This window comes from Pseudomonas sp. xss_4 (assembly GCF_043104125.1).
Lineage (GTDB): Bacteria > Pseudomonadota > Gammaproteobacteria > Pseudomonadales > Pseudomonadaceae > Aquipseudomonas > Aquipseudomonas parafulva_B.
Genome location: NZ_JBICKJ010000069.1, coordinates 1 through 55,651 on the forward strand (window position 1 = coordinate 1; position 55,651 = coordinate 55,651).

Here is a 55,651-nt window from a genome sequence, read left to right on the forward strand (position 1 = left end):
GCTACAGAATTTCTTGACGACCATAGAGCATTGGAACCACCTGATCCCATCCCGAACTCAGTAGTGAAACGATGCATCGCCGATGGTAGTGTGGGGTTTCCCCATGTGAGAGTAGGTCATCGTCAAGATTCATTTCGCAAAACCCCTATCTGCGTATGCAGGTAGGGGTTTTGTCTTTGGGCTGCAAAAAGTCTCAACGTTGCTTCTCCATCTGCCTGTGAGCAGGGCGTTGAAAAACAACAACTGTGTGTGATTAATGAATCATCCTGCGTAGGCTATACCGCTCCGGACGAGGTCACTAGGATGATCGCCTTCGGGGCTAACTGAATTCATTCCTACCCTCGAGGCCCAAAAGGTGAAAGCCACTCGCCTGACGATGATCTGCCATGGACTAACGCTGGCTCAAAAGCGTGGGTATTTCCCTGAACCGGAAGAGCCGCTGGTGTCCGTACCCCGCCGCTGCGTACCGCACGGTACATTTCAGATCCTGACAGCGCCGGAACAGCGCGCTCAGCAAACCGCCCTGGCCTTGGGCGATGCAACGATTGCGTCAGGATTGGCGGATTGCAACATGGGGCGATGGCAAGGGCTGGCGTTAAAGCGCGTACAAGCCGAGCAGCCGTCAGCCTTGGCCGACTGGCTGGAGAACCCCGCGAGCGAGGTGCATGGAGGGGAGTCTTTTCAAGCGCTCTGCCATCGTATGAGCGTTTGGCTGAAGGATTTTGAGCTGCCGGGTGAATGGTTCGCTGTCACTCACCCAATGGTCATGCGTGCAGTATTGGTACAGGTGCTGGGCTGCCCAATGGTGGCAGCCCAACGCATCGATGTCCTGCCATTGTCACGCATCGAATTGAGCTTCAGCGGCCAGTGGCGGTTGAGGATCAACTGCCCTCAGAACGCCAGCTTATAGCCAATCAACAGTAGCATCGCGGCCAAGCACGGGCGCAGCACGCGGTCCGATATGCGCCCGGTCAGGTGGCTACCCAGGTAGATACCCGGCAGTGATCCCAGCAGCAGGTAGCCGAGCAATGACCAGTCCATGTTACCCATGCCCGCATGACCCAGCCCAGCCACCAACGTGAGCGGGACGGCATGAGCTATCTCGGTGCCAACCAGGCGACGTGTGATCAGGAAAGGGTAGAGCAGGAAGAGGGCGACGGTGCCCAGTGCGCCAGCGCCGATGGAGGTGAGCGTTACCATGACACCCAATACGACGCCGGTCAGGACAGTCAGGGTATTGAGGCTACGATCGCTCAGATGGTAATGGTCACCGGCGTGGCGGCTAGCGAATGCCTGTAACCGCGATTTGAACAAGATAGCCAAGGCTGTGAGGATCAATACAACGGCTAGGCCCTGCTTGATGATCGCGTTTACGGCCGTGGTGTCGGTGTGCAGCGTACTGAGGAACCACAGCGTCAGTGCAGCCGCGGGAACGCTCCCCAGGCTGAGGAGCCCCGTGATCTTCCAATCGATGTTCTTGTTACGCGCATGTACCCATACGCCGCTGGCCTTGGTGATCGCCGCATAGAGCAAGTCGGTACCCACTGCCGTTGCTGGGTTGATCCCGAACCACAGCAGGATTGGCGTCATCAGCGAGCCACCGCCTACACCTGTCATGCCAACGATGAACCCTACGACCAATCCTGCAATGGTAAAACCGAAAGAACCTACATCCATACGCTACTCGACTGCCCAGCTTTGCCCGTTATCGGATGCAGCCAGCATATAGATTTTTTTATAGCCAAATAGACTTGTTCGTTATTAGGTTATAACTGGGGGCAGCCCGCATCATGGCGCTGCCCCATACGACGTTAAACAATCAGATCCGGAAACTGCCCACCAGCTGCTTCAACCGGCCGGCTTGCTGGGCCAATTGATCACAATGGCGCAGCGTTTCGTTGAGATTCTCCACACCCTGCTGGTTCAACGCATTGATCTGGGTGATATCCAGGTTGAGGCTTTCCACCACGGCAGTCTGCTCTTCGGTGGCGGTGGCCACCGACTGATTCATGCCGTCGATTTCGCCAATGCGCTGAGTCACGCTGGCAAGGCGTTCACCAGCCTGGTTGGCTACCTGGACGGTTTGCTCACTGGAAACCTGGCTAGTATTCATCGTATGCACCGCCTCGCGTGAGCCGACCTGCAGGCCGGTAATCATTCGATGGATTTCCTCGGCCGACTCCTGCGTACGGTGGGCAAGATTTCGCACTTCATCAGCCACAACGGCAAAGCCACGGCCGGCCTCGCCAGCGCGAGCGGCTTCGATGGCCGCGTTCAAGGCCAACAAGTTGGTTTGCTGAGAAATGCCCTTGATCACATCCAGGATCTTGCCAATTTCGTCGGTGCTGGCGTTCAGGGTTTCGATTTGTGCACACGATTCGCTGATGCGCTGCGACAGCGAGGTCATGGCGCTGATCGCTTCCTCCACCACGGCACGCCCATCGTGGGCCTGCTCACTGGCGCCGCTCGCATGCTGCGATGCATCGGCTGCGTTACGCGCGATTTCCTGGGTCGCGGCGCCCAGTTCATTGATCGCTGCCGCCACGCTGTTGGTGCGCATGCTTTGTTCTTCAGAACCGTTGATGGAGGCATTGGAAGCGCTGACGACTTTTTCAGACAGGTCGTGGACCAGCCGTGTGGCCGAGGACACCTCGCTGATGGAGGCATGGATACGTTCAACGAAGCGGTTGAAAGAAGTAGCCAACTCGCCGAACTCATCCTGATGCTGCACCGCCAACCGGCGGGTCAGGTCACCTTCGCCTTCGGCGATGTCACGCATGGCGCGTCCCATGGCGGTCAAGGGGCGCATCAGCACCGGAATCAGCAGGCCAAGCAGGCCTGCGATGGCAGCGACCGCGATGAGCATGGCGATCAGTGCCGAAGTACGGAACTGGCTCAGGGCTGCATAAGCCTTGTCCTTGTCGATCGAAAGACCGATGTACCACTTGGCCGAGGGCAGGCCGGCCACTGGCGCAAATGAGATCAAGCGTTCCTGGCCATTGAGCACGACGTCCTGCATACCCGGTGCAACGCGCAGGTTGGTTCCAGGGTAGATGTCCTTGAGGTTTTTCATGACCTGGTCTTTGTCAGGACTGACGATCACCTGGCCATCGCTGTCGGCGAGGAAGGCGTGGCCTATGCCGCCAAAGTCGACACTGTTGATGATTTCGACCAGTGTATCGAGGCTGACGTCGCCGCCCACTACACCGAGCAGCTCGCCGTTTGACCGGCTTTTGACCGGGATGGCTACCGTGACCACCAGGCCACCCACAGCCGCTTGATAGGGCGGCGTCAGCAAGGTCTGGCCGGCGTTGGCAGCTGCGCTGTACCAAGGGCGTTTGCGTGGATCATAGTCTGCAGGCATTTGCGCATCCGGGCGCTGCGTGAATAGCCCGTTGGCCTGGCCCATGTAGGTGAAGAGGAAGTTGCGCGTATAGGAAGGCTGATCCACCAGGCCAGCGAGGGTATCCCCCGTTCCGAGCTGGGCGATGTCTTGCGCCAGGTTTTCCAGTACAAGAATGCGCCCGCTCATCCAGTTCTGCACGCTGCTGGCGGTCAATGCGCCGGATTGTTCCACCGATGCCTCGATGTTCTGCCGGATCGTATTGCGTTGCAGGTAATCGTTGTACAGCGTGAACAAGGCGAATGCCAATACCACTACGCCGCTGGCGCTGAGCAGAATCTTGTGGCGAAATTTCAGGTTCATGTTTCGAGACCTTGAGCCATTAACGGGAGGGCACAGCGCGGGTGTGGTGCGCTGTCAGCCCTGTCCAAAGGGGTATCGGCGTGGCGGGTAAAAGGTTGATACGCCTACGGAAATTTCTCACAGCTTTCGACAAGCGGCGATCACCTCAAGGCCAGCCGCTCGACCAGCATCCTGGCAGCCTTGAGCAGCGGTTGCTGCTTACGCCAGAACACATGCACCGGGAGTTGCAGCTCGTTGCGCGTGTTCTGGAAGGCCAAACGTTTCAGGCGGCCTGCGTCCAGCAGCGGCGCGACCCTGGACAGCGGCAGATCACCCCAGCCCAGGCCTGCCTCGACCATCTGCAAGGCGAAATCGAAGCTGTCGGTCGTCCAATGGGTGGCACCAATGACCATGCGCGGGTCGGTCAACGGCAGGTCGCGGCTGCGTACCAGGATCTGCCGCACGCCTGTAAGGTCTTCGAGGTTCTGGATTACACCAGACCGTGCGGCCGGATGATGAGGAGCAAGGGTCGCCACCAGAGACTCGACGCCAATCAGCTGAAACCCGCGCTGCGGGTCGACGTGAAGACCTGCAAATGCCACGCACAGGTCGGCCCGACCGCTGTCCAGCAAATCCAGCGCTTGTTCTTGCGGCGCACTCAGTATCGCGACTTCGAGCAATGGATAACGTTGGCCGAGCTCGGCAATGGCCGCTATTAGCAACTGCTGATCGACGTCCGGCACCACCGCCAGGGTCAGGTTGCTTTCCAGGCCCTCGGAGAGCTCTACGGCATGCACTTGCAGCAAACCCAACTGCTCGGCAATCAGCCGCGCATGGGGCTCAAGCGCAAGGGCTTGGACTGTGGGTCGAACATCGCGAGCTCCGCGCTGGAACAGGCTGTAGCCCAGCTCGGCCTCCAGGTTGCCGATTGCCATGCTGACCGCCGAGGGCACGCGCTGCAGGCTGCGCGCGGCGGCAGAGAATGAGCCTTTGTCCAGCACGGTGAGAAAAACCTGGATAGTTTCACTGGTAAATGACACACGCTTCTCCTGTCAGTCAGGCTGAAAGCTGCTGACTTTTGTTGTCAGATGTAATGACGCACTATACCCGGCCCAAGCTATTTAGATGAGGTCGATGCAGTGCAGGGTTTGAAGCGCAAACTGGTTTATGTGACGTTTTACGAGTTGATCGGCCTGTGCATGTCCACCTTGGGTCTTGCCTACCTGTCCGACACCCAGGCTTCTCACACGGGGCCGCTCGCGGTGATGATCACCACCATCGCCATGATCTGGAACCTGGTCTACAACACGCTGTTTGAATATTGGGAAAGCCGGCAAGCCACACGAGGGCGCAGCGTGGCTCGGCGCGTAGTGCACGCAGTAGGGTTTCAGCTGACCCTCGTGATCTACCTGATTCCGCTGATCGCGTGGTGGTTGGACATGAGCCTGCTCGATGCGCTGCTGGTGGACATGGCATTCATCGTGCTGGTGCCTTGCTATACCTTTGCCTACAACTGGGCTTTCGACAAAATGTTCGGCCTGCCCAGTTCGGCAATGGCAGCAACTTGAGGCGCTGCTGTCAGCAGGTTCGCTGAAATCACCTGGCTCAGTCCAGTCGAAGCTTGGCTTCAAGCCGGTCAAGGTGCTCGTTCATCAGGGCGAGGGCGGACTGTGCATCGCCTCGCTCGAGCGCCTCAATCAGCGCTGCATGTTCTTGCCAGGCGCAATGGTCACAGCACGGTGACTCGTATCGCGCGATGATAAGGGACGTCATGGGCACCAACCCATTGAGAAAGCGCGACAACGGAGCATTGTCCGCCACCTGGGCCAGTTTCAGGTGAAACTCACCACCCAGACGTATAGCGGCGCAGCGTTCGCCCTTTTCATGATGCACGCGTTCACGCTCGACCAATTGGCGCAGCTGCTTGAGTTGCTCGGGGCGGGCGCGTTCGACGGCCAGGGTTATCAGCGTGGTTTCGGCAAGCCGGCGCGCGCTCAGTACCTGACGTGCCTGATTCGGATCGGGCGCAACCAGATGAGCCGTATGGCTTGGGCGTTGTACTACTACTTGCTGGTCGCTCAAGCGGCCTAGCACTCGGCGGATGACCGTACGGCTCACGCCAAATGCCTGGCCCAGCGCTTGCTCTGGCAGCAAAGTGCCAGGCGGCAGGCGTTGCTCCAGAATGGCATCGAACAACCGTGGGTAGATCTGTTCGGCGCAAAGCCGGGTCTCACCGGCTGCAAGCAGGTCGGGCAGGTGATGTGCACCCTTCATGATTGCTCTCCTGGATTATGGGTGCCGATGTTCGTCCGGCACATTGAGCGCAATGCCCATGCGCAAACCCTCGGCGAGAATGTGTTGCCGCATCTGGGTGCTGGCCTGGGTGCTATTGCGCTCACGAATCGCCCGCACCACGGCTTCGTTTTCCTTGAGACGGGCAGCCAGGTGCTCGGGTGAATTGCGCAGCATGTCCGCGCTTTGCTTCAGGGCAATGCCCGTTTGCTGTACGACGCTCTGGAAAATGGGGTTGGTGGTCAGGGCAAACAGCGCCTGGTGGAATGCAATGTAAGCGTTCATGCCCGCTTCGCTGTCATCGGCCTCAAGGGCTTCACGCATGTCCATCAAGGTCAACCGTAACTGGCCGATGTCCTGGCTGTTGGCCGACTGGGCCACCAGTCCGACGATGAAGGGTTCGAGGGTATAGCGCAGTTCAAGCACATCGGCGAGGCTGGCCTGTGCACTGGCAGTGGGCGCCGAAGCCGAGGTAGCTGTATCGGCATCCAGCACCAGCACACCTTTGCCTGGCAAAGCGCGCACCAGCCCAAGGGTCTCGAGCACGATGACCGCCTCACGCAGGCTCGGGCGGCTGATGCCCAATTGTTCGGCCAATTCTCGCTGGCCAGGGAGCATGTCGCCACTGCGCCATTGGCCACGGGCGAGGGCTTGACGCAGCTTTTCCACCACAGCGTTGACGACGGTTGATGAGCTGATCACGTTTCGCTCCTTCAGGGGCCGGCATGCGAGCCGGCCCTTTTCTTTCAGAATTCCTGTTGGTGGGCTGCAGGCTGCTTACGCGGGTTGTGCGCAAAGCCAGGCTTGCCGTCGAGCACGTTCTGAGCGCGCTCCAGGTCGATGTCTTTTTCCCAGCGGGCGATGGCCACGGTGGCAACGCAATTGCCAATCAGGTTGGTCAACGCGCGTCCGATGCCCATGAACCAATCCACAGCGAGTACCAGTACCAAGCCCACCACCGGGATCGCAGGGACTGCAGTCAGTGTCGCGGCAAGTATCACCAGCGCCGAGCCTGGAATCCCATGCGCGCCCTTGGACGTGACCAGTGAAACCAGCAAGATCGTCAGCAGGTCTGTCATCGCCAGGGGCGTACCGGTGGCATTGGCGATGAAGACAATGGCCAAGGTCAGGTAGATGGAGAAACCATCAAGGTTAAAGGAATAGCCGGTTGGAATCACCAGCCCGACCGTTGAGCTGCCGATGCCCAGGTGTTCGAGCTTGCGCATGATCTGCGGTAGCACGGCATCGGAAGAAGCCGTACCCAGGACGATGGTCAGCTCTTCGCGCAAATACTTGATCAGGGGCAGCAATTTCAGCCCCGACAAACGCATGACGGTACCCAGCACGATCAGCACGAACCCTGCGCAGGTGAGGTAGAACAACGCCACCAGGCCGCCCAGATGCTGGAGTGACTCCAGGCCGTACTTGCTGGTCGTGAAGGCGATGGCGCCGAACACGCCAATGGGCGCCAGACGCACGATCATGCCCATGATGCGGAAGATCACATGGCTAAGCTCGTTGATCAGCCGCGAAATGCCCGCAGCCGAATCGCCCACCAGGTTGAGCGCGCTGCCGAACAGTACCGAGAACAACAGTACCTGCAGGATGTTGTTGTCAGCAAAGGCACCTACCACCGAAGTGGGGATCAGGTCCATAAAGAACGCTGTGGCGCCATGGATATGCTGACCACGCTCGGCCAGGCTGTTGGCATCAGCGCCGGACAACTGGTCGAGGTGGATGTTGGCGCCGCTACCGATACCACTGGTGAACGCGAACACCAGGCCGATGACCAGCGCCAGCGTGGTCAGCACTTCGAAATAGATGACCGATTTGAGGCCGATGCGACCGACCTTCTTCAGGTCACCGGCACCGGAAATGCCGCTGACCACTACGCAAAAGACGATCAGGCCGATCAGCATCTTGATCAGCTTGATGAAGCCATCGCCGAGGGGTTTGAGCTGCAAGGAAAGGTCGGGGAAACTCAGGCCGCAGGCAACGCCAAGGGCCAGGCCCAGCACGACTTGAAGGAAGATCGAACGCGAGCACCATTTGAGCATGGGAGTGATCTCAGGTCGGTGTCCTTGCTTCGTTGGCCGCACGGGGCAAATGAGCGCAGGACTTAATTATTGTGGTCTTACCGGTTTGTTCAGCGCTTGGCCATAAAACGCCTATTTTCGGCGCAGTGCAAGCTTTTTTGGCCTTACCGGTCTGACCAGTCATGGTGCATGTAAACGCTCAATGCTCTGTTGGAGTGCAGTAAGTATCAGCTCACCCATCAGAGGGCCTAGCGCTCAGGCAACATGCTACAGGCAGCAATAAGCTTGCCATGGAGGGCAGCATTCAACGCGAAAGCGTTTTAGATACAGACCCCAAGGGGATGTGATGAGGCTTGCGCAGGCCCGCGGGTTTAGCGCATCTGTGGTTATTGGAAACCCAATGGGGCAATGGATTGTTAGCTGACCCATGTAGTGCCAATTGTCACGCGCTGGCAGGTGGAGCCGAGAGGAGTCTGGCGTTCGATATCAGAGGTGCGCGATTAGCGGTGACTAAACGCAGCGGCAGGGCGGGCAGGCTGGCCAATAATCGAATTCGCCTGAATGAGGATGGGGCGGTAGATAACCGCCCGTCGCTCAAGCAATGACGGCAGGGCCGCCATGCTCGCTTGCCTCAATCGCCGTGAAGCGTTTCGGCCGCATACAAGGTGTTTTCCAACAGGCAGGCGCGGGTCATCGGCCCTACGCCGCCTGGCACCGGAGTGATCCAGCCAGCACGGGGAAGGGCGGTTTCGTAGACGACATCGCCCACCAGCTTGCCATCCTCCTGACGGTTGATACCGACGTCGATGACGATGGCACCTTCCTTGATCCATTCACCCTTGACCAACCCAGGCTTGCCGGCGGCAACGACCACCAGGTCCGCGCGCCCGACATGCCCTGCCAGGTCCTGGGTGAAGCGATGGCACACGGTGATCGTACAGCCGCTGAGCAACAACTCCAGCGCCATTGGCCGGCCAACGATGTTCGAGGCCCCGACGATCACGGCATTCATGCCGTACAGGTCCTGCCCGGTGCTCTGGAGCAGGGTCATGATGCCCTTGGGTGTGCAGGGGCGCAGCAGCGGGATGCGCTGTGCGAGGCGACCAACGTTATAGGGGTGGAAGCCGTCCACATCCTTGTCCGGGCGGATGCGCTCGAGCAGCAACGACGCGTCGAGGTGCGCGGGCAGCGGCAGTTGGAGCAGGATGCCGTCAATGGACGGGTCGTCATTGAGGCGATCGATCAGTTCAGTAAGCGCTTCTTGCGTGGTGTGGCTAGGCAGGTCGAAGGCCTGCGACAGGAAGCCTACTTCTTCGCAATCCTTGCGCTTGTGCGAGACGTAGACCTGGGAGGCAGGGTCGGTGCCGACCAGAATCACTGCCAGGCCCGGCGTGCGCAGGCCCTCCTGGCGCCGCTGCGCGACACGTTGAGCGATTTGCTGGCGCAGCTTGGCGGCAATCGCCTTGCCATCGATTAGTTGTGCAGTCATAGACGCGTGATTAACCATCGGAAGGGGAACAATAAAGAACGCGTATTCTCGCACGACATGGCTGGAGGGCAAAGGCGGGCGGTCGGGCAAATGCCCTAACCCCTTCAATAATTTAAATTTTTTTTAGAAAGTTGTTGACGACCCCAGGGGTCGGCTATAAGATTCGCCGCACTTGTCGGGCACAGCCTAGCACTGGTTGGCGAAGTCGGGCAGAATGAGTCGTTTGGCAGTGAGCTGTCAGTGTCTTGTTCGGTTAGGCTTCAAGCTTAAGCGCCCGTAGCTCAGCTGGATAGAGCATCCGCCTTCTAAGCGGATGGTCGCAGGTTCGAGTCCTGCCGGGTGCGCCACTTAGGCAGCTTTGGCAAGCAAGGTGTTTGAACGCGTTATGGTGGGCGTAGCTCAGTTGGTAGAGCGCTGGATTGTGATTCCAGTTGTCGTGGGTTCGATTCCCATCGTCCACCCCATATTCTTCGAAGGCGCCGCGCGGTAACTGGCGCCTTTGTTTTAAGCGTTACGCGGACGTGGTGAAATTGGTAGACACACTGGATTTAGGTTCCAGCGGCGCAAGCTGTAAGAGTTCGAGTCTCTTCGTCCGCACCATGCTTCAGTCAGGCAGTACCGTTACACCGCAATATGGTGGGCGTAGCTCAGTTGGTAGAGCGCTGGATTGTGATTCCAGTTGTCGTGGGTTCGATTCCCATCGTCCACCCCATCTTTAATACGAAAGGCGCCTTGATCGCGAGATCGGGCGCCTTTTGTTTTTTGGTGCGCCCGGATCCTGTGTGGGTGTTCGACCCGGTCGATCCTGTGATGATCAGGTCGGTCAACGCGCTGGACTGGCTCGCTCCCAGGCACCCGGCTTGCCTAATGGCTCGGCAGCGCTGCCTCGGGCCGTGGCGTCAGTATTTATTGCAGGCCGCCCTTGCAATCCGCTGGTTTCGTCCCAATAAAAGCTGATAGATTTCAGCCGGTTGAAACCCGATGAAGCGGGAAGTACCAGGACATAGCCAATGATCGCAAAAGAAGCCCGCCAGGCTGCCGCGCTGCAGCGTTTCGCCGAAGCGAACCCTCACTTGCTCGAAGAGATCCGCGCGCTGGATGCGCGTGAGCAGGCGCAGCAAATTCAATGGGCGTTCGAGGATGCCGCTGAAGAGCAAGGTATCCAGCCCTGGGAGCTCGCACTTGAGCTGATCGCCGAAACCCCGGAACAATTGCGGGTCATGCGCCTTGAGACCCACCGGGAGGTGGCCGATGCGCTGGGGTTGTCCTGGGAGGAGTACTGCGAGTTCAACGAGATAGAGCCCGAATAAGGGGCGTGCAGTTCAAGGTGTATTTGTTGAGCAAGATGTTGCGGCAAGTGATCGTTGCAATGTCTGGCCAGGCTTCTTGGAAACAGGTCGCGCGGTTCGCCGTGCGGCCCTTGAAAGTTAATCGACCGGCGTTGTTTCAGGTCGTCCCGAGTGGGGTGACTTCTGCTGCGCGACTCACTAGAATGCTTGCCCTTGATTCTGGAGTCGGGCTAACGCCGGCTAACGTCTGTGCAACGAGGAATATCCATGCAAGTTTCTGTTGAAAACACTTCCGCTCTCGAGCGCCGCATGACCATCGCCGTTCCGGCTGAGCGCGTCGAGAACGAAGTCAACAAGCGTCTGCAGCAGACTGCCAAGCGCGCCAAGGTTGCCGGCTTCCGCCCCGGCAAGGTGCCCATGAGCGTGATCCGTCAGCGCTTCGAGGCCGATGCCCGCCAGGAAGCCTTCGGTGATCTGGTTCAGGCTTCCTTCTACGAAGCCATTGTCGAGCAGAAACTGAACCCTGCCGGCGCGCCGTCCGTGGAACCGAAGTCGTTCGAAAAAGGCAAGGACCTGGAGTTCGTCGCGATCTTCGAAGTATTCCCGGAGTTCACCGTTGCCGGCCTCGAGTCGATCACCGTCGAGCGCCTGAGCGCCGAAGTCGCCGATTCTGACCTGGACAAGATGCTGGAAGTGCTGCGCAAGCAGAACACGCGCTTCGAAGCCGTCGAGCGCGCCGCGCAAACCGATGATCAGCTCAACATCGACTTCGTTGGCAAGGTTGACGGTGAAACGTTCGCCGGTGGCTCGGCCAAAGGTACCCAGTTGGTGCTGGGCTCCGGCCGCATGATCCCAGGCTTCGAAGACGGCCTGGTCGGCGCCAAGGCTGGCGAAGAGCGCGTCGTCAACGTGACCTTCCCAGAGGACTACCAGAACTTGGACCTGGCCGGCAAGGCCGCCGAGTTCACCATTACCGTCAACAGCGTGTCGGCCCCTGTGCTGCCTGAGCTGAACGAAGCGTTCTTCGCCCAGTTCGGTATCAAGGAATCGACCCTGGAAGGCTTCCGCGCCGAAGTTCGTAAGAACATGGAGCGTGAGCTGCGCCAAGCCATCAAGACCAAGGTCAAGAACCAGGTCATGGACGGTCTGCTGGCTGCCAATCCGATCGAAGCGCCAAAGGCTTTGCTGGAAAACGAAGTCAATCGTCTGCGCGTGCAGGCGGTTCAGCAGTTCGGTGGCAACATCAAGCCTGAGCAATTGCCGGCCGAGCTGTTCGAAGAGCAAGCCAAGCGCCGTGTTGCGCTGGGCCTGATCGTGGCAGAAGTGGTCAAGCAATACGACCTCAAGCCAGACGATGCCAAGGTTCGCGAGATGATCGAGGAGATGGCTTCGGCCTACCAGGAGCCTGAGCAAGTCATCGCCTGGTACTACAAGAACGACCAGCAGATGAACGAAGTGCGTTCGGTTGTGCTTGAAGAACAAGTTGTGGATACTGTTCTGCAGAAAGCGACTGTGACTGACAAGTCGGTCTCGTATGAAGAGGCCGTCAAGCCAGCCCAGGCACCTGACGAAGCCGAGTAAGCGGTCTTTTCGCAGGAAGCCCCCACAAGCCAGCCTTCGCGCTGGCTTGTGTGTATTCAAGCCATGACTATTTGGGAGTGAGCGCAGGACATGTCCCGCAATTCTTTTATTCAGCAGAGCTCTGACATCCAGGCTGCAGGCGGCCTGGTCCCTATGGTTATCGAGCAGTCCGCCCGTGGCGAACGCGCCTACGACATCTACTCGCGCCTCCTGAAGGAGCGCGTGATCTTCCTGGTTGGCCCGGTCGAAGACTACATGGCCAATCTCGTCGTCGCACAGATGCTGTTCCTTGAGGCGGAAAACCCGGACAAGGATATCCATCTGTACATCAACTCGCCGGGTGGGTCCGTAACCGCCGGCATGTCGATCTACGACACCATGCAGTTCATCAAGCCGGACGTATCGACCATCTGCATCGGCCAGGCCTGCAGCATGGGTGCGTTCCTGCTCGCTGCCGGTGCCAAGGGCAAGCGTCACTGCCTGCCGAACTCGCGTGTGATGATTCACCAGCCCTTGGGCGGGTTCCAGGGCCAGGCTACCGATATCGAAATCCATGCCCAGGAAATCCTGAACATCAAGGCGCGCCTGAACGAGCTTCTGGCGTACCACACCGGTCAGGATCTGGAGACCATCAAGCGCGACACCGAGCGCGACAACTTCATGAGCGCCTCGCGCGCAGCCGAGTACGGCCTGATCGACTCGGTATACGACAAGCGGCAACTGGCTTCCTGAAGCGGGAGGCCAGGGCAGGTAGGCGCATGATGCGCCTGCCTGCGGACTTGAAAAAGCCCGCAATTGCCTTCATCTTGTGTTGCAAGCCTACCGGATTGGATCGATCGAATGACTGACACCCGTAACGGCGAGGACAGCGGCAAATTGCTTTATTGCTCCTTCTGCGGCAAAAGCCAGCACGAAGTGCGCAAACTGATTGCCGGGCCCTCGGTATTTATCTGCGACGAGTGCGTCGACCTGTGCAATGACATCATCCGCGAGGAGGTGCAGGAAGCTCAGGCCGAAAGCAGCGCGCACAAATTGCCTTCGCCGAAAGAAATCAGCGGTATCCTCGACCAGTACGTCATTGGTCAGGAACGCGCGAAAAAGGTGCTTGCCGTGGCGGTTTACAACCACTACAAGCGCTTGAACCAGCGTGACAAGAAGGGTGACGATGTCGAGCTGGGCAAGAGCAATATCCTGCTCATCGGCCCGACGGGCTCGGGTAAGACCTTGCTCGCCGAAACCCTCGCGCGCTTGTTGAACGTACCGTTCACAATCGCGGACGCCACCACCCTGACCGAAGCTGGTTATGTGGGTGAGGACGTTGAGAACATCATTCAGAAACTGCTGCAGAAGTGCGACTACGATGTGGAAAAGGCCCAGATGGGTATCGTCTACATCGACGAAATCGACAAGATTTCGCGCAAGTCGGATAACCCGTCCATCACCCGTGATGTTTCGGGTGAAGGTGTGCAGCAAGCCTTGCTCAAGCTCATCGAGGGCACCGTTGCCTCCGTACCTCCACAGGGCGGTCGCAAGCACCCGCAACAGGAATTTTTGCAGGTTGATACCCGTAATATCCTGTTCATCTGCGGTGGCGCGTTCTCTGGCCTCGAAAAGGTCATTCAGAACCGCTCCACCAAAGGTGGTATGGGCTTTGGTGCTGAAGTGCGCAGCAAGGAGGAGGGCAAGAAAGTCGGCGAATCTCTGCGTGAGGTCGAGCCTGACGACTTGGTCAAGTTTGGCCTGATCCCCGAGTTCGTGGGGCGCTTGCCCGTGTTGGCAACGCTTGATGAGCTGGACGAAGCAGCGCTTATCCAGATTTTGACCGAGCCCAAGAACGCGCTGACCAAGCAGTATGCCAAGCTGTTCGAGATGGAAAGCGTCGACCTCGAGTTCCGCAGCGATGCGCTCAAGGCCGTTGCTCGCAAAGCTCTGGAGCGCAAGACTGGCGCCCGTGGCTTGCGTTCCATCTTGGAAGGGGTGCTGCTCGACACCATGTACGAGATTCCCTCTGCGAAGGAAGTCAGCAAGGTGGTGATCGATGAAAGCGTCATCGAGGGTACCTCGCAGCCGCTGATGATCTACGAGAACAGCGAGCCGCAAGCCAAGGCAGCGCCTGACGCCTGATTCAGGGCAGGTCGCCTGACCGCGTAGCACAGAGGGGGCCTAGGGCCCCCTTTTTGCTTTTCCTGCGCCAGCGCTTGTAATTTCGCGGGTGTACCCCCACATTAGGTCCAAACATCAATTCCACGGTTTCCGGCCACTAAGGCCGCTGTAGAGGCGAAATCATGAAGACCACCCTCGACTTGCCTCTTTTGCCATTGCGCGACGTCGTTGTTTACCCGCACATGGTCATCCCGCTGTTTGTGGGGCGTGAGAAATCCATCGAGGCCCTCGAAGCCGCGATGACGGGCGAAAAGCAGATTCTCCTGCTCGCCCAGAAAAACCCGGCTGATGATGATCCGGGCGAAGACGCGCTATACCGCGTTGGTACCGTAGCTACCGTGCTCCAGCTGCTGAAACTGCCTGACGGTACCGTTAAAGTGCTGGTCGAAGGCGAGCAGCGGGGTACTGTCGAGCGCTTCAGTGAAGTCGACGGCCATGTGCGCGCTGAAGTGTCGCTGATCGACGAGACCGAGGCTGTCGAGCGCGAGTCGGAAGTTTTCGTGCGCACACTGCTTTCGCAGTTCGAGCAGTACGTGCAACTGGGCAAGAAAGTGCCAGCCGAAGTGATGTCCTCGCTCAATAGCATCGATGAGCCCGGGCGCCTGGTCGACACCATGGCTGCCCACATGGCCCTGAAGATCGAGCAGAAACAGGAAATTCTGGAAATCGTCGACCTGCCAACGCGGGTCGAGCATGTCCTGGCATTGCTCGATGCCGAGATCGACCTGCTGCAGGTCGAAAAGCGCATCCGCGGCCGGGTGAAAAAGCAGATGGAGCGCAGCCAGCGCGAGTACTACCTGAATGAGCAGATGAAGGCCATTCAGAAAGAGCTTGGCGATGGTGATGAGGGTCACAACGAGCTCGAGGAGCTGAAAAAGCGTATCGAAGCCGCTGGCCTGCCCAAGGACGCCATGACCAAGGCCCAGGCCGAGCTGAACAAGCTCAAGCAGATGTCGCCGATGTCGGCTGAGGCCACCGTGGTGCGGTCCTACCTGGACTGGCTGGTTCAGGTGCCTTGGAAAGCCCAGAGCAAAGTGCGCCTGGACCTTGCCAAGGCCGAAGACATTCTCGATGCAGACCACTACGGTCTGGAAGAGGTCAAGGACCGTATTCTCGAGTACCTTGCCGTGCAAAAGCGCGTCAAGAAAATCCGTGGTCCGGTGCTGTGCCTGGTTGGTCCACCTGGCGTGGGCAAGACGTCCCTGGCCGAATCCATCGCCGCTGCGACCAACCGCAAATTCGTGCGCATGGCCTTGGGCGGGGTACGAGATGAAGCTGAAATCCGTGGCCATCGCCGGACCTACATCGGATCCATGCCCGGGCGGCTGATTCAGAAGATGACCAAAGTGGGCGTGCGTAACCCGCTGTTCCTGCTCGATGAAATCGACAAAATGGGCAGCGACATGCGCGGCGACCCGGCCTCGGCACTGCTGGAGGTGCTGGACCCCGAGCAGAACCACAACTTCAACGATCACTACCTGGAGGTCGATTACGACCTGTCGGACGTGATGTTCCTGTGCACCTCCAACTCGATGAATATCCCGCCAGCATTGCTGGACCGGATGGAGATCATTCGTCTTCCGGGTTACACCGAAGATGAAAAAATCAACATCGCAGTCAAATACTTGGTGCCCAAGCAGGTCAAGGCAAACGGCCTGAAAAAAGAAGAGCTGGAGATCGATGTCTCGGCCATCCGCGACATCATTCGTTACTACACGCGCGAGGCGGGTGTGCGCGGTCTTGAACGTCAGATTGCCAAGGTCTGCCGCAAGGTCGTCAAGGAGCACGCAGGGCAGAAGCAGGTCAAGGTCAAGGTCGCCGGCGAGCAGCTCGAACACCTGCTGGGCGTGCGCAAGTTCCGCTACGGCCTTGCCGAGCAGCAGGACCAGATCGGCCAGGTGACGGGTCTGGCGTGGACGCAAGTGGGGGGCGAGTTGCTCACCATCGAGTCCGTGGTCATTCCTGGCAAAGGTCAGTTGATCAAAACCGGCTCGCTCGGTGACGTCATGGTCGAGTCGATTACGGCTGCGCAGACAGTGGTGCGTAGCCGCGCCCGCAGCCTGGGGATCGCAGCCGACTTCCATGAAAAGCACGACGTTCACATTCATATGCCCGAAGGCGCCACCCCCAAGGATGGCCCAAGTGCAGGTATCGGTATGTGCACCGCGCTGGTGTCGGCCCTGACTCAAATACCCGTACGTGCGGATGTGGCGATGACAGGCGAAATCACGTTGCGTGGCCAGGTTCTGGCCATTGGCGGGCTCAAGGAAAAACTGCTGGCCGCTCACCGGGGCGGCATCAAGACGGTGATCATTCCTGAGGAGAACGTGCGCGACCTCAAGGAAATTCCAGAAAATATTAAACAGGATCTGCAGATCAAACCGGTCAAATGGATTGACGAAGTCCTGCAAATTGCGCTGCAATACGCCCCGGAGCCCTTGCCAGATGTGGCTTCCGACATTGTCGCGAAGGACGATAAGCGCGACACTGAGGCAAAGGAAAGAATTAGCACGCACTAGCAGTTTTAGTCTGGGGGGCTTTCTTGACAGTATTTTCGGCGCCTTGCTATAAAGCGGCACGTTATTGTCATCAGGCCACCCAGCACCGTTTTCACACGCTTTCTTTACATACTTAGAAACATACTCAATAGAGCACAAGGGGACTTACGAGTGAACAAGTCGGAACTGATTGACGCTATCGCCGCACAAGCTGACATTTCGAAAGCCACCGCTGGCAAAGCGCTGGACGCAGTGATCGAATCCGTCACCGGCGCCCTGAAGCAAGGCGACGATGTCGTTCTGGTCGGCTTCGGTACCTTCACTGTCAAGGATCGTGCTGAGCGTACCGGCCGCAACCCGCAGACCGGTAAGGCGATCAAGATCGCTGCCGCCAAGGTGCCAGGTTTCAAGGCAGGTAAAGGCCTGAAAGACGCCGTCAACTAAGTCGTCTCTTTCAGCCGGACCCGGCCTGGCCAGGTCCGAGCACGCTGAAGGCGGGACGCAAACGTTACCGCCTGATTCGTATGCTAAGAAAAGGCGCATCCTCGGATGCGCCTTTCTTTTATCAGGACTCTACCCACGCTCCGCGGTTGTCGACGCAGTGGTACAGCCGTCTCTGGGGGACGCATGCTGCAAAATATCAGGGACAATTCACAAGGTTGGATTGCCAAAACCATCATCGGTCTCATTGTCGTGCTGATGGCATTGACCGGGTTCGAAGCCATTTTCCAAGCCGCCAGCCACAGTCAGGATGCTGCCAAGGTCAACGGCGAAACGATCAGCCAGAACGAGTTGAGCCAGGCGGCCGACATGCAGCGCCGCCAGTTGGTGCAACAGCTGGGTAAGGACTTCGATCCTGCGCTGCTTGACGACAAGCTGCTGCGTGAAGAGGCCCTCAAGGGGCTGATCAGCCGCAAGCTGTTGCTCGAGGGTGCCAAAGACGCCAAGTTCGCGTTTTCCGACGCTGCGCTGGATCAGGTCATGCTGCAAACGCCGGAATTCCAGGTTGACGGCAAGTTCAACAGCGACCGTTTCGATCAGGTCATCCGCCAGATGGGCTATGGGCGTATGCAGTTTCGCGAGATGCTCGGTGAGGAAATGCTCATCGGGCAGTTACGTGCCGGAATCGCCGGCAGTAGCTTCGTAACCGATCAGCAAGTCGACGCTTTCGCACGCCTTGAAAAGCAGACCCGCGATTTCGCGTCCTTGACTTTCAAGGCCGATCTGGCCGCGATCAAGGTCAGCGACGAAGAGGTCAAGCAGCACTATGACGCCCATGCCAAGGAGTTCATGTCGCCTGACCAAGTCGTCATCGACTACGTAGAGCTCAAGAAATCGTCCTTCTTCGACCAAGCCAAAGTCACTGACGAGGCGCTCAAGGCTCAGTACGAGAAGGAGATCGCCAACCTTGCCGAACAGCGCCGCGCGGCGCATATCCTCATCGAGGTCAACGACAAGACGACCGATGCCCAGGCCAAAGCGCGTGCTGACGAAATCGAACAGCGCCTGGCCAAGGGTGAAGATTTTGCCGCGTTGGCGAAGGAATTTTCCCAGGATCCAGGTTCGGCCAATAACGGCGGTGACCTCGGCTTTGCCGGTCCTGGTGTGTACGATCCGGCGTTCGAACAGGCGCTGTATCAGCTGCACGACGGCCAGGTCTCAGCTCCGGTTCGTACCGAATACGGCTATCACATCATCAAGCTGCTTGGCGTCGAGGCGCCCGAGGTGCCGAGCTTCGCTAGCCTGAAAGACAAACTGACCCGCGACCTCAAGACGCCACTGGTCGAGCAGCGCTACGTGGACGCCAGCAAGCAGTTGCAGGACGCCGCCTACGAGGCCTCCGACCTGGTACAGCCGGCCCAGGACTTGAACCTCAAGGTCCAAACGTCCGCTCCGTTCGGCCGCGAAGGCGGCGACGGCATCACTGCCAACCGCTCTGTGGTGCAGGCAGCGTTCTCGGAGGAAGTGCTGGAAGAGGGTGCCAACAGCACCGCCATCGAGCTTGATCCTGAGACGACGGTGGTACTGCGCGTCAAGGAACACCGCAAGCCTGCGCAGCTGCCACTCGAAACGGTTGCCAAGAACATTCGCGAGCACCTGGCCAAGGAGAAAGCCACCGCTGCCCTCAAGGCCAAGGCGGACAAGCTGATCGCGGGTCTGCGTGATGGTTCCATCGCCCCTGCGAGCGTTCAGGAAGGCCAGGGCTGGAAGCCCTATGAAGCTGTCTCGCGTGGTCAGGACGGTATCGACCCTGTCGAGCTACAGGCATTGTTCCGTCTCGGCAAGCCGCAAGCCAAGGACAAACCCGTGTATGGCAGCGTTGTGCTGCGTGATGGCAGCCTGGTCGTGCTGCAACTCAAGGGCGTCAATGACGGTGCTGCGGCCACGGATGAAGAGAAGCAGCAGATCCGCCGCTACCTGGCGTCTCGTGCTGGTCAGCAGGACTTCGCCGCCTACCGCAAACAGCTGGAGGCCAACGCGGACATCACGCGTTACTAAATCCGTTTGGAGACACCCGACAGGCCGCCGCAAGCGGCCTGTTTTTTTACCTGAGCGAAGACGCCGCTAGCGTTAGCGTTTGACGCCCTCATGATTGTCCAATGTGTCGCGTGCAATCTCGCGCCCCAGCGCGATCAGCTCGGGCGCCTTGTAAAACTCGAAGAAGCGGCACACACGTTTGGGCACGTTGATCAGTACGTCAGGCGGATAGCCGGCGATCTTGTACTGCGCCAGTGAAGTCTGCATGACTTCGAAGCTCTGGTTGATCAAGTCCAGCAGCGAGGCGGGCCCTACGTTGTCGATGATGAACGAGCCGGTGGCAGACTTGGGCGCGCCTTCGCTTTCGGGTGCAGCCGTGGGCTGCTGCGCCTGTGGATCTGCCGACTCGGCCAGCCAAGGGTTCACGGGCGGAAAACGGTCGCGCGTCATGCCTTTTTCGATACGGACCAACTCTTCGGCGGGCTTGCGGCGAAATGGCAGGTGCGAGCCAAGCGAGTTGATCAGTGCATCGAATCGCATCTTGAAGGCTGCAGGCCGCTCTATCACCGGAAGTTGATAGTGCTTCTGGTTGGTCGCGTTGAGGTTGACCGCAATAATCAGGTCGCAATGGCTCGATACCACGGGCACGATGGGTAACGGGTTGAGGATGCCGCCGTCGACCAGCATGCGGTTACCCTGAACGACAGGCGTGAACAGACTGGGTATGGCAGCCGAGGCACGCATGGCCTGATGCAGGCAGCCTTCCTGAAACCAGATCTCCTGCTGGTTGGTCAGGTCAGCGGCAACGGCGGTATAGGGAATGCGCAATTGCTCGATGTCGATGTCGCCTACTATCTTGCGGATCTGGCCGAAGACCTTGTCGCCTCGGATGGCGCCCAGACTGAAGCTCACATCCACCAGGCGCAGGACATCCAGATAGTCCAGGCTCTCGATCCAGCGCTTGTATTGCTCAAGCTTGCCTGCAGCGTAGATGCCGCCAACCACCGCTCCCATGGAGCACCCGGCGATGCAGGCGATTTCGTATCCGCGACGTTCGAGTTCCTCGATCACGCCGATGTGCGCATACCCTCTGGCCCCGCCTGATCCGAGCACCAATGCCACGCGTTTGTTCATCAACTTCCCTCAGCATTCGCGACTTAAACACTACAATGCACGCATCGCACCCTCGGCATCAATGCGCAACCTGTCGAGCATGTGGCTTGCGAAGCCAAGCGGGCACTTTTGCAACGGGTTGGCGTCGAACGTGCATTGTTTCTTTCCCTCAGAGGTTTAACCGATGAAAGCCTGGATCTGCCTGCCGTTGATTGCCCTGACCCTTGCCGGTTGCGCTGGCAAGACGGCGTACCGTGACAGCTGTGCCACACAACTGGACGCCGCCTGGAAGGAGCTCGATCTGGCCAAGGCTGAAGGCTTCGCCGGGGCCGTGAGTTACTCCAAGGCGCTGTCGCTGCTCACTGGCGCCAAGACGCAACAGCAATTCGAGGGTTACGAGAGCTGCACGCGCAAGGCTGAAAAAGCACGCTTCTACATCCGTGAGTCCCGTGCCGGCCGTTGATCGAGGGTTGCCATGTGTCTGACATGATTGATCACCTCATCGCTCAGATCATCACCTTGCACGTCCGGCTCCTGGCGTGCCGCGAACGCCTGGCGGTCGACACCGACAGTGAAGCCTTGCACGATCTGCGCACCAGCGTGCGCCGCCTGCGCAGCCTGGTGCGACCGCTACGCGGGCTGCCGGGTGTGGAGCCACTCGAAAGTGCTGCCAAGGCTCTTGGAACGCTCACCACGCCGCTGCGCGATGGCGAGGTGCTGGGCGCCGCCCTCATTGCCCAGGGGGCCGAGCAAGCTGGCCGCAGGCGTCTGCAAGGGCGAGGACCATCTTATGCCAGCGTCGCACACAGCCCGCAGCTGACCCGGCTGCTGGCGACGGTTGATGCGTTTCCCGCGTTTGTGCGTGGCGCAGAGCGCGATGGCCTGATTAAGGGGTTGGACAAGCATATCGAGAAACGCCTGCGCAAACAGTGGCGCAAACTGGCCGCGGCCTTGCAAGATCCCGAGCACGATCGCCACCGGTTGCGGTTGCTGATCAAACGGGCGCGGTACGCAGACGAAGCCTACCCCCAGTTCGGCCACGCCCCGAAGAAGCTTCAGCGCACACTGAAACGCGCGCAGGGCGATCTGGGGGATTGGCATGACCGTCTGCAATGGCTGCTGCAAGCGCAACAGCATGCCGATCTGGCTGGCTGCATGAGCGGATGGGCACACGAACTGGAAGCGGCCGAGCGTCGGTCGGACAGCACGCTGGACGCCTTGGGTGAGGCGTTGGCCCACCACAAGCCCGGACAATGACCGATATGAAGGCTGCTGCGGGGGCTAGAGCAGGCTAGGATGGACATCCGTTACCCGTCCAGGAGCTGCCCATGACGTTTGAACAAGTGCTTGAGGCTGCCAGAGCTCACCCCGACAGCGTACGCGTGCCAGCAGGGTGGGGTCAGGGACGAGCGATCTTTGGCGGCCTGATGGCTGCCATGGTGTTCGAGGCGATGCGTGCCCGGTTAGGCCATGACCGCCCGGTGCGTTCGCTGGCCATTACCTTTGTCGCCCCTGCTTCGGCAGATACTCCGATTCGTCTGGAGGTCGAAGTATTGCGCCAGGGCACGGGTGTCAGCACGCTGCTGGGCCGCGCCGTGCAGCAGGGGCAGGTGGTGACGCTGGTACAGGGCAGTTTCGGCGCCGCACGAAGCTCTGCGGTGTCCGTACTGCCCCTACCTGCGCCGCAGATGCCAGCCCTTGAGGAAAGCGCGGCAGCCTTGCCTCACATCCCGGGAGTGACCCCGGAATTCATGAAGAACCTGGAGTTGCACTGGGCAATCGGTGGGCTGCCGTTCAGCGGCAATGACTCGCGCGTCATGGGGGGCTGGGTGCGCTTGCGTGACATGCAGGGCGGGGTAATGAGCGAGGCGCACCTGCTGGCATTGGTAGACGCATGGCCACCTAGCGTACTGCCCATGCTGAAACAGCCAGCGGCCGGCAGTACGCTTACCTGGACCATCGAGTTCGTGCAGCCTGTACGTTCACTGAACGCTGGCGATTGGTGCCAGTACCGCGTGGAGACCGAATACGCACACGAGGGCTATGGCCATGCCGCCGCCGCATTATGGAGTGACGATGGCGCGTTGTTGGCCTTGAGCAGGCAAACGGTAACGGTATTTGCCTAAAGGCCATCACCTTCGAGGCTTATGACGGTCGCGCCAGGCCTGCCACCACGCGCCACTCAGGACGAAACGCGGGAATGTGATGAACTGTTCGCTGAGCACGCGTTGAACCCGGTCAGTACGGTCGATGAAGGGCTCTTGAATGTCCGCCTCCAGGCGGTGGCCGTGACGTTGAAGCCCAATGGCCGCGACCAGGGCGAGCAGACCGACGGCCAGCTGCACGATGTCCAGCCCTAACAAGCCAGACACGATCAACAACGCACCTAGAATGAAGAGCGGAACCGCTATCAAATGCAGCACCAGGTTTGCAGGGTGACGATGGCTCTGCGGGTAGCCGCGCCATTGCCAGGCGAGCAGATTGGGTAGGCGTTTGTTCATGGGCACTTCCTCTCGATCATGCCCAAAGCTTAGTGTGCAGGCGCGCGCAGAGCCAATCGGCGCTGGCTATGAACCTTATAGCTTCAGTTGACCTATGGCCTTGTTAAGCGCGCCGGCCAGTGTCGCGAGTTCCGAACTGGTGGTGGCCGAACCTACGGTCTGCTGCACGGTTTGCTCGGTGACATCACGGATGCTGACCACGGCGCGGTTCATTTCCTCTGCCACCTGGCTCTGTTGTTCGGCAGCCACGGCGATCTGGGTGTTGCTTTCACGCATCTGCGCCACTGCGCCGGTGATCTCGGCCAATGCCGCACCTGCTTCCTGGGCCTGTTTTACACAATCGTCGGCTTTGTAGGAGCTTTCCTGCATGAACTCCACCGCATCCCGGGTGCCTGACTGCAGGGCAGACACCATGGTGGTGATCTCGTCGGTTGATGACTGAACGCGTTTGGCTAGGTTGCGCACCTCATCGGCCACCACGGCGAACCCGCGGCCCAGGTCACCGGCACGGGCCGCTTCTATGGCCGCGTTCAGTGCCAGCAGGTTGGTCTGCTCGGCAATGCTGTGAATGACGCTCACCACGCCATTGATCTTCTGGCTGTCTTCGGCCAGTTGACGGATCATTTCGGCGGTCTGCTGGACGCCGCTGGAAAGCCCGGCAATGGACGTCTGCACACGAGTGACCACGTCTTTTCCACTGCCGGCGAGCGTGTCGGCAGTCTGGGAGAGATCGCGAGTCGCCCCTGCATGCTGGGCGATATGGTAGACGGTGGCGGACATTTCATTGATGGCTGTCGCGGCTTGGTCGGTTTCGCTCTGCTGCCCCAGCATGCCGTGGCGCACGTCGTTCATGCTGGCCGCAAGACGCGCAGCACCTGAGTCGAGCTGTGCTGCAGTGGTGGCAACGGTGCTGACGATACGGTGGTAGGTACCCTGCATGGCATTGAAGGCGCCCGCCATCTGACCGACTTCGTCACCGCCGGCCAGGGGTACGCGAGCGGCCAGATCGCCGGTTTTTTCCACATGCAGCATCACGTCCTTGAGCGTGTTGAGCTGGCTGAGTAGAAAGCGGATCAGCAGTTGCGAAGCGGCGAGCATGGCCAGCATCAGAATCAGCACGCACACCGCATAATGCGAGAATCGATCGATGAAGACCTGGCGCAGGCTGGGTGACTGGGCAAGTACTGCGACGTAATGATCACCGCTTTGCAGCACATGAGCACCCTGTAATGGGTCTTGTCCCAACAGTTGGCTGGAGGGCAGTGCTACCCAGCCCTGTGCGCCGCGCAGGGCCTCCAGGGGCTCGCCGGCGAAGGAGGGCGTCTGCCCAGCACGCCAGGTGATGATGCTTGGCGAAAGAGGCAAAGGCTGGCTTTCGGGCCACGCCGCCAGCAGGCTTGCCTGGGCGGTGGCTTGGTGTACAGCCCCTTCAGCACGGGCGCGTTGCTCCAGGTGAACCGCGTACAGCACCAATAGCAACGTGGTCACGAAGGCTACGGCGTTGACCGCCCAGAACTTGTATTTCAGTGAAACATTGCTAAGCCAGGCACCCATGGGCAGGTCTTCTCTGAGTTGAGCGAAAACAATATTGGCAAGGTGCCATCATTGTGCCCAGAGCGACTCGGAGGGTGTTGATATGTATCAAGAGATATCAGGGTAGCTACGGTAATTTGAAGAATGCCTTGGCCGTGGCAGTGGTATGCGCGGCGGTTTCTTGCAGGGTTTCCCTGCGGTGCAGCGCCACTTCTCGTAGCACTTCAGGCAGGTACGCCGGCTCGTTACGCCCGTTCTTGGGCTTAGGGCGCAGGCTGCGCGGCAGTAGATATGGCGCATCGCTCTCCAGCATCAAGCGGCCGGTTGGGATACTGCCCACCAGTCCATGCAGGTGCATCCCACGTCGTTCGTCACAGATCCAACCGGTGATGCCGATGTGCAGGTCCAGGTCTAGGTAGCTGAACAGGGCAGCACGTTCCCCGGTAAAGCAATGGACCACGGCTGCTTTCAACTGGTCGCGATACTCTTTCAGGATGGCCAGCAGGCGCTCACTGGCGTCGCGCTCATGAAGGAACACCGGTAGCTGGCATTCCACGGCCAATGCCAGCTGGGCATGCAAGGCCTTTTCCTGAGCAGGGCGTGGAGAGAAGTCACGATTGAAGTCCAGGCCGCATTCGCCCACAGCGCGCACCCGCGGCTCGGCGAGCAGTTGGCGCATGTGCGCTTCGCTCTGGCTGTTCCAGCTGTTTGCATCGTGCGGGTGAACCCCGGCCGTCGCGAACAGGTGAGTTTGCGCGCTGTCCAGTTGCTGGCAAAGGTCAATTGCCTGTTCACTCACAGGCAGGCTGGTGCCTGTCAGAACCATTTGCGCGACGCCCGCTTCCAAGGCGCGGTTGACCACTTCCGCTTGGCGGTCATGGAAACTGCTGTTGGTCAGGTTGACGCCAATATCGATCAATTGCATGGTGCTACCTCGTGCCGCAGGGACGCCAGCATAGCAAAAGCCCGTGCCGAACTGGCTGTCCAAGAACTTCGAGTCCAGGGCATGGTCTTTTTGACCTCAAGCCCAAACGTGGCGAACGTCATTTGGCTACCCACTCACGACGGATACCTTGAATGCCACGCTACTGGCTCATGTTCATGCTGCTGTTAGGGCTGCCCCTGGCCAGCCAGGCGCAGACGCAGGTACGTCCCCCGGGCCCGCAGCACCACATCCCGCCGGCCAATGCCCGCGATCTCCAGCACATTCGCAGCAGCAAGGTCTTGCGCGTGCTGGTCAATCAAAGCCGCAACAGCTCCGGCGAAGTGAAGGGCGAGCCGGTGGGCGTCGAATACTACCGCCTGCGCGCGCTCGAGCACTTCCTCAATGCCCGGGCACAGGACAGCCAGCGCATCGAACTCAAACTGATCCCCCGCGCCAAGGAGCAACTCCTGGGCGCACTGGGGCGCGGGGAGGGCGATTTGGCCGCCCCAGGCGAACTGCTCGATCCTGCCACGGTGCGTAATGTCGTGGCGACTGCCCCAGTACGTGATCAGGTGACGCTGGTGTTGGTCGGACGCAAGGGCGAGCGCACCTTCAGCCAGGCAGAACAGTTGTCAGGCCGCACCATCGCGCTGACCAGCGCAAGTGCCGCGGGCCCGGTGATTGAGCAACTGAACCAGCGCCTGGCCTTGCGCAAGCGCCCTGCGGTCAAGGTCGAGTGGGTGGATCCGACCCTGGCTATCGAGGATGTGCTGGAGATGGTCCAGGCCGGGATCTATCACTTGACCGTGGTCGAGCAGCCAATCGCCCGCCGCTGGTCAAAGGTCATGCCGAAGCTGCGTTTCAACCCACGCGTGCACTTGGGGCCCCCACAAGCCATGCGCTGGTACGTTGGGCGTAACTCGCCGCAGTTGCAGGCATCGGTCGACCGCTTCCTAAAAAACTATCGTGCCCCTGACAACGAGGATGCAGCGTTCGAGCGCATCTATCGGCGTCAGTACCGGGTACACAACCCGCTCGCCCGTCAGGACCGCCAGCGGTTGGCCTCGGTCAGTGCCGTGTTGAAAAAGCATGGCCAAGCGCAGCAGATCGACTGGCTCAACCTTGCCGCCTTGGCATTCAAGGAGTCGACCCTCAACCCGGCCGCACGCGGGGCAGGGGGCGCACACGGGTTGATGCAGATCACGCCGGCAGCTGCCCAGCGGGTCGGGGTCAGCAACATCAAGACGGTGGACGGCAATGTCCAGGCCAGCGCGCGTTACCTGGCCCTGATCCGGCGCAAGTTCTTCTCCAGCCCCCGCATCAATGAGCGTGAGCGCATGGCGTTCGTGTTGGCCGCCTACAACCTGGGCCCCGAGCGCGTGCAAGCCATGCGCGCCGAAGCGCGCAAGCGTGGGCTCAACGGTAACCAATGGTTCTTCCAGACCGAACGCATCGCCATGGAGCAGGTGGGCATGGGGCCGGTCAACTTCGTCAACAGCGTGAACAAGTACTTCCTGGCGTTCAATCGGGAACGGCGAGTGCTGGAGCCCAAGGGCAAGCACTGAGCAGGGCCGCACCGGAGCAGGCAATTGGCCAGAATCGGGCGCTTGCATGTTCGGTTCAATCGCTCTAGCATGACGCCTGCGCCGATTTAAACAGCTACTTGCGGGGCGCAGAGACGCCTCAGGGGTGTCCCGAAATACCGCTAAAGCGCTGGTTCGGTGACGCCTCCCACCGCTGCCCAGCGAGATTGGCGAGGCGGAGAATGCACCATGAGTTGCCCACGTACCAGCGTCTGTCTGAGCCCTCTGCCTGTCAGTCAGGCATCGCGTACCCCGCGCATCCTGCTTGGGGGGCCGCACCAGCCCACACTTTTGCGCCACCTCGAAGGTTTGTCCCGTCGAAGGGGCCAGGCCCGCGCATTCCTGATTCAGTTCGCCGAGACCGGCGAGCATTTCGCCCAGTACGCCAATGACCGGTTCGACCTTGCCGTGATTCAAGCACCCGCGGCCGAGGCCTCGGCCGAAGTGATCGGCCACCTGGTGCGTATCGCACGCCAAGGCCTGATCACGGCACGCTGAAAAGCCTGCCGTCCCGCGGCGGTGCAAAAGAATCAGGGTTTGACGAACCGGGGCGCGGTTTCGTGTGCATCGTATTGAATGTCGGTGACGTCCCAGTAGGCTTCCCCCGTTGGCGTGCGCACCGTGATCTCGTCCCCGACGCATTTGCCTATGCAGGCCCGGGCCATCGGTGAATCAATGGAAATGAAGTCCTTGCGGTCGTAGATCTCATCCGCGCCGACGATTCGGAACCGCTTGCTTTCGTCCTCCTCGTTGGCGATGGTTACCCACGCCCCAAAGAACACTTTTCCTTCCTGCGCGGGCGAGTAGGGCACCACGCGCAGGTTCTCGATGCGCTTTCTAAGGTAGCGCACACGCCGGTCGATTTCCCTCAACCGTTTCTTGTTGTACTGGTAGTCCGCATTTTCACTGCGATCGCCCAGGGACGCTGCCCAGGTCACTTTGCGCGTGATCTCCGGTCGCTCATCGCGCCAAAGCCAGTCCAGTTCATCTTTAAGGGCTTGGTAGCCTGCTTCGGTGATGAGGTCAGTCGCCATGTGTGCCTTTTTCCGTATTCGAACCTGGCCGACAGGGTCGCTGCGCGCACGGGGAGGCGGCGCAGGGTAGCCGGGAGGCTACAGACGTTAACCGCCCAGCAGCGCCATGTACAAGCACTGGGTACTGTGGTTGGAAGAAGGGGCGACGGCTTGGGCCGGCAGAGCCACCGTCCGCTTACTGCGGACGGTGGCGGTCAGGGCGCAGCTCCTGGGCATCAAGCCGTTTGGCCGTGGCCTTGGGGCGTCCGGCGCTTGGCAGGATCACCCAGCCACAGCATCAGGCAGGTACCGATCAACAGAATCGATGCAACCGCGAAGAAAGGCAGCGTGAAGCTTTGCGTGGCATCTTTGATCAGGCCGATCAGGAATGGGCCGGTGAACCCGCCGAGATTGCCGATCGAGACGATCATGGCCAAGCCGCCAGCGGCCGCACGGCCGGTCAGAATGGTCGATGGAATGGCCCAGAAGGTCGCCTGGAAAGACAAAATCCCGGAGACAGCCATGCACAGGCAGGCGATCTTCATCACCGGCTGCTCGATCAACGCTGCGCCCACCAATGCCAAGGCCGCGAAAGCGAGCGCGCTGGCGACGTACGGAAGACGGTGCTCACTGCGGTTGGCCAGGCGTGCCCATAGGGTCATGGCCGCTGCACCCAGCAGGTAAGGCAGTGCTACCACGAAACCTACGGTCCCGCTGGAAATACCCAGGCTCTTGATGATTTGTGGAAGCCACAGGCCGATGCCAATGGAGCCCACGATGCAGCAGAAATTGATCGCAGCCAGCGTAAACACCTTCGGATTGGTCAGTGCAGCGCGCAGGGTCGTGCCGTGGGATGCACCTATCGCTTGTTGCTCCTGAGCCAGGCGCTGAGTGAGCCAGGCTTTCTCCCGGGGCTTGAGCCACTTGGCCTTGGCCGGGGTGTCGACCAACACGAACAGGCAGGCAATGCCCAGCAGCACTGCCGGCATTGACTCGGTCACCAGCAGCAGCTGCCAGTTCTTGAGCCCCCAGACACCGTGCTGCTCCATCAGCCAACCCGACAACGGTGAGCCGACAATGTTGGCCACAGGGATGCCCAGCAGGAACGCCGCCGTGGCCTTGGCCCGCCACTTGCCTGGGAACCAGTAGGTGAAATACAGGTAGACCCCAGGGGTGAAGCCTGCTTCGGCCAGCCCCAGAAGGAACCGTGCGATGCTGAAGCTGATGGGCCCGGTGGCGAATGCGGTGGCCATCGAGATCAGACCCCAGGTGATCATGATCCGTGCGATCCATACCCGCGCGCCAAAGCGCTGCATCAGTAGGTTGCTGGGGATTTCAAACATGAAATAGCCGAAGAAGAACAGGCCCGCCGCCCAACCGAACATCGTCGCTGTCAGGCCCAGGTCCTGATTCATGCTGATGGCGGCGAACCCCACGTTCGTGCGGTCGAGGTAGCTGATCACGTAGCAGATGAAGATGAATGGCACCAGGCGCCAGAGGATCCGGCGCATCAGGCGTTCACCCTCGGCGTCACTGAGCGGCGCTTGTGCGCTAGGGTTTTCGTAAGTCATGTCGTCACTCTTTTTGTAGTTGTGGTGTGCGCTGACAGGCGCGTTCAGCTGTGGGAGAACATCGGCAATCCTGGTGTGTGGGTACGGACCTGCAGGATGCTGCCGGTCTCGGATTCGGTGATGAACAGCGTCTGGCCATCGTCGCCACCAAATGCCAGGTTGGTGTTGCTGATACCTGCGCAGGAGACGATGCGTTGCAGGGGCTCGGCGACCCTGGACAGCTTCCACACCGAGCCGAACCCGGTATGGGCGATGTACAGATTGCTCTGGGCGTCCAGGGCCAGACCGTCCGGGCCCCCGAGCCCACCGTGGAGCTGCGCGAAGACGCCAACCTTGCCGATCATCGAACCGTTGCCCAGCGGGATGCGCCAGATTTGCTGAGCGCGGGTGACCGCTATCAACAGGTGGTTCAGATTGGGGTCATAAACGATGCCATTGGGGCTGGGAATGGTGTTGAGCAGGCAGCTCAAATTGCCTTGGGCATCGAGTTTGTAGACCCGTCCGGTAGGGTCCTGTAAGCCAGTCTGGCCTTGGTCGGTAAAGTACAGGTCGCCGTTGGGCGCAAACACGAGGTCGTTGACGCCCTTGAACCCTTCAGAACCGGCCGAATCGAGCAGCGGTTCGATGGTCCCGGAGTGCGGGTCGAGCACCATGAGCCCGCGCTTGTAGTCCGTGATGAAGATTCGTCCGTCCTGATGGATTTTCAGGCCATTGGGCCAGCCGTCGTACTGGCACACCAATTCCCACTCGCCTTGAGGTGAGATGCGGAAAATTCGGCCGTTGGGTATGTCCGTCACGTAAAGCCGACCTGATCGATCAAACGAAGGGCCTTCAAGGAACGAATCGATGGCCCGACCCTGGCGATTGGCGTTGGCCCAGGCGGTAGGCCGTGGGCTTCGGAAATGATCGGGCAGGCGCGTGAAAACGGTGGTCTCGACAGTCGGTGGGGCAGCGAAAAAGCTCATGCTCAGGCTCCTGGCCGCTGAGGGCACAAAAGGACAGGATCGTTGGGTTTTATGTTTTTAATGCAACGTCATTTCAAAATAAATCATTATTTGAAAAAATGCGAGAGGCTTGATCCGTGATTTTCACGCTTGACATGGTTGTACCGTTTATGAGTTTCTCTAAAGGAAATGGCGTTCCAAAATAAAAACAACTGGAGATTGCTATGCAGAAGCGCTCATTGCGTTTGAGTCGTCGCCTGACGCGGCCCTTGAAGGCCTTTTCATGGGTCTTGGCCCTAGGCGCGCTCGGCAGCCCCGCACTGGCCGAGCAAGACCGCGTAACCCTGGCGATCCAGTACGGCTACGCCTACTTGCCAGTCACCGTTGCTGACAAACTGGGCTTGTTCCGTCAGCAAGCCCAGGCCCATGGTCAGCCGCAAGCCTCTTTCGAAATCAAGCGCATCAGTGGTGCGCCAGCGATCAATGACGCGCTGATCAGTGGCAACGTCGATATCGGTGGTTATGGTTTGTCAGGCACGCTGATCGCCTGGGAAAAGACGCGGCGATCGTTGGATGTGCGAGCGTTGTGCGCACTGGTGGCAGGGGACAACGCGCTGTTCGTGAATGACCCTGCGATCAAGTCACTCGCCGATTTCAAAGCCGATGACAAGATCGCCGTCAGCTCTCCCAGTGGCCAGCAGGCATTGTTGCTGCAGATGGCTGCGCAGCGACAGTTTGGCCCTGATCAAATACACAAGCTCGATCACTTGATGGTGAGCCTGCCTCACCCCGATGCAATGTCCAGCCTGCTCAACAAGGCTGGGATCAAAGGCTATATCGGGCCCAATCCGTACAGCTATCAACTGGCCCAGGACCCTCGAGTAAGCAAGTTGTTCGACTTCTCGAGCGAGCTCGACAAGCGTATGACCAGCGGTGTCCTGACCAGCACAGGGCGCTTCGTCAAGAACAACCCCCAACTGAGTGCCGCGGTAGTAGCGGCGATCAACGAAGCCAATGCGTATATCCGCAAGGAACCACGCAAAGCCGCAGAGCTGTTCCTGGCCAGCGAGCCGTCCAGTCTGTCGCTCGATCAGGTCGAAGACATGCTGCGCCAGGTCAGCGGTGAGTGGTCCGTGCAGCCGAGCGGCGTCATGGCCTTGGCCGAGTTCATGGTGCGTTCGGGGGCCTTGAAAAAAGCCCCGGACAACTGGCAGTCGGTTTTCTTCGCACCGGTCGCTGATGGGGAGGGGAGCTGATGAGTCTGTTATCTCCCATCGCCGCCCCCTCACAGGCAAAGACCCGTGCGGTGCTTTGCGTGGATAACGTGACGTTGCAGTACAAGACCCGTGACCAATTGATCACCGCGACTCACCAGGTCTCTTTTGACGTACAGCGCAATGACCGCTTTGTCCTGCTGGGGCCATCAGGCTGCGGCAAATCGAGTCTGCTCAAGAGCGTCGCAGGATTTATCGAACCCGTGGCAGGCCAGATCTGCCTGGATGGACAGGTAATCCGGGAGCCTGGCCCTGATCGCATGATGGTTTTCCAGGAGTTCGATCAGTTGATGCCATGGAAGACGGTAATGGCCAACATCATGTTCCCGATGCAGATGACAAGGCGATTTCCACGCACCGAAATTACCGAACGCGCGGCGCGTGCCGCCGCCAAGGTGGGGCTTGAAAAATTCAAGGATGCCTATCCGCACCAGTTGTCAGGCGGGATGAAGCAGCGGGTTGCCATCGCCCGAGCCCTGGCAATGGAGCCTGCGATGCTGTTGATGGATGAACCCTTCGCCGCGCTTGATGCGTTGACCCGACGCCGCATGCAGCAAGAGCTGCTGGAACTGTGGGAGCAAGCACCGTTCACCCTGATGTTCGTGACCCACTCGATCGACGAGGCCATTGTTCTGGGTACAAGAATCCTGGTCCTGACGCCACACCCGGGGCAGGTACGCGCAGAACTCGATGCCAGCGCATTCGGCTTCGCCGACCAGGGCAGCGAGCTGTTCGCTCAACTGCACCAGCGTATCAGCCATATGCTTTTCGGCCACACGGAGACAGCCCATGGATAAGCCTTCGATCCAGCCCCGAGCCGATGTGGAGTATGCACCGGTGCCACCGGGACAGGTAGGGGACGTCGCTCGGCAACTGGGTCTGGTAGAACGTGTTCTCGCTCATACCGGGATACGCCGGGCGTTGGTGCTGGTGATGTTGGCCCTGATATGGGAACTCTATGCCCGTTATCTGGACAACCCGCTGATGTTCCCAGCCTTCAGCGAGACCGTAGTGGCGATGGTTGGGGACCTGCTCAATGGTGTATTGCCCCAGGCCGTGTTCAGCTCACTCAAGGTACTTTTGATGAGCTATGCCGTGGCCATCGGTTTGGCAGCGATCCTGACCTCACTGGCCGTGTCGACCCGCTTGGGCACGGACGTACTGGCGACACTCACTGCGATGTTCAACCCGCTGCCAGCCATTGCGATCCTGCCCCTGGCCATGCTGTGGTTCGGTTTGGGCATACAGAGCCTCATGCTGGTGATTGTGCATTCGGTACTGTGGGCCGTCTCGCTCAGTACCTATTCCGGTTTTCAATCTGTCAGCCAGACCCAACGCATGGCAGGGCGTAACTATGGCTTGCGCGGCTTGCGCCTGGTCACGCGTATTCTCATCCCCGCTGCTGTACCGTCCATTCTGGCGGGACTGAAAATCGGCTGGGCGTTTGCCTGGCGCACCCTGATCGCCGCCGAGCTGGTATTCGGGGTGTCCGGTAATTCCGGAGGCCTGGGCTGGTATGTCTTCCAGCACCGCAACGCGTTGGAAACGCCTAACGTCTTTGCCGGTTTGCTGATGGTCATCGTCATCGGATTGGTGGTCGAAGGACTGGTATTTCGCAGCATCGAACTTGTCACCGTGCGCCGCTGGGGCATGCAGGGCTAAGTGCTTCACCGCATCGATGCCCCTTCATGCCAGCCCCAGCGGATGGCATGGAGGGATATCGGTGCGGCGAACAGGAGATAAACATGCAAACACCCCACGCCCCCGTGCGGCCGCAGTGGCTTGCGCAGTGGCGCGAAGCCGCCCTGGAGCCTGAGCGCGTCATCATCGACGCTCACCACCACCTGTGGGACCGCCCCGGCCAGCGCTACCTTGCCGAAGACTACCTGGCCGACCTGGCGTGTGGTCATCGGGTGGTGGGTTCCATTTACGTGCAGTGCCGCTCGATGCTGGCTGTCGATCGTCCAGAGGCCTTCCAGCCGGTAGGTGAGGTGGAATACGTCAACGGTGTCGCTGCCTACAGTGCCAGCGGCCTGCTGCAGGACTTGCGGCTATGTGCGGCCATTGTGGCAGGCGCCAATCTGTCGCTTGGCGATGCGGTAGCGCCGGTGCTCGACGAGATGCTGGCCCGTGCTGGGACGCGCCTGCGCGGTATTCGCAACACCACTGCCTGGCATGCCGATCCGAGGCTGATTTCCAACCCCAAGCCGCCACCTCCCGGCGTGCTTCTGGAACCTGCGTTTCACCGAGGTGTTGCTCAGCTTCAACAGCGTGGGCTGGTACTGGATGTCTGGGCTTACCACACCCAGCTCGATGAAGTGCTTGAGGTCGCCCGAGCCTTTCCCGACCTGCTGATCGTCGTTGATCACCTCGGCGGGCCGCTGGGGGCTGGCCCATACGTCGGTCAACGCGATGCGGTGTTCATGCAGTGGTCGGCAGGTCTTTGCCGGTTGGCGCAATGTCCGAATGTGCGACTGAAGCTAGGGGGGTTGGGTATGAAAGTCGCGGGGTTCGACTACCACCTTGCCCTAAAACCGCCAAGCTCGGTCATCCTGGCGGAGCAATGGCGACCCTATCTGTTGCATGCCATAGATTGCTTCGGCGTGGAGCGTTGCATGTTCGAAAGCAACTTCCCGGTGGACAAGGGCATGTTCGGCTACGACGTGTTGTGGAACGCGTTCAAGCGTGTAGTGACAGACTTTACCGAACCTGAAAAGAATCGGCTGTTCAGCGGGACTGCCCGTGAGACCTATCAGCTCATGAGCTGAGCGGTTGATTCACCTGATTGCAGGCCAGCTCCCAACCAGATGGGCTCGTTCAGCCGGCGTTCCTTCGCTGCAGAATTCGCAACATTGCAACCGACGTGGTCAGCTGTGATGGCGGTCGTCGGGGCATTGCCAGATAATGGACGCTTTCAATGCCGCCAATGACTTGCATCATTCACAGGTGAGGAACTTTCGATGGTAAATGTCCGGCCGCGTCCAGCGGTTAATGGAGTGGCTTCGGCCGACCGCGTGCTGACGGTGCTTTCTGCGTTTCAGGTGGGGGACACGGCGCTGACGCTTGTCGAGCTTGTCGAGCGCACCGGGCTGATCAAAAGTACCATCATGCGCCTGATGGTTTCGCTTGAGAATCACGGCTATGTCAACCGCATGGCCGACGGTCGCTATCAACTGGCCAGTGAAGTGATGCGACTTAACGCCGTGTACGAAGAGGGTATCGATCTGGAGCGGCACGTGATGCCCAGGCTGCACCTTCTGGCCGAGCGTACGGGTGAAACGGCGTCGTTCTACGTGCGCCACGGGGCCTACCGCATGTGTCAGTACCGGGTGAATTCCCCCCATCGTCTACGCATGCACGTGCAACCTGGCGATATGCGTCCGATGGACGATGCTGCCGGCGCCCAGGCATTGCGCACACCGTTTGCCAGCGGCATCACCATGCAGCAGCCGTTCTTCTCGATGGGGGCCACTGACCCGCATGCGGCTTCGGTAGCCTTCCCCGTCTACGGGGCAGGTGATGAATTGGTCGGTGCATTGGTGCTGTCAGGCCCTTCAAGCCGCTTGACGCCAGAGTGTGTCGAGGCGATCAACGACGTCTTTCTCGACGCAACCCGCGATCTGATGCGCAGCCTCGGTTGCAAGGCCGCCTAGTCTTCAATGCCTCTTCAGCTAGCCGTTCACCGCCGTTGCACAATGCGCGGTCTTCATTCGAAAGCCTGGTGATCTGCGAGGCTTCTCGATCCCTCAAGCGCCAGGCACGTCAGGCTTGGCGACCTTCCCAGTTGGCGCGCTTGCAACCAACGCAAATAGGCTTGGCGCAAGCGTGTGCCTGCGCCTAAGCTAATTCCAAAAAGATATTTATAAAAGATTTTTAAGATCGATTAGATTTAACTCGATCGGCGCGATTCGCTGCCTTCGCCGATCAGCTTGCAGCCGCTCGATCATTCAGGTCGCAGGCTTGCGGCTTAATCCATCTCACCCCCTGAAGCCAGCGCCTGCTTGCAACAGTGGTTTCATGCTCGGAGTCCCCCGTGACAATCAATCAGAGTGCCTTGGCCGAGAAGCCCCTTCCGTCTCGCCACGTTATCGCTCGTCCTGACAACGACAGAGGGCGTGGCGTCGATGCTGCCCTTGAGTTCAGGGGCGTTACCAAGGCTTATCCTGGCGGCGCATCCGTGTTGCCCGCTGTCGATCAGGTCAATTTGGAAGTGCGGCGGGGAGAGGTGCTGTGCTTGATGGGCACATCCGGCAGCGGAAAGTCCACGTTACTTCGGCACATCAACCGGCTGATCAAGCCCTCCAGTGGCGAAGTCCTGGTCGATGGTCAGGCCATCGGCAACCTGGACGCAAGGGCGCTGCGAGCGTTGCGGTCCCGGCGTATCGGCATGGTCTTCCAGCACTTCGGGCTGTTACCCCACCGCACCGTCCTGGACAATATCGCATTGCCATTGGAATTGCGGGGTACCCCAGAGGCGGTTCGTCATGCAGCGGCCAAGGTGCAGCTACGCGCAGTCGGGCTGGAGGGCTGGGCCGAGCATTATCCCCACCAGCTGTCCGGCGGCATGCAGCAGCGGGTCGGCCTGGCGCGGGCTTTGGTGAGCGAACCGGACATCCTGCTGATGGACGAGCCCTTCAGCGCGCTCGATCCTACCATTCGACGAGACCTGCAAAATCACTTCATGGCGTTAGTCCGTGAGCGCGGTATTACCACCTTGTTGGTTACGCATGACCCCGCAGAGGCCCTGCGCCTGGGTGATAGGATCGCGATCATGCGCCAAGGTCGCCTCGTTCAGGTCGGTACCCCAGCGCAATTGCTGGAAGCACCGGCCGACAGCGAAGTGGCCGACTTCTTTCAGGACCACACCAAGGTCATGCCGCGCGCACGTTCCGTCGCCCCTGCGGCTCCGAAAGAAAACCCCCGAGCAATGCCTGGCCGCACCGTCGTTGGCCGCTGGCAAGCCCTGTTGATGGGGCCTGCGGCGCTGGCCGCCGCCGGCAGAGGCGGCGCCTTCTGGCTCTGCTTGGCCACTGAACTCGCAGCGCTTGCGGTATTGGCCCAGAGCATCGTCGGTTCATCGACGTTGGCAGCCCTGGCGGCCCTGGCCGTATTCGTGACGAACCGAATCATAGCGGCCTCGTTGAGTCGCCAACCGGTGTCGCTCTCCGAGTCAGGCTGGGCGGTGCCGCTTGCAGTACTGATGGTGAGTCAGGTGCTGGTGATCTGGCGTGTGTTTGCACCCGAGACAGGTCACGTTTTGCAGCAGTTTCCGGCTGACCGCCAGCTGATGTTGCAGGTGGCCCAGAGCATCGACCAGTTCATCGCATGGTCGCAGGTGAACTTCGAGCGTGCTTTCATCGGGGTCATCTACATCGTACGCGGCGTCATCGACGGTATCGAGAGTGGGCTGGGCTGGCTGCCTTGGCCCGTTCCTGCCTTGGCGCTGGTACTTCTGGCTTGGCGCTCGGCTGGAACGACGCTTGCGCTGACCAGCACTGCGGCAGTCTTGTACATCGGTCTGTTCGGCTTCTGGGAGCGCACTGTCTCCACCTTGGCGCTGGTCGGCTCTTCGGTATTGATTGCATTGCTCATCGGCGTTCCGACCGGGATCCTGCTGGCCAAGCGTGCGCGGGTGCGACGGCTGGTCACACCGCTACTGGATGTGATGCAAACGCTGCCAACGTTCGTTTATCTGATCCCTGCAGTGGCCTTTTTCTCGGTAGGCAAGACCCCGGCTGTGATCGCCACGGTGGTTTTCGCCCTGGCGCCGATGATCCGTCTGACATCGCTGGGCATCCAGGAAGTACCCAAGGAAACCGTCGAGGCAGCGCTCGCCCATGGCGCAAGCCCTTGGCAAGCGCTGCTCAAGGTGGAGTTGCCGTTGGCACGCCGGTCACTGTTGCTGGGTATCAATCAGACCATCGTCATGAGCCTGTCGATGGTCGTGGTCGCCGCGCTGATCGGCGCTGGTGGGCTGGGCTACGACGTCATGACTGCGCTGCGCAACATCAAAGGCGGGGAGGGCGTGCTGGCAGGCGTGGCGATAGTGCTGTGCGCGCTCATACCCGACCGGATCATTCAATCGAGCTTGCGCCAGCAAGACCCTCTTCGTACCTGAACACAGCGAGAACCCACATGAACAGACACCTGCCCAGCAAACTGGGGACCGCCGCACTGCTGGTTTCCCTTATCTTGCCTGCAGCAGCCTCGGCGAAGGAATCGATCGTCATCGGTGAGCAGAACTGGACCGGCGCGATTGCCATTCAACACATCCTGGGCGAAGTCATTCAGAGCCGTCTGGATGGCGAAGTTTCTTACCTGGCAGGCGATGTGCCGGTGCTATTGAGCGCTGCGGCAAAAGGGGATGGCTCGGTTGACGTGCTGACCGACATCTGGCTGCCGAACCAGTCGGCGGCCTGGGCCAAGTACGTCAGCGGTGGGACCAAGTCCTTGGTACCCAATGCCCATCCCTACACCGGTGTTCAGGGCTTCTACATCCCGGGTTACCTGCAGGACAAATACGGCGTCAAGTCCATCTACGATCTCAACAAGCCTGAAGTGGCCAAGCTGTTCGAGCCGTTGGGCGGTGGCCAGGCGCAATTGCTGGTGGGCCCTGCGGGTTGGGAGTCCACCTACATTGGCCAGATCAAGGCCAAGGATTACGGCTTTGCCGACAAGTTCGAAGCGATCTCGACCGAGGCCTCGGTGACGTACGCCAAGCTGGCGTCAGCCTACAAAGCGCAGCGCGGTGTGGTGTTCTACGCCTACACGCCCGATTGGGTGTTTTCGGCATTCGACCTGCGGCGCCTGGAAGAGCCGGCGTTTGACGGCTATGCCCAGGACAACAAGAAGGGTGACCCGCTTTACAAGGCCGATGGATGCTGGAAGTTCATAAGCCCTACAGTAGACGCCGATTGGCTGAACAAGAGCAAGATCACCTGCGCGTTCCCCGATGCCAAGGTCTATGTGCTTGCATCCGCTGGGCTGCAAAAACGCGCGCCGAAGGTCGCAGCGTTCCTGCACAATTTCGCCATTGACCCCAGCGATCTCAATGCGTTGATACTGAAGATCGAAAAGGAACAGGTACCTGCTGATGTCGCAGCCAAGGCTTGGATCCAGGATCATCAGGCCACCGTCGAGCAATGGCTGGCCGCAGCTCCCGCACAGGGCCAAGCCCAATGAGCCAGAGTCCGATTCACCTGCTTGACGGCGGAATGGGGCGGGAACTCAAGCGCAGCGGAGCGCCTTTCAGGCAACCGGAATGGTCAGCGCTCGCGCTGATCGAGTCCCCAGAGCACGTGCTCCAGGCGCACGAGGCGTTCATAAGGGCCGGCGCGCGGGTCGTGACGACCAACAGTTATGCTGTGGTGCCTTTTCACCTAGGCCAGACGCGCTTCGCCGAGCAGGGGCGAGCGCTTGCCGATCGCGCAGGGCGGCTTGCTCGCCAAGCGGCGTCGCAAAGCGCTGTCCCTGTACGCGTCGCCGGCTCCCTGCCGCCGGCGCTCGGATCTTATCGACCCGACCTGTTCGACCATCAGGCTTCTGTGGCCATCCATCAGGAGCTGATTGCAGGGCTGCAAGAGCATGTAGACGTATGGCTGGCTGAAACGCAAAGCTCAACGGCCGAAGTGCAGGCCGCTGCCCAGGCGCTGGGTGAGCGTTCCAAGCCGCTGTGGGTGTCCTATACGCTGATCGACGATGCCGATCACCCGCCACGTTTGCGTTCAGGGGAGTCGGTGGCTGATGGCGTGCGCTGCGCCCTCTCGGTCGGAGCCAAGGCAGTGCTGTTCAATTGCAGTCAGCCAGAGGTCATGGGGGCTGCGTTGGAGCAGGCTCAGGCCGTCCATGGCGGTATTGAGCAGCGTGTGGAGCTGGGGGTTTATGCCAACGCTTTCCCGCCGGTGTCGCAAGAGGCCGAGGCCAACACTACGTTACTGGACATCCGTGCAGACCTCGGGCCTGAGCCCTACCTGGACTGGGCCAGAATCTGGGTCGCCGCAGGCGCCACGATCATAGGCGGGTGCTGTGGTATCGGCCCTGAACATATCGAACAACTTCATAGACACTTCGCGATTGAGCCAGAGGGCATCACCTCATGACGGACAGACAACCACAGCAACGTGTGGAGCAGGCGACTTTTGGTGCGGGCTGCTTCTGGGGCGCCGAAGCGGCCTTCCGAGCTTTGCCGGGTGTAGTAGACAGCCGAGTGGGCTTTGCGCGATCAGCCCAGGGGGAGGCTGACATGATCGAGGTGGTCCAGGTCGACTTCGATCCAGGCCTGACGTCGTACAGCCAACTGGTGGGGCATTTCTGGGGGCTGCATGATCCTACGTCGGTCGATCGTCAGGGCACGGATATTGGCGTCAAATATCGCTCTGCGCTTTTCGTGAGTAACCTTGCTCAGGCTGAATTGGCACAAGCCGCCAAGCACTACTTGGAGGCCTCAGGGAAACTGAGCAAGCCAGTGGCGACCGTCATCTTGCCATTGGGTGACTTTCAGTTGGCTGACCAGGACCAGCAGCGGTATTTGGAGAAGCACGGCCTGGGCAGCTGCTCGCTGTAAGCCTGGCATGTCGCCAAGACGGTCCTGCGTCACGCAGAACCGTCCTGGCTTCACCCTTCACGCAGGACCGCCAGCGGTGAGGCGTTTAGTGCGCGGCGAGTGCCGAGCACACCCGCGCAGCCGACCAGCAGCGCGCCTGCAACGGGCATCAGCAGCAACCACGGGTGCAGGCTCCACGGCAGTGCGAAAGCGTAGTGATACAAGACGAAGGTGATCAGTTCGCACCCCAGCGCCGCCAGCAAACCGCTCAGTGCTCCCAGCAAGCCGAATTCGATGCGCCGTGTCCTGGTCAGCAATTGGCGTTGGGCCCCCAGGGCACGCAACAGTGCACCTTGACGAATGCGCTCATCCAAGGTGGCTTGAAGGCCTGCGAACAAAACGGCCATTCCTGCGGCCAGTACGAACAGCAGCACGTACTCTACAGCCAGCGTGACCTGAGCAAGTATGCTGCGTAGCTGGGCGAGCAATGCATCGACCTGAAGGATGGTCACCGCAGGAAATGCGCGTGACAGGGCGACGATTTCCTGATCATGCCCGGGTGCGAGGTAAAAACTCGTCAGATAGGTGGTAGGCAGCCCTTGCAACGTACCGGGTTGGAAGATCATGTAGAAATTGGGCTGAAAGCTGTCCCAGTGAACGCTGCGCAGACTGGTCACCTTGGCCTGGCGCTGCTGGCCCCCAATATCGAACGTGAGCCTGTCCCCCAGTTTCAGCTGAAGGCTTTCGGCGAGCTGGGCCTCCACCGATACGCCAGGTACATCGTCATCGCTTGGTGATCCTTGCCACCAATGACCACCGGTCAATTGATTGCCGTCAGGCAACTGCGCCGCCCATGTCAGGCTCAGGTCCCGTTGTACGGCGCGTTCGCCTGCAGAGTCCTTCGTGACGATCTGTTGGACCGGCTGCTGGTTGATCTCGATCAGCCGCCCAGGTGTGACTGGGTACAGGGGAGCCGCAGCGGCGTTGATCTGTTTGAGCTGTTGGGCGAAGCGGTCCTGGTCGTCAGGCAGAATATTGAGTGCGAAATGATTCGGGGCATCTTCAGGCAGCTGTGCCTGCCAGGTGTCGAGCAGCTCCGCACGCAGCAGCGCGACCAGGCCCATGGCGAGCAGGATCAGCCCGAAAGCCAAGGCCTGCCCGGCGGCGGCCGTGGGGTGGCGAAGCAACTGCCCCAGCCCCAGGCGCCAGGCCAGCGGCGCCCCTGACAGGAGTCGACGCAGGCTGCGCAAACCCAGCCACAGCAACCCGCCCAGCACCAGGGCTGCCGCCAGGCCGCCTGCCAGGAGTGCGAAGGTGAGCAGCAGGTCAAGGCTCAATCGCCACATGATAAGCCCCAGGGCGAACAGGGCTGCACCGTAGACCAGCCAGCTACTGGGAGGTACAGGGAGCAGGTCACGACGCAGCACCCGCAACGGGGGCACTTTACCCAAGGCTGCAATCGGCGGCAGAGCAAAGCCTGCCAGCGCGACCAGCCCCGTGGCGACGCCAGCCAAGGCCGGCCACAGGCTCCCTGGCGGTACGTCGCTGGGCAGTAATCCGTGCAGCAGCTTGAACAAACCCAGCTGCGCAAGCCAGCCCACTGCGGCGCCCACGATCGCAGCTGCAAGCCCGAGCATGGCCAGCTGCAGGCTGTACAGAAGCAGCGCCTGGCGCCGCGACAGGCCCAGGCAACGCAGCAGGGCGCTGGCGTCCAGGCGCCTGGCGGCATAGCGACTGGCAGACAGCGCCACGGCGACACCGGCCAGCAATACTGCAACGAGGCTGGCCAGGTTCAGGTAACGCTCGGCTTTGCCCAATGCGCCGCCGATCTGCTGGTTGCCATCGCGGGTGTCGCGCAACCGCTGGCTGGCCGAAAGCGTGTTCTCGACGCTGGCGCGGTATTGCGCCAATGCCTCGGCAGGGCCGCTCCACAGGTCACGGTATGTCACGCGGCTGCCGGGTTGCACCACGCCGGTCGCTGGCAGGTCCGCCAGGTTCATCATCACCCGTGGGGTCAAGCTATAGAAGTTGTTTGCCCGGTCCGGTTCATAGGTCAGCACGCGGCTCATGCGCAGGGTCTTCATGCCCACATCGATGCTGTCGCCGATGTTCATGCCCAATGCCGCCAGCAGCCGTGGCTCTACCCACACCTCGCCGGCTGCCGGCCCACCGCCTGGCTTTTCCTCGGCATAAGGCTCGGCGGCGCTGCGCACCTGGCCGCGCAATGGGTAGGCGGTATCGGCGGCCTTGACCCCCGCGAGCTGGATACCGTTATCTGCGCCCACCACGCTGGTGAACTCGACCACCTGCGCGTGATGCAGCCCCAGAGACTCGCCGATTGCAATCTGTGGCGCCGCGGCTGGGGCGCTGCCCTGCAGTACCAGGTCAGCGCCCAGGAACTCAGTGGCGCGCAATTGCATGGCGGCATTGAGCCGGGCGCCGAAATACCCGATGGCGGTACTGGCCGCCACGGCGACCAGGAGCGAAAAGAACAATACCCGCACTTCGCTGGCCCGAAGATCGCGCAGCAGCTGTCGCCAGGCCAGCCCCAGCAGGCGCGCCGCCGGCATGCCCTTCATCCGGCCTCCAAGGGGCTGACCAACTGGCCCGCATCCAGGCGGATATGGCGGTGGCAACGGCGAGCCAGCCGCTCGTCATGGGTCACCAGGATCAAGGTGGTGCCGCGCTCCTGATTCAGTTCGAACAGCAGGTCGCTGATGCGCTCGCCCGTATGGCTGTCGAGGTTGCCCGTCGGTTCGTCGGCAAACAGTACGGCGGGCTGAGCAGCAAAAGCACGGGCAAGAGCCACCCGCTGTTGCTCACCGCCCGACAGTTGCCGCGGCGTATGGGTAAGCCGTTGCCCTAACCCTACGCGTTCGAGCAAGGTGCGCGCGTGATCGCGCGCGTCTGCGCGACCATGCAGTTCCAACGGCAACATCACGTTTTCCAGCGCATTGAGGCTGTCGAGCAGCTGGAACGACTGGAACACAAAGCCCACGTGCTCGGCCCGGATGCGGGCCCGCTGGTCCTCATCGAGCACGCCTAGGTCGTGCCCGGCGAGCGTCACCGAACCTTGGCTGGGCTGATCGAGCCCGGCCAGCAGCCCAAGCAGGGTCGACTTGCCTGAACCTGAGGCGCCGACGATGGCAAGGCTGTCCCCTTCGGCCAGCGCCAGCGACATGGGGTGCAGGATGGTGAGTTCACCTTCCGCGCTGGTGACCACTTTGCTAAGGTGCTGCGCAACGAGCATGCTGGGGCCCATGGAGAATCCGATGCGAATGTGGTTGATAAGTGCCGGTCTGGCCCTGTATTGCCTGGCCCAGAGCGCGACTGCGGGAACGGTGCTGATTGTCGGTGATAGTATCAGCGCAGGTTTTGGCCTGGATACCCGCGAAGGTTGGGCATCCTTGTTGCAGACCCGCCTGCGTCAGGAAGGTTTCGACGACAAGGTGGTCAACGCCTCGATCAGTGGCGACACCAGTGCCGGCGGGCAAGCGCGGCTGCCAGCGTTGCTGGCGGCGCACACGCCCGAGGTGGTGGTGCTGGAGTTGGGGGGCAACGATGGGTTGCGCGGCCAGCCGCCAGCGCAACTGCGACAGAACCTTGCCGCGATGATCGATCAGTCGCGCCAGGCAGGTGCCAAGGTCTTGCTGCTGGGCATGCAGTTGCCTCCCAACTATGGCGTCCGCTATACCACTGCTTTCGCCGAGGTGTACAAGGAGTTGGCCAAGGACAAGCAGGTAGCACTGGTGCCGTTTTTCCTGGAAGGGGTTGGCGGCGTTCCTGAGTTGATGCAGGCAGACGGCATCCATCCTGCCCAGGGCGCCCAGCAGCGGCTGCTGGAAAACGCCTGGCCGGCGCTCAAACCCTTGCTCTGACGCTTTAAACGGGGGCGGGTTTGGGCTAATGTTGCGCCCCCCGTTCCGAGTACCCCCGATGCCGCGCCCTGCCTGGTCCCTTTTCGCCTACCAATTGATCGAGCCCGACGAACAGCTTGACCTGTTCGCCTGCCAGGAAAGTCGCGTTCACCTGGTCGCGCGGCAGCTCGAACTCGGCGTGCCGGTGGACAGAACATTGTGCGGGGGGCTGTTGCCTGCGCACCCTCGCTGGTCCGGCGTGCCACGCACCATCTATCGCGATACCCGGCTGTGCGAGCTGTGCCGCGCCATTCTCGATGCGCAGCGGCGAGGCATGCGACCGGTCTGGCCACAATTGCAGGCGGTCTGAGGCGCGCACCTTTCATCATCTGTAACCGCGTCCGGCTCAGGATGCCTCCCGCTGTCTGGGGTGGGGGTGTACAATCATGCCTTTCGTCCCACCTCCCAAAGGATTTACCGGATGTCGCCGCGCTTTCCCGCCGTCACTCGTAGCCTGTCCCTGGCCGCCTTGCTGGTAGCGGGGCCCGCTGTCGCACTGGAGTTGCCACTGCCGCCACCTGGGGACGACATCGTCGGTCAGGTGCATGTGATCAAGGCCAAGTACGAAGATACATTCGCCGATATCGGTACGGCCAATGACCTGGGCTATCTGGAGATGATCGCCGCCAACCCGGGTGTCGATCCCTGGCTGCCTGGCGCAGGCACCGAAATCATCTTGCCCACGCGCTACATCCTGCCACCGGGTCCTCGTGAAGGCATCGTCATCAACCTTGCCGAGTACCGCTTGTATTACTACCCCAAAGGCGAGAATGTGGTGCACACCTTCCCGTTGGGGATCGGTCGCGAAGGCTGGGGCTCGCCGATTGCCAATACCAAGATCATCGCCAAGACGCCAAACCCTACCTGGACGCCGCCGGCGTCGATCCGGGCCGAGCATGCAGCCGATGGCGACATCTTGCCTGCCGTGGTTCCAGCAGGCCCGGACAACCCGCTTGGGCCCTTCAAGTTCACCCTGGGTGTACCGGGTTACTTGATCCATGGCTCAAACAAGAAATTCGGGATCGGCATGCGTACCAGCCATGGCTGCTTCCGCATGCTCAACAACAACGTACTGGAACTGTCGGGCATGGTGCCGGTGGGCACTCCTGTTCGCATCATCAACGAACCGTACAAGTTCGGGTTGAGCGGGGGCAAGGTATACCTCGAAGCCCACACGCCGCTGGATGATCAGGGCAATCCGTCGGTGGTCGACAAGCATACGGCGGTCATCAACGCGTTGCTCAAGCGTGAAGACCTGGCCAATAACCTGCGCATGAACTGGGACATGGTCCGCGACGTCGTGGCTGCCGAAGATGGCATGCCGGTGGAGATTGCCGTGCCCGTCGACAATCAGAGCGCTACGCCCATGGTCTCGACGCTTCCCGAGGAGATACAGTAACCCTCTCTGCGAACTGCGTTGACGGCAACGTAGTGCGCAATCGCGCCTCGGTGTCAAAAAATCGCAAAAAAAAGCCGACCCCAAAGGGGTCGGCTTCATAACAGCCCCAAGGGACTATTATTTGCGGCTGGCTTTGTCCAGCATGCGCAGTGCGCGCTCATTGGCTTCGTCAGCGGTCTGCTGAGCTTTCTGAGCGGCTGCCAGTGCGTCGTCAGCCTTGCGGTAGGCTTCATCGGCACGAGCTTGTGCGCGGGCTGCTGCGTCTTCAGTTGCAGTCAGGCGAGCTTCGGTTTCTTTGGAGACGCTGCTGCAACCGGTAGCCAGAACTGCGGCCAGAGCCAGAGCAGAGAATTTCAGAACGTTGTTCATCGTGTTCCCCTTCAAGGACTTTCTATTAATGAGCCATCTCTCAGAAAAGAGAAACTGGCCGGCGTACATAGTACCCATTACTTGTAGTAAGTAAACTGACTGAACGCAAGAACTGCAAAAAAAAACAGTGCGCAGTTTCTGCGCCAGCCGAGGGGCGCGGCTCATCGCCCCGAGCCAGCAGGGTAACTCTGCACTAACGGCAACTTTCATGTTGAACTAAGGGTGACTTCTACTGTCTTTGTGCGTCTTAGTCCTACATGATTTGCCGGCACTGTCAATGTCACACTTAACAGCGTAAGCCGTTAATGGCTGGCTTTCATCCGAGCGCTTTACTTGAGTAATCCTTCGGGAAGCGCCTAGTATGTGGGTCTACAGAAAACCCGAACGAACGCAGACGTCCAGCGGTCCAACGCGCAATAGACGATGCATGTGCCAAGTGTGCCGGGTATTGACCATCGGTTAGGCTATGGGTCTGCCAAAAAGGCCCGCGAGGAGTAGTGATGAGCGAAGCGCTGACCATCCACCATGACCAGGCGGGTCATCAGTTCGAGACCAATGTGGACGGTCATCGTGCCTATCTGACCTACATGGACTTGGGTAAGCAGACGCTGGACATCTACCGCACCTTCGTACCCAACGCCTTGCGCGGGCGTGGGATCGCAGCTGCCCTTACCGAGCGCGCGCTGCAATATGCCGAGCAGATGGGCTACACGGTGATACCGTCCTGCTCGTACGTGGAGCGTTACATGGAGCGTCAGCAGCGTCACGCCAGCAAGGTGTGATCGCTGCTTTGAACACTAGGGCCTGAACGGCCCCCAAAGGTCTCAGGCGCGATTGCGCTGAGGGAGGACGTCCTTCAACTTCGCGCGCATGCTGCGCAGCGTCTTCTCGGTCGCCGACCAGTCGATGCAGGCGTCCGTCACCGAAACGCCATACTGCAGCTGGGACAAGTCCTTGGGAATGGATTGGCAGCCCCAGTTCAGGTGGCTCTCGACCATCAACCCGATAATCGATTGGTTGCCTTCCAGAATCTGGTTCGCCACGTTTTCCATCACCAGCGGTTGCAAGGCCGGGTCCTTGTTGGAGTTGGCATGGCTGCAATCGACCATGATGTTGGCCTTGATCTTGGCCTTGGCCAGGTCTTGTTCGCACAGGGCGACGCTGACCGAGTCGTAGTTGGGTTTGCCATTACCGCCGCGAAGCACGACATGCCCGTAGGGGTTACCCTTGGTGGTCACGATGGAGACGCCACCTTCCTGGTTGATCCCCAGGAACCGGTGCGGCTTGGACACCGACTGCAGGGCGTTGATAGCGACGGTCAAGCCACCGTCGGTACCGTTCTTGAAGCCGACGGCCGACGACAGGCCAGAGGCCATTTCGCGGTGGGTCTGCGACTCGGTGGTACGGGCACCGATGGCTGACCAGCTGATCAGATCCTGCAGGTATTGCGGGGAAATCGGATCCAGTGCCTCAGTGGCCGTGGGCAAGCCCATTTCGGCGAGGTCCAGCAGCAGCTTGCGACCGATATGCAAACCATCCTGGATCTTGAAGGAGTCGTCCAGATATGGGTCGTTGATCAGGCCCTTCCAGCCCACGGTGGTACGCGGTTTTTCAAAATATACCCGCATGACCAGGTACAGCGTGTCGGACACTTCTTCGGCCAGGGCCTTCAGGCGCGCTGCGTATTCATGCGCGGCCTTGATGTCGTGGATGGAGCAGGGGCCGACCACGACGAACAGGCGGTGATCCTTGCCATCGAGAATATTGCGCACCACGTCTCGGCCAGCAGTCACGGTCTGCAGGGCCTGGGCGCTAAGGGGGATTTCCTTCTTGAGCTGGTCGGGGGTGATCAGCGTCTCGTTGGATGCAACGTTCAAGTCATCGATCGGTAAATCAGCCATCGTGTTACTCGTCAGGTCACGGGTGCCGGCCGCCAGCTATCCCCGTGCGGCCCAGCAGCAAGAATAATCGCAGCGGGGAGCCGAACCTTAGCGCGTTAGCGTGTGCGCCACAATGGGCATTGCCCCGTGCAGGCGGGGTTTTTCCGGGTAGCAGGGGTCGACGGCGAGCATCGATCTGCGCGAAGGTGCCCAACCGGTGTAATAAACAGGCTGACATGAGAAGGAGAACCGCATGCACGCGCGCAACCCCCGGATTGGCATCATCGGCAGCGGTGCCATAGGCGGCTTTTACGGGCTGCTGCTGGCAAAGGCCGGCTTCGATGTGCACTTTTTGCTAAGAAGCGAGTATGAAGCGGTCAGTCATCACGGGCTGACCGTCCAGAGCGCTGTCCATGGTCGGCTGCACGCCAAAGTAAATTGCTACGCCGACGCCGCGCAAATGCCACCCTGCGATTGGCTATTGATAGGCGCCAAAGCCACCGGCAACCCGCAACTGGCGCCATTGATCGTGCAGGCCGGTGCACCGGATGCGAAAGTGGTGCTACTGCAGAACGGACTGGATGTCGAAGCGCAACTGCGCCCGTTACTGCGGGCTGATATGCACCTGCTTGGCGGGTTGTGCTTCGTCTGCGCCGACCGCCAGACACCCGGAGTGATTCGCCATCAGGCGTTGGGTGCCGTGAACGTGGGTTATCACAGTGGTCCTAGTGACGATGGCGGGCGCCGCCTGGTGGAGCAGGGGGTTTCATTGTTCCAGGCTGCGGGGGTGAGTTCTGTGGGCATGCCTGATCTGGCTGGCGCCCGGTGGCAAAAGTTGGTGTGGAACGTGCCTTTTAACGGCCTGTCAGTGTTGCTCGGCGCCAGCACTGCCCAGCTGCTGGGCGACAGCCATGCCCGCACGCTGGTGCAAGCCTTGATGGAGGAGGTGATGGTGGGCGCTGTCGCTTGTGGTCATGCCATGCCCGCAGGCTATGCTCAGCAACTGCTGAGCATGACCGAGCGCATGCCTGATTACTGGCCCAGCATGTACCACGACCACGTTCATCATCGACCTCTAGAGACAGAGGCCATCTATGCAGCGCCTCTGGCCCGCGCCCAGTCCGCGGGTTGCCATTTGCCCCGCATGGAGATGTTGTACCAGTCGCTGAGGTTCCTCGGTAAAAACAGTGAAGGGGCCATGCTCTAGGCGCAGTCATGCGCCGGGCTGGGCAAGCGAGGCGCCGATGCGCTGCTAAGCTCAAGTTTGCCCTGCCGCCATGGCAGTCGAGGAGGTCGAATGATCCGCTCTCTGCTGTACGCCACAGACCTCGGCGTCTATGCGCCATTCGTGATGCAGCATGCGCTTGCGTTGGCGCGCACATTCGGTGCCGAGTTGTACGTCATTCATGCGGTCGAACCGATGGGCCAGTTTGCCGAATCCCTCCTGCAAAGTTACCTGGACGAACACACCCTGGACCAGCTGCACAGCCAGGGTGTGGGTACGGTAATGGCCAACATCGAGCAGCGTGTACTGGAAAATTTTCGTGAGGAGCTGGGGGAGCAAGCCGATCTGGCGGTGCTCAAGGCGGTGCGCGTGCGCCAGGGCGACCCTGCGCAAGTCATCCTGGATCAGGCCCAGCGCCTGAGCGTCGACCTGCTTGTCTTCGGCAGTCACAGCGCCGGGGCGGGCGTGGACGTGCCCTTGGGTAGGACGGCGGTCAGATTGCTCCAGCTCTCGCCTGTACCGGTCTATATGGTCCCCTTGGCACAGCATCTAGGTCGTAGGAAAGGCTGAATCACGCTGTGGGAATATTCCGGGCGGTGTAACAAAATAGTTCTAGATTTATTACGATTACCACTAATATAGTTATATATCGTCGCTGCCCGCTGCCCGCTGCCCGCTGCCCGCTGCCCGCTGCCGCTGACCCACGCTGAACTGAGGGAACCTTATGAAGCTTCAACAACTGCGCTACATCTGGGAAGTAGCGCACCATGACCTCAACGTCTCTGCGACAGCACAAAGCCTGTATACCTCGCAGCCGGGGATCAGCAAGCAGATCCGACTGCTCGAAGACGAGTTGGGCGTCGAGGTATTTGCGCGTAGCGGCAAGCACCTGACGCGTGTGACCCCAGCAGGGGAGCGCATCATCAACACCGCTGGCGAAATCCTGCGCAAGGTCGAGAGCATCAAGCAGATCGCCCAGGAGTTTTCCAACGAGAAAAAGGGCACGCTCTCCATCGCCACCACCCACACCCAGGCTCGCTACGCTTTGCCTCCGGTGATCAGTGGCTTCATCAAGCAGTACCCGGAAGTGTCCTTGCACATGCATCAGGGCTCCCCGATGCAGATCGCCGAGATGGCCGCAGACGGTACGGTGGATTTCGCCATCGCCACAGAAGCGCTCGAGCTGTTCGGCGACCTGATCATGATGCCGTGCTACAAGTGGAACCGTTGCGTGGTGGTTCCGCAGGGCCATCCATTGGCCAAGCTTCCCAAGCTGACCCTCGAAGCGGTGGCCGAATATCCCATCGTTACCTATGTGTTCGGCTTTACTGGGCGCTCCAAGCTGGACGAAGCTTTCAGCAACCGCGGCCTGACGCCCAAGGTGGTGTTCACGGCGGCGGACGCGGACGTGATCAAGACGTACGTGCGCCTCGGTTTGGGCGTGGGCATCGTTGCAGGCATGGCAGTTGACGCCAAGCTGGACGGTGACCTGGTAGCCCTGGACGCCAGTGAACTGTTCGAAGCCAGCATCACCAAGATCGGCTTCCGGCGTGGCACTTTCCTGCGCGGGTTCATGTGCGACTTCATCGAGAAGTTTGCGCCGCACCTGACCCGTGAAGTGATGGCCAAGGCCATCCAGTGTCACAACAAGCAGGAGCTGGAGGCATTGTTCGAAGGTGTCGAGTTACCGGTGCACTGATCCTCGGACGCAAGGGCCGCCACGCGGCCCTTTTCAAAGGTATCGCCCGCGTTTCAGGCCTTGGTGATCAGGTTGCCGGCGTGCAGGCCGCATTCCTTCTGGGTCGACTCTTCCCACCACCAGCGGCCTTCGCGCTCGTGCTGATTAGGTAGCACAGGGCGCGTGCAGGGCTCGCAACCGATGCTGATGAAACCGCGCTCATGCAGGCTGTTGTAGGGCAGCTCGAGCATGCGGATGTAGCCCCAGACTTCTTCGCTGCTCATCTGAGCCAGAGGGTTGAACTTGTAGAGCGTGCGCTCCGGGGTGGAGAAGCCGGTGTCGATCTCCAGGGCTGCGACCTGGCTGCGCGTGCCGGGGCTCTGGTCGCGGCGCTGCCCCGTGGCCCAGGCACTGACGGTCGCAAGCTTGCGGCGCAGGGGCTCGATCTTGCGGATGCCGCAGCACTCGCCGTGGCCGTCACGGTAGAAGCTGAACAGGCCTTTGTCTTTGACGAACGGGTCGAGCTTGCTGCGATCGGGGCTGAGGATTTCGATGGGCAGGTTGTACTGCTCGCGCACCTGATCGATAAAGCGATAGGTCTCCGGATGCAAGCGCCCGGTGTCGAGGCTAAAGACTTTGACCTGTTTGTTCAGCTTCCAGGCCATGTCCACGAGTACCACATCTTCGGCACCGCTGAAGGAGATCCACAGATCGTCGCCGAAATGCTCGAAGGCGAGCTTGAGAATGTCCTGTGGGGACTTGTTCGCGTAGGCCGCTGCCAGGGCAGCGACATCGAAAGGTTGGCTCATCAGGCGGTTTCCATCTTGGCTGTGGCGCTGGGCGCTCGTAGTGAGGCAATGGTAACAAAAAACCCATCCTGGTTGCGGGGCACGCCAAGCTGCGTTCAGCGGTTCACGGGTAAGCCAGCTTTCAAAGCCCCTGCAAGGTCTGCATCAGCACCCGCACTTTGGCAATGGACTCCTCGTACTCGGCCTGCCATTCGGAGTCGGCCACCACGGCGCCACCGCCCCAGCAACTGACCTGGCCGTCCTTGATCAACAGGCTGCGGATGGCGATAGAACTGTCCATCTCGCCGCGTACATCGACATACAGCAGCGATCCGCAGTAAAGCGCTCGGCGAGTGGGTTCAAGCTCATCGATGATCTGCATCGCGCGGATCTTGGGCGCGCCGGTGATCGAGCCGCCAGGAAAGCTGTCGCCGATCAGATCCAGTGCGTCCCTGCCAGCCGCCAGCGTGCCTGTCACGCTGCTGACCAGATGGTGCACGTTGGGGTAGGTTTCCAGGCTGAACAGCTCAGGCACTTTGACGGAGCCAATCTCGCACGTACGGCCCAGGTCATTGCGCAACAAGTCCACGATCATCAGGTTTTCCGACCGGTCCTTGGGGCTTTGCTGCAGTTGCTCGGCATTGCGCGCATCCTCGGCCGCATCTTGACCCCGCGCACGGGTGCCCTTGATCGGACGGGTTTCCACATGACCCTTGCTGACCCGAATGAACCGCTCGGGCGAGAAGCTCAACAAGGCGCTGCCGTCTGCCAATTGCTGGAACCCGGAGAAAGGCGTTGGGCATGCCTGGCGAAGGGCTTGATAAGCTCGCCAGGGATCGCCCTGGCAAGCAGCGCGAAACCGTTGGGTCAGGTTGATCTGGTAGCAGTCACCTGCCTGGATGTAACGTTGAACCTGCTCGAAGGCTGCGTGGTACTGCTCGGGCGCAAGGTCACCAGCCATTGGGGCGAGCAGCTTGAAAGCCCCGCTAACCCGAGGTTCACAACCCTCGAACAGGCGCACCAGTCGCTCACGCTCTTCACGGCCCAGGCTTGGGTGAAACACCAGTTGGCTGGTACGGGTGGCGTGGTCGGTAACCAACGCCCATGCGTACACGCCCAGTTGGGCATCCGGCAGGCCGAGGTCGTCCACCGCCTGGGTTGGCAAGTGTTCCAGCCGACGACCAAAATCGTAGCTCAGGTAACCGATCAACCCACCGGCAAACGGCAGCTCGCTCTCTGGCGGTAGATGTGCAGCGCCCAAGCGAGCCAGCGCAGCGCGCAACCGCTGCAGGAAGGCGCGCCCTGTTTCGTCCGCCAGCACCTGCAACTGCTGTACTGGCCACGCGCTCAGCAGGTCGAAGCGGCCGCGTTCAGCGCCGGGGCGAGCGCTGTCGAGCAAAATGGCGCCTGGAGCATCACGCAAGCAGGAAAAGTAGGTAGCCGGGTCAGGCTGGTAGGGCAGGGCGTACAACGTGCAGGTCGGCATCAGTAGGGACGGCGATTAAAAGCGAGGACGGCGATTGTAGTCCGGTGCAGGCATTGCGCCTAGCGTCAGGGCGACATTCGCCATCTTCATCTGGCCGGGGCTGGTGGCCAACCCCGCTCCTTAGTGACCGGGCCTGTGGCCGAACAGGCCTTGGGCAACGCGCACGCGTTGCTCGGCATCTTCGGTCACACCCTCTTTGGCCAGTGCCTCAAGATGCGCCTCGATCGCATGGGTGCGTTGCGTCAGGCCGCAATCGTTGGCGATCTGGATATTCAGCCCTGGGCGAGCGTTGAGCTCGAGGATCAGTGGGCCTTTTTCCTGGTCCAGCACCATGTCCACGCCAATGTAGCCCAGGCCGCACAGCTCATAGCAGCCGGCGGCCAGCTTCATGAACCCGTCCCAGGTCGGCAGCTGCACGCCGTCCACTGCGTTGGTGGTGTCGGGATGCTTGCTGATGATGTTGTTCAGCCAAGTGCCACGCAGCGTCACGCCTGTGGCCAAATCCACGCCCACACCGATGGCGCCTTGGTGCAGGTTGGCCTTGCCGCCGGACTGGCGGGTGGGCAGGCGCAGCATGGCCATGACCGGGTAGCCCATCAGGACGATGATGCGGATGTCCGGTACGCCTTCATAACTGATGCTCTTGAAGATCTGGTCCGGGGTGACCCGATACTCGATCAGGGCGCGGTCGCGATGGCCGCCGAGCGAGTACAGCCCGGTGAGGATGCTGGAAATCTGGTGCTCGATTTCCTCATGGCTGATGATCTTGCCGGACACCGTCCGGTAACGGTCTTCGAAACGGTCGGCGATGACCATGATGCCATCACCCCCGGCGCCCTGAGCCGGCTTGATCACGAAGTCGCTGCGCCCGCCGATGATCTCGTCAAGCTTCTCGATCTGCTTTTCCGTCTCGATGACGCCATACATTTCCGGCACATGGATGCCGGCGGCCAGGGCGCGCTCCTTGGTGATGATCTTGTCGTCGACGATCGGGTACAGGTGGCGCTTGTTGTACTTGAGTACATAGTCTGCATTGCGCCGATTGATACCCATGATGCCCCGGGCCTCCAGGGCTTTCCACGTTCTGATCAGGCCGAACATCAGGCGTCCGCCTTCTTCAGGAATGCCTTGAAGCGGACCAGCTCGGTCAGGCGGTAGCCGCGATAGCGACCCATTGCCAGCATGAAGCCCACCAGAATCAACAGCACGGCCGGGAAGGTGAACACGAAGTAGACCAGCTCCGGTACCATCATCAGCAGGTGCGCGAGAGAGGCGGCGAACAAGGTGCCGATGGCCACTTTCATGGCATGACCGCCGCCGCGTTCTTCCCAGGTGATCGACAGGCGTTCGATGGTCATGGTCAGGATCACCATCGGGAACAGCGCGACCGACAAGCCGCGCTCAAGGCCCAGTTTGTGGCTGAACAGGCTGATGGCGGCAATCAATACCACGACGAATGTCAGCACCACCGAAAGGCGGGGCAGCATCTGCAGCTTCAGGTGTTCGAGGTAGGAGCGCAGCGATAGCCCCAGCGCGGTGATGACGGTGAACAGCACGATCCCGAAGCCCAGCTGTGTTTCGCGGAAGGCCAGGGCGATCAGGACCGGTGTGAAAGTACCCAGGGTCTGGATGCCGATCAGGTTGCGCAGCACCAGAATCACCAGCACGCCGATGGGAATCATGACCATGATCATGAAGGTCTGCTGGGTCTGCAGCGGCAGCCCGTACAGGGAGTATTCGAGGAAGTCGGCGTCGGTGTTCTCGTCTGTCAGCTTGGCCAGGCGGATGGCGTTCATCTCGCTGTTGTTCATGCTGAAGGTGACGTTAGCCCGCTTGCCGCCATCGACCGTGATCAGGTTGTCATCCCCGGTCCACCACAATAGCCGATCGTTGGGCAGGCCTTGCTCACCGGTCTCGGGGTTGAAATACAGCCAGTCATTGCCGTTGAAGCTGCGCAACCACAGTTCCGGGGTTTGCGGGGTGTCGGCCACCAGGCGGATCGTGTGCACCTTCTCCATCGGCACGTGGGCAATGGACAGCAGCAGGTCAATGACCTGCGCCTTCTTCATCGGTGAGGTATCGCCTGCCAGCAGCAGCTTGACGTTGTCGTCGTTGAGGTTGTTGACGCGCTTGATGGTTTCGCTGACGAACGTCTCGACATCGGCCGAATGCTGACGAATCGGTGCCATCAAGGCTTCGGCGGCGATCTTCTCGGGGCCTTCTACTGCGAGGCTGTCGCGGAAGGTCGGGCCCTTGACCTTGGCTTTCTCGGTGCTATAGCGCTTGGTCAGCACCAGCCGGTAGTAAAGGGTCTGGTTGCCGCTGGCGCGCCGCGCGGACCAGGTGACCTTGCGGTTGCCGTCGGCGCGGTTGACGCTCACACCATAGTTGTTGGAAAT

At 60.3% G+C, this 55,651-nt stretch carries 52 protein-coding genes, 4 tRNA genes, 1 rRNA gene and 1 pseudogene (1 of these 58 cut by a window edge); 35 read left to right on the plus strand and 23 right to left on the minus strand.

Annotated elements, in window-relative coordinates; genetic code table 11:
* Positions 1-12: 12 nt before the first annotated feature.
* Positions 13-128: ribosomal RNA gene (gene rrf / locus ACF8GB_RS13485) — 5S ribosomal RNA — on the plus strand.
* 227 nt (positions 129-355) lie between these two features.
* Positions 356-910: a histidine phosphatase family protein gene (locus ACF8GB_RS13490; protein WP_078478801.1), complete on the plus strand. Its 555-nt coding sequence runs from the start codon at positions 356-358 to the stop codon at positions 908-910.
* Here ACF8GB_RS13490 and ACF8GB_RS13495 read toward each other — a convergent pair.
* From ACF8GB_RS13495 to ACF8GB_RS13510, 4 genes and pseudogenes are all read right to left on the minus strand, one after another.
* Positions 892-1,677 carry a sulfite exporter TauE/SafE family protein gene (locus tag ACF8GB_RS13495; protein ID WP_058603770.1) on the minus strand — a complete coding sequence of 262 codons (786 nt, stop codon included), beginning with the start codon at positions 1,675-1,677 and terminating at the stop codon, positions 892-894. The genes ACF8GB_RS13490 and ACF8GB_RS13495 overlap by 19 nt on opposite strands.
* Positions 1,678-1,819: 142 nt before the next feature.
* Positions 1,820-2,560 (minus strand): methyl-accepting chemotaxis protein, encoded by a 741-nt coding sequence (locus tag ACF8GB_RS13500; RefSeq protein ID WP_371259668.1) that lies wholly within the window; start codon positions 2,558-2,560, stop codon positions 1,820-1,822.
* A gap of 114 nt (positions 2,561-2,674) precedes the next feature.
* Positions 2,675-3,706: pseudogene (locus ACF8GB_RS13505) on the minus strand (cache domain-containing protein); the annotation flags it as partial.
* A gap of 140 nt (positions 3,707-3,846) precedes the next feature.
* Positions 3,847-4,725 carry a LysR family transcriptional regulator gene (locus ACF8GB_RS13510; RefSeq protein ID WP_058637421.1) on the minus strand — a complete coding sequence of 293 codons (879 nt, stop codon included), beginning with the start codon at positions 4,723-4,725 and terminating at the stop codon, positions 3,847-3,849.
* Between the two features lie 99 nt (positions 4,726-4,824).
* On the opposite strand from ACF8GB_RS13510, the gene ACF8GB_RS13515 reads away from it, so the two are divergent.
* Positions 4,825-5,253, plus strand: a complete 429-nt coding sequence (locus ACF8GB_RS13515) for a PACE efflux transporter (RefSeq protein ID WP_058603773.1) — start codon at positions 4,825-4,827, stop codon at positions 5,251-5,253.
* 37 nt (positions 5,254-5,290) lie between these two features.
* Here the strand turns inward: ACF8GB_RS13515 and ACF8GB_RS13520 are convergent, their stop codons facing one another.
* The 4 genes from ACF8GB_RS13520 to folD all read right to left on the minus strand — a co-directional run bounded on the left by ACF8GB_RS13520 (position 5,291) and on the right by folD (position 9,502).
* On the minus strand, positions 5,291-5,959 hold the full coding sequence (locus tag ACF8GB_RS13520) for a GntR family transcriptional regulator (protein ID WP_196124796.1): 669 nt from the start codon (positions 5,957-5,959) through the stop codon (positions 5,291-5,293).
* Positions 5,960-5,974: 15 nt separating this feature from the next.
* Positions 5,975-6,679, minus strand: a complete 705-nt coding sequence (locus ACF8GB_RS13525) for a FadR/GntR family transcriptional regulator (RefSeq protein WP_058637419.1) — start codon at positions 6,677-6,679, stop codon at positions 5,975-5,977.
* Positions 6,680-6,723: 44 nt separating this feature from the next.
* Positions 6,724-8,034 (minus strand): C4-dicarboxylate transporter DctA, encoded by a 1,311-nt coding sequence (locus ACF8GB_RS13530; protein ID WP_058603776.1) that lies wholly within the window; start codon positions 8,032-8,034, stop codon positions 6,724-6,726.
* A gap of 610 nt (positions 8,035-8,644) precedes the next feature.
* Entirely contained in the window at positions 8,645-9,502 is an 858-nt protein-coding gene (gene folD / locus ACF8GB_RS13535; RefSeq protein WP_058603777.1) for a bifunctional methylenetetrahydrofolate dehydrogenase/methenyltetrahydrofolate cyclohydrolase FolD, read from the minus strand.
* Between the two features lie 270 nt (positions 9,503-9,772).
* On the opposite strand from folD, the gene ACF8GB_RS13540 reads away from it, so the two are divergent.
* From ACF8GB_RS13540 to ACF8GB_RS13590, 11 genes are all read left to right on the plus strand, one after another.
* Positions 9,773-9,849, plus strand: a tRNA-Arg gene (locus ACF8GB_RS13540).
* Positions 9,850-9,890: 41 nt separating this feature from the next.
* Positions 9,891-9,966 (plus strand) — tRNA-His (locus ACF8GB_RS13545).
* A gap of 51 nt (positions 9,967-10,017) precedes the next feature.
* Positions 10,018-10,102, plus strand: a tRNA-Leu gene (locus ACF8GB_RS13550).
* A 36-nt stretch (positions 10,103-10,138) separates the two neighbouring features.
* A tRNA-His gene (locus ACF8GB_RS13555) sits at positions 10,139-10,214 on the plus strand.
* Positions 10,215-10,512: 298 nt separating this feature from the next.
* Positions 10,513-10,812: a DUF6388 family protein gene (locus ACF8GB_RS13560; protein ID WP_058637417.1), complete on the plus strand. Its 300-nt coding sequence runs from the start codon at positions 10,513-10,515 to the stop codon at positions 10,810-10,812.
* A gap of 246 nt (positions 10,813-11,058) precedes the next feature.
* Complete coding sequence (gene tig, locus ACF8GB_RS13565; protein WP_058603779.1) at positions 11,059-12,372, plus strand: trigger factor; 1,314 nt, start codon at positions 11,059-11,061, stop codon at positions 12,370-12,372.
* A gap of 90 nt (positions 12,373-12,462) precedes the next feature.
* Entirely contained in the window at positions 12,463-13,104 is a 642-nt protein-coding gene (gene clpP, locus ACF8GB_RS13570; protein ID WP_023536171.1) for an ATP-dependent Clp endopeptidase proteolytic subunit ClpP, read from the plus strand.
* Positions 13,105-13,212: 108 nt separating this feature from the next.
* A complete protein-coding gene (gene clpX / locus ACF8GB_RS13575; RefSeq protein ID WP_023536000.1) occupies positions 13,213-14,496 on the plus strand; it encodes an ATP-dependent Clp protease ATP-binding subunit ClpX in 1,284 nt (427 codons plus the stop codon).
* Positions 14,497-14,657: 161 nt separating this feature from the next.
* The gene (gene lon / locus ACF8GB_RS13580) at positions 14,658-17,054 is read left to right on the plus strand and encodes an endopeptidase La (RefSeq protein WP_058603780.1); all 2,397 of its coding nucleotides are present in this window, start codon (positions 14,658-14,660) and stop codon (positions 17,052-17,054) included.
* Positions 17,055-17,204: 150 nt separating this feature from the next.
* Positions 17,205-17,477, plus strand: coding sequence for a nucleoid-associated protein HU-beta (gene hupB, locus ACF8GB_RS13585; RefSeq protein ID WP_058603781.1), 273 nt, complete (start codon positions 17,205-17,207; stop codon positions 17,475-17,477).
* A 183-nt stretch (positions 17,478-17,660) separates the two neighbouring features.
* The gene (locus ACF8GB_RS13590; protein ID WP_078478800.1) at positions 17,661-19,532 is read left to right on the plus strand and encodes a SurA N-terminal domain-containing protein; all 1,872 of its coding nucleotides are present in this window, start codon (positions 17,661-17,663) and stop codon (positions 19,530-19,532) included.
* A gap of 72 nt (positions 19,533-19,604) precedes the next feature.
* Here ACF8GB_RS13590 and ACF8GB_RS13595 read toward each other — a convergent pair whose 3' ends face one another.
* Complete coding sequence (locus tag ACF8GB_RS13595; RefSeq protein ID WP_058603783.1) at positions 19,605-20,645, minus strand: patatin-like phospholipase family protein; 1,041 nt, start codon at positions 20,643-20,645, stop codon at positions 19,605-19,607.
* 163 nt (positions 20,646-20,808) lie between these two features.
* Between ACF8GB_RS13595 and ACF8GB_RS13600 the strand changes: the two genes are divergently transcribed.
* The 3 genes from ACF8GB_RS13600 to ACF8GB_RS13610 all read left to right on the plus strand — a co-directional run bounded on the left by ACF8GB_RS13600 (position 20,809) and on the right by ACF8GB_RS13610 (position 22,750).
* Positions 20,809-21,087, plus strand: coding sequence for a hypothetical protein (locus tag ACF8GB_RS13600; protein WP_023536014.1), 279 nt, complete (start codon positions 20,809-20,811; stop codon positions 21,085-21,087).
* Between the two features lie 14 nt (positions 21,088-21,101).
* A complete protein-coding gene (locus ACF8GB_RS13605; RefSeq protein ID WP_058637415.1) occupies positions 21,102-21,881 on the plus strand; it encodes a CHAD domain-containing protein in 780 nt (259 codons plus the stop codon).
* Positions 21,882-21,952: 71 nt separating this feature from the next.
* Complete coding sequence (locus ACF8GB_RS13610) at positions 21,953-22,750, plus strand: acyl-CoA thioesterase (RefSeq protein ID WP_392527160.1); 798 nt, start codon at positions 21,953-21,955, stop codon at positions 22,748-22,750.
* 6 nt (positions 22,751-22,756) lie between these two features.
* Here ACF8GB_RS13610 and ACF8GB_RS13615 read toward each other — a convergent pair whose 3' ends face one another.
* The 3 genes from ACF8GB_RS13615 to ACF8GB_RS13625 form a co-directional block, all read right to left on the minus strand.
* Complete coding sequence (locus ACF8GB_RS13615; protein ID WP_058637413.1) at positions 22,757-23,125, minus strand: hypothetical protein; 369 nt, start codon at positions 23,123-23,125, stop codon at positions 22,757-22,759.
* Positions 23,126-23,200: 75 nt separating this feature from the next.
* Positions 23,201-24,679 (minus strand): methyl-accepting chemotaxis protein, encoded by a 1,479-nt coding sequence (locus ACF8GB_RS13620; protein WP_078478799.1) that lies wholly within the window; start codon positions 24,677-24,679, stop codon positions 23,201-23,203.
* Between the two features lie 106 nt (positions 24,680-24,785).
* Entirely contained in the window at positions 24,786-25,583 is a 798-nt protein-coding gene (locus tag ACF8GB_RS13625; RefSeq protein WP_392474951.1) for a TatD family hydrolase, read from the minus strand.
* Between the two features lie 152 nt (positions 25,584-25,735).
* On the opposite strand from ACF8GB_RS13625, the gene ACF8GB_RS13630 reads away from it, so the two are divergent.
* Positions 25,736-27,148, plus strand: coding sequence for a transglycosylase SLT domain-containing protein (locus ACF8GB_RS13630; RefSeq protein ID WP_392474952.1), 1,413 nt, complete (start codon positions 25,736-25,738; stop codon positions 27,146-27,148).
* Between the two features lie 207 nt (positions 27,149-27,355).
* Entirely contained in the window at positions 27,356-27,664 is a 309-nt protein-coding gene (locus ACF8GB_RS13635) for a hypothetical protein (RefSeq protein ID WP_144964273.1), read from the plus strand.
* A 32-nt stretch (positions 27,665-27,696) separates the two neighbouring features.
* Here ACF8GB_RS13635 and greB read toward each other — a convergent pair whose 3' ends face one another.
* The 3 genes from greB to ACF8GB_RS13650 form a co-directional block, all read right to left on the minus strand.
* A complete protein-coding gene (greB, locus tag ACF8GB_RS13640) occupies positions 27,697-28,200 on the minus strand; it encodes a transcription elongation factor GreB (protein ID WP_058603791.1) in 504 nt (167 codons plus the stop codon).
* 215 nt (positions 28,201-28,415) lie between these two features.
* Positions 28,416-29,750: an MFS transporter gene (locus ACF8GB_RS13645; protein ID WP_326383804.1), complete on the minus strand. Its 1,335-nt coding sequence runs from the start codon at positions 29,748-29,750 to the stop codon at positions 28,416-28,418.
* 44 nt (positions 29,751-29,794) lie between these two features.
* Positions 29,795-30,715 carry an SMP-30/gluconolactonase/LRE family protein gene (locus ACF8GB_RS13650; protein WP_196124786.1) on the minus strand — a complete coding sequence of 307 codons (921 nt, stop codon included), beginning with the start codon at positions 30,713-30,715 and terminating at the stop codon, positions 29,795-29,797.
* A 203-nt stretch (positions 30,716-30,918) separates the two neighbouring features.
* Between ACF8GB_RS13650 and ACF8GB_RS13655 the strand changes: the two genes are divergently transcribed.
* From ACF8GB_RS13655 to msrA, 9 genes are all read left to right on the plus strand, one after another.
* On the plus strand, positions 30,919-31,950 hold the full coding sequence (locus ACF8GB_RS13655) for an ABC transporter substrate-binding protein (protein WP_078478795.1): 1,032 nt from the start codon (positions 30,919-30,921) through the stop codon (positions 31,948-31,950).
* Entirely contained in the window at positions 31,950-32,765 is an 816-nt protein-coding gene (locus ACF8GB_RS13660; RefSeq protein ID WP_058637405.1) for an ABC transporter ATP-binding protein, read from the plus strand. Before ACF8GB_RS13655 ends, ACF8GB_RS13660 begins: the two co-directional genes overlap by 1 nt.
* Positions 32,758-33,630 carry an ABC transporter permease gene (locus tag ACF8GB_RS13665; RefSeq protein ID WP_392527162.1) on the plus strand — a complete coding sequence of 291 codons (873 nt, stop codon included), beginning with the start codon at positions 32,758-32,760 and terminating at the stop codon, positions 33,628-33,630. The genes ACF8GB_RS13660 and ACF8GB_RS13665 overlap by 8 nt, the downstream gene beginning before the upstream one ends.
* Positions 33,631-33,713: 83 nt before the next feature.
* Entirely contained in the window at positions 33,714-34,736 is a 1,023-nt protein-coding gene (locus tag ACF8GB_RS13670; RefSeq protein WP_078478793.1) for an amidohydrolase, read from the plus strand.
* 192 nt (positions 34,737-34,928) lie between these two features.
* Positions 34,929-35,621, plus strand: coding sequence for an IclR family transcriptional regulator (locus tag ACF8GB_RS13675; RefSeq protein ID WP_078478792.1), 693 nt, complete (start codon positions 34,929-34,931; stop codon positions 35,619-35,621).
* A 434-nt stretch (positions 35,622-36,055) separates the two neighbouring features.
* Positions 36,056-38,086 (plus strand): ATP-binding cassette domain-containing protein, encoded by a 2,031-nt coding sequence (locus tag ACF8GB_RS13680; RefSeq protein ID WP_392527249.1) that lies wholly within the window; start codon positions 36,056-36,058, stop codon positions 38,084-38,086.
* A 17-nt stretch (positions 38,087-38,103) separates the two neighbouring features.
* Entirely contained in the window at positions 38,104-39,150 is a 1,047-nt protein-coding gene (locus ACF8GB_RS13685) for a glycine betaine ABC transporter substrate-binding protein (RefSeq protein ID WP_392527163.1), read from the plus strand.
* Positions 39,147-40,067, plus strand: a complete 921-nt coding sequence (locus ACF8GB_RS13690; protein ID WP_392527164.1) for a homocysteine S-methyltransferase family protein — start codon at positions 39,147-39,149, stop codon at positions 40,065-40,067. The genes ACF8GB_RS13685 and ACF8GB_RS13690 overlap by 4 nt, the downstream gene beginning before the upstream one ends.
* Entirely contained in the window at positions 40,064-40,531 is a 468-nt protein-coding gene (gene msrA, locus ACF8GB_RS13695) for a peptide-methionine (S)-S-oxide reductase MsrA (RefSeq protein ID WP_392527166.1), read from the plus strand. The genes ACF8GB_RS13690 and msrA overlap by 4 nt, the downstream gene beginning before the upstream one ends.
* Before the next feature lie 50 nt (positions 40,532-40,581).
* On the opposite strand, the gene ACF8GB_RS13700 is transcribed toward msrA, so the two are convergent.
* Positions 40,582-43,089, minus strand: a complete 2,508-nt coding sequence (locus tag ACF8GB_RS13700; protein ID WP_392527167.1) for an ABC transporter permease — start codon at positions 43,087-43,089, stop codon at positions 40,582-40,584.
* Complete coding sequence (locus ACF8GB_RS13705; protein WP_058637398.1) at positions 43,086-43,772, minus strand: ABC transporter ATP-binding protein; 687 nt, start codon at positions 43,770-43,772, stop codon at positions 43,086-43,088. The genes ACF8GB_RS13700 and ACF8GB_RS13705 overlap by 4 nt, the downstream gene beginning before the upstream one ends.
* A 10-nt stretch (positions 43,773-43,782) precedes the next feature.
* On the opposite strand from ACF8GB_RS13705, the gene ACF8GB_RS13710 reads away from it, so the two are divergent.
* The 3 genes from ACF8GB_RS13710 to ACF8GB_RS13720 all read left to right on the plus strand — a co-directional run bounded on the left by ACF8GB_RS13710 (position 43,783) and on the right by ACF8GB_RS13720 (position 45,826).
* Positions 43,783-44,388: an arylesterase gene (locus tag ACF8GB_RS13710; protein ID WP_392527168.1), complete on the plus strand. Its 606-nt coding sequence runs from the start codon at positions 43,783-43,785 to the stop codon at positions 44,386-44,388.
* 58 nt (positions 44,389-44,446) lie between these two features.
* Positions 44,447-44,737 (plus strand): hypothetical protein, encoded by a 291-nt coding sequence (locus tag ACF8GB_RS13715; RefSeq protein ID WP_058603804.1) that lies wholly within the window; start codon positions 44,447-44,449, stop codon positions 44,735-44,737.
* 111 nt (positions 44,738-44,848) lie between these two features.
* Positions 44,849-45,826 (plus strand): L,D-transpeptidase family protein, encoded by a 978-nt coding sequence (locus ACF8GB_RS13720; protein ID WP_078478787.1) that lies wholly within the window; start codon positions 44,849-44,851, stop codon positions 45,824-45,826.
* Between the two features lie 117 nt (positions 45,827-45,943).
* On the opposite strand, the gene oprI is transcribed toward ACF8GB_RS13720, so the two are convergent.
* Positions 45,944-46,195 carry an outer membrane lipoprotei OprI gene (oprI, locus tag ACF8GB_RS13725; protein WP_003259780.1) on the minus strand — a complete coding sequence of 84 codons (252 nt, stop codon included), beginning with the start codon at positions 46,193-46,195 and terminating at the stop codon, positions 45,944-45,946.
* A gap of 500 nt (positions 46,196-46,695) precedes the next feature.
* Between oprI and ACF8GB_RS13730 the strand changes: the two genes are divergently transcribed.
* Positions 46,696-46,977: a GNAT family N-acetyltransferase gene (locus ACF8GB_RS13730; protein WP_023536046.1), complete on the plus strand. Its 282-nt coding sequence runs from the start codon at positions 46,696-46,698 to the stop codon at positions 46,975-46,977.
* A 42-nt stretch (positions 46,978-47,019) separates the two neighbouring features.
* On the opposite strand, the gene ACF8GB_RS13735 is transcribed toward ACF8GB_RS13730, so the two are convergent.
* The gene (locus ACF8GB_RS13735) at positions 47,020-48,096 is read right to left on the minus strand and encodes a 3-deoxy-7-phosphoheptulonate synthase (RefSeq protein WP_058603806.1); all 1,077 of its coding nucleotides are present in this window, start codon (positions 48,094-48,096) and stop codon (positions 47,020-47,022) included.
* A gap of 232 nt (positions 48,097-48,328) precedes the next feature.
* Here ACF8GB_RS13735 and ACF8GB_RS13740 point away from each other — a divergent pair, with 232 nt between their 5' ends.
* The 3 genes from ACF8GB_RS13740 (at position 48,329) to cysB (ending at position 50,999) form a co-directional block, all read left to right on the plus strand.
* Complete coding sequence (locus ACF8GB_RS13740) at positions 48,329-49,282, plus strand: putative 2-dehydropantoate 2-reductase (RefSeq protein WP_326383807.1); 954 nt, start codon at positions 48,329-48,331, stop codon at positions 49,280-49,282.
* A 90-nt stretch (positions 49,283-49,372) separates the two neighbouring features.
* On the plus strand, positions 49,373-49,870 hold the full coding sequence (locus ACF8GB_RS13745) for a universal stress protein (protein ID WP_058603808.1): 498 nt from the start codon (positions 49,373-49,375) through the stop codon (positions 49,868-49,870).
* Between the two features lie 154 nt (positions 49,871-50,024).
* The gene (cysB, locus tag ACF8GB_RS13750; RefSeq protein ID WP_023536044.1) at positions 50,025-50,999 is read left to right on the plus strand and encodes an HTH-type transcriptional regulator CysB; all 975 of its coding nucleotides are present in this window, start codon (positions 50,025-50,027) and stop codon (positions 50,997-50,999) included.
* Positions 51,000-51,052: 53 nt separating this feature from the next.
* Here cysB and ACF8GB_RS13755 read toward each other — a convergent pair whose 3' ends face one another.
* The 4 genes from ACF8GB_RS13755 to ACF8GB_RS13770 all read right to left on the minus strand — a co-directional run.
* Positions 51,053-51,787: a phosphoadenylyl-sulfate reductase gene (locus ACF8GB_RS13755; RefSeq protein WP_058603810.1), complete on the minus strand. Its 735-nt coding sequence runs from the start codon at positions 51,785-51,787 to the stop codon at positions 51,053-51,055.
* Positions 51,788-51,908: 121 nt separating this feature from the next.
* The gene (pabB, locus tag ACF8GB_RS13760; RefSeq protein ID WP_392527169.1) at positions 51,909-53,252 is read right to left on the minus strand and encodes an aminodeoxychorismate synthase component I; all 1,344 of its coding nucleotides are present in this window, start codon (positions 53,250-53,252) and stop codon (positions 51,909-51,911) included.
* Positions 53,253-53,372: 120 nt separating this feature from the next.
* Entirely contained in the window at positions 53,373-54,353 is a 981-nt protein-coding gene (locus tag ACF8GB_RS13765) for an alpha-L-glutamate ligase-like protein (protein ID WP_196185590.1), read from the minus strand.
* Positions 54,353-55,651: the 3' portion of an inactive transglutaminase family protein gene (locus ACF8GB_RS13770; RefSeq protein WP_027914607.1), read on the minus strand. The gene runs 237 nt beyond the window's last position; 1,299 of the gene's 1,536 nt are visible here — the last part of the coding sequence; its start codon lies off the right edge, out of view; the stop codon is at positions 54,353-54,355. Before ACF8GB_RS13770 ends, ACF8GB_RS13765 begins: the two co-directional genes overlap by 1 nt.

What these genes read in the sequence shown, in the direction of transcription:
- ACF8GB_RS13495 (WP_058603770.1), bottom strand. Translation starts at nt 1,677, where the DNA reads ATGGATGTAGGTTCTTTCGGTTTTACCATTGCAGGATTGGTCGTAGGG.
- ACF8GB_RS13500 (WP_371259668.1), bottom strand. Translation starts at nt 2,560, where the DNA reads ATGCGCACCAACAGCGTGGCGGCAGCGATCAATGAACTGGGCGCCGCG.
- ACF8GB_RS13520 (WP_196124796.1), bottom strand. Translation starts at nt 5,959, where the DNA reads ATGAAGGGTGCACATCACCTGCCCGACCTGCTTGCAGCCGGTGAGACC.
- ACF8GB_RS13530 (WP_058603776.1), bottom strand. Translation starts at nt 8,034, where the DNA reads ATGCTCAAATGGTGCTCGCGTTCGATCTTCCTTCAAGTCGTGCTGGGC.
- folD (WP_058603777.1), bottom strand. Translation starts at nt 9,502, where the DNA reads ATGACTGCACAACTAATCGATGGCAAGGCGATTGCCGCCAAGCTGCGC.
- ACF8GB_RS13560 (WP_058637417.1), top strand. Translation starts at nt 10,513, where the DNA reads ATGATCGCAAAAGAAGCCCGCCAGGCTGCCGCGCTGCAGCGTTTCGCC.
- tig (WP_058603779.1), top strand. Translation starts at nt 11,059, where the DNA reads ATGCAAGTTTCTGTTGAAAACACTTCCGCTCTCGAGCGCCGCATGACC.
- clpP (WP_023536171.1), top strand. Translation starts at nt 12,463, where the DNA reads ATGTCCCGCAATTCTTTTATTCAGCAGAGCTCTGACATCCAGGCTGCA.
- clpX (WP_023536000.1), top strand. Translation starts at nt 13,213, where the DNA reads ATGACTGACACCCGTAACGGCGAGGACAGCGGCAAATTGCTTTATTGC.
- lon (WP_058603780.1), top strand. Translation starts at nt 14,658, where the DNA reads ATGAAGACCACCCTCGACTTGCCTCTTTTGCCATTGCGCGACGTCGTT.
- ACF8GB_RS13590 (WP_078478800.1), top strand. Translation starts at nt 17,661, where the DNA reads ATGCTGCAAAATATCAGGGACAATTCACAAGGTTGGATTGCCAAAACC.
- ACF8GB_RS13595 (WP_058603783.1), bottom strand. Translation starts at nt 20,645, where the DNA reads ATGAACAAACGCGTGGCATTGGTGCTCGGATCAGGCGGGGCCAGAGGG.
- ACF8GB_RS13600 (WP_023536014.1), top strand. Translation starts at nt 20,809, where the DNA reads ATGAAAGCCTGGATCTGCCTGCCGTTGATTGCCCTGACCCTTGCCGGT.
- ACF8GB_RS13610 (WP_392527160.1), top strand. Translation starts at nt 21,953, where the DNA reads ATGACGTTTGAACAAGTGCTTGAGGCTGCCAGAGCTCACCCCGACAGC.
- ACF8GB_RS13615 (WP_058637413.1), bottom strand. Translation starts at nt 23,125, where the DNA reads ATGAACAAACGCCTACCCAATCTGCTCGCCTGGCAATGGCGCGGCTAC.
- ACF8GB_RS13620 (WP_078478799.1), bottom strand. Translation starts at nt 24,679, where the DNA reads ATGGGTGCCTGGCTTAGCAATGTTTCACTGAAATACAAGTTCTGGGCG.
- ACF8GB_RS13625 (WP_392474951.1), bottom strand. Translation starts at nt 25,583, where the DNA reads ATGCAATTGATCGATATTGGCGTCAACCTGACCAACAGCAGTTTCCAT.
- ACF8GB_RS13630 (WP_392474952.1), top strand. Translation starts at nt 25,736, where the DNA reads ATGCCACGCTACTGGCTCATGTTCATGCTGCTGTTAGGGCTGCCCCTG.
- ACF8GB_RS13635 (WP_144964273.1), top strand. Translation starts at nt 27,356, where the DNA reads ATGAGTTGCCCACGTACCAGCGTCTGTCTGAGCCCTCTGCCTGTCAGT.
- greB (WP_058603791.1), bottom strand. Translation starts at nt 28,200, where the DNA reads ATGGCGACTGACCTCATCACCGAAGCAGGCTACCAAGCCCTTAAAGAT.
- ACF8GB_RS13645 (WP_326383804.1), bottom strand. Translation starts at nt 29,750, where the DNA reads ATGACTTACGAAAACCCTAGCGCACAAGCGCCGCTCAGTGACGCCGAG.
- ACF8GB_RS13650 (WP_196124786.1), bottom strand. Translation starts at nt 30,715, where the DNA reads ATGAGCTTTTTCGCTGCCCCACCGACTGTCGAGACCACCGTTTTCACG.
- ACF8GB_RS13655 (WP_078478795.1), top strand. Translation starts at nt 30,919, where the DNA reads ATGCAGAAGCGCTCATTGCGTTTGAGTCGTCGCCTGACGCGGCCCTTG.
- ACF8GB_RS13660 (WP_058637405.1), top strand. Translation starts at nt 31,950, where the DNA reads ATGAGTCTGTTATCTCCCATCGCCGCCCCCTCACAGGCAAAGACCCGT.
- ACF8GB_RS13665 (WP_392527162.1), top strand. Translation starts at nt 32,758, where the DNA reads ATGGATAAGCCTTCGATCCAGCCCCGAGCCGATGTGGAGTATGCACCG.
- ACF8GB_RS13670 (WP_078478793.1), top strand. Translation starts at nt 33,714, where the DNA reads ATGCAAACACCCCACGCCCCCGTGCGGCCGCAGTGGCTTGCGCAGTGG.
- ACF8GB_RS13675 (WP_078478792.1), top strand. Translation starts at nt 34,929, where the DNA reads ATGGTAAATGTCCGGCCGCGTCCAGCGGTTAATGGAGTGGCTTCGGCC.
- ACF8GB_RS13685 (WP_392527163.1), top strand. Translation starts at nt 38,104, where the DNA reads ATGAACAGACACCTGCCCAGCAAACTGGGGACCGCCGCACTGCTGGTT.
- ACF8GB_RS13690 (WP_392527164.1), top strand. Translation starts at nt 39,147, where the DNA reads ATGAGCCAGAGTCCGATTCACCTGCTTGACGGCGGAATGGGGCGGGAA.
- msrA (WP_392527166.1), top strand. Translation starts at nt 40,064, where the DNA reads ATGACGGACAGACAACCACAGCAACGTGTGGAGCAGGCGACTTTTGGT.
- ACF8GB_RS13700 (WP_392527167.1), bottom strand. Translation starts at nt 43,089, where the DNA reads ATGAAGGGCATGCCGGCGGCGCGCCTGCTGGGGCTGGCCTGGCGACAG.
- ACF8GB_RS13705 (WP_058637398.1), bottom strand. Translation starts at nt 43,772, where the DNA reads ATGGGCCCCAGCATGCTCGTTGCGCAGCACCTTAGCAAAGTGGTCACC.
- ACF8GB_RS13710 (WP_392527168.1), top strand. Translation starts at nt 43,783, where the DNA reads ATGCGAATGTGGTTGATAAGTGCCGGTCTGGCCCTGTATTGCCTGGCC.
- ACF8GB_RS13715 (WP_058603804.1), top strand. Translation starts at nt 44,447, where the DNA reads ATGCCGCGCCCTGCCTGGTCCCTTTTCGCCTACCAATTGATCGAGCCC.
- ACF8GB_RS13720 (WP_078478787.1), top strand. Translation starts at nt 44,849, where the DNA reads ATGTCGCCGCGCTTTCCCGCCGTCACTCGTAGCCTGTCCCTGGCCGCC.
- oprI (WP_003259780.1), bottom strand. Translation starts at nt 46,195, where the DNA reads ATGAACAACGTTCTGAAATTCTCTGCTCTGGCTCTGGCCGCAGTTCTG.
- ACF8GB_RS13730 (WP_023536046.1), top strand. Translation starts at nt 46,696, where the DNA reads ATGAGCGAAGCGCTGACCATCCACCATGACCAGGCGGGTCATCAGTTC.
- ACF8GB_RS13735 (WP_058603806.1), bottom strand. Translation starts at nt 48,096, where the DNA reads ATGGCTGATTTACCGATCGATGACTTGAACGTTGCATCCAACGAGACG.
- ACF8GB_RS13740 (WP_326383807.1), top strand. Translation starts at nt 48,329, where the DNA reads ATGCACGCGCGCAACCCCCGGATTGGCATCATCGGCAGCGGTGCCATA.
- ACF8GB_RS13745 (WP_058603808.1), top strand. Translation starts at nt 49,373, where the DNA reads ATGATCCGCTCTCTGCTGTACGCCACAGACCTCGGCGTCTATGCGCCA.
- cysB (WP_023536044.1), top strand. Translation starts at nt 50,025, where the DNA reads ATGAAGCTTCAACAACTGCGCTACATCTGGGAAGTAGCGCACCATGAC.
- ACF8GB_RS13755 (WP_058603810.1), bottom strand. Translation starts at nt 51,787, where the DNA reads ATGAGCCAACCTTTCGATGTCGCTGCCCTGGCAGCGGCCTACGCGAAC.
- pabB (WP_392527169.1), bottom strand. Translation starts at nt 53,252, where the DNA reads ATGCCGACCTGCACGTTGTACGCCCTGCCCTACCAGCCTGACCCGGCT.
- ACF8GB_RS13765 (WP_196185590.1), bottom strand. Translation starts at nt 54,353, where the DNA reads ATGTTCGGCCTGATCAGAACGTGGAAAGCCCTGGAGGCCCGGGGCATC.